We start from the raw sequence: 56,508 nt of genomic DNA on the forward strand, positions 1-56,508 counted from the left end.
AATGTCGCAGAGCGCCGAAAGTACTTGCAGGGAAAGCCGTTCCGGTGTTCCCGAGACCAGGCGGTGAACTTGGGAGGCGGACAGGTTGATGCCGCGCTCGTGCAGCAACGGGGCCAGTTCGGTGGCGTTGAACTTGCCGCGTGTGGCCATCAGCTCACGCAGGCGCCAGGTGTAACCGACGGTTCGTTTCATGCGTTCATCCCTTTCCGGGAGTCCAAGGCGGCGGCGATGGTGGCGTCGAGTTGTCGGCGCAGGGTGCGGGTACGGAAATCCGACGACACGCAGGTGTAGATCGAGGTCGTGGACGCGTGCTCGTGGCCGACTTGTTCCTGCACGAACCGAGGATCCCAGCCGTCTTCGATCAGATGCGTGACATATGAGCGCCGCAGACTGTGCAGGTCCAGGCCAGTGTCCAGGCCGAGTGCGTCCCGGTAGGCTCCGAAACGGGAGTTCAGCCGCTGGCAGCCGATCCGCAGTCCGCGCTCGGACGGCCAGGCCGCAGGGTTGCCGTCGACACCGAACAACGGACGGATCTCGGTGAACCATTCTTCGAGCACTTCGGGGGTCCAGTCCCAGACCGTCAGCACGCCCCGGCGTTTCGGTGGTGAACCCTTCTTCGCTTTGCCGTAGCGGACCTGGCAGCGACCGAACTGGCCGAACTCGCGTGCGTGTGGGTTGACGCCGAAGTCGGCCGCGTCGAGCATCCGGATCTCGTTGCGCCGCAACCCGAACGAGTACGCGGTCTTGAACAAGGTCGCGTCCCGGAACGCGGGCAGCCAGCCCTTGCGGCCGAACGCGCGGATACGCGCGACTTGGTTGTCGGCGTGCTCGAAGAACGCGTGCAGCTCGGCTTTGGTGAACGCCCGCTTCTTCGGGTCGGATTCGGTGTCCTGGGCGTGGACCGCGGTGTTCCACTCGTGCACGATCTGGATCGGGTGGGTGCCGAACCGTTCTTCGCAGGTCTCCGGCCACTCGTAGAGCGGATCGGTGATGAAGTGACAGAACGACCGGATCGCCTCGGAGTAGGACCGGATCGTCGACCTCTTCAGATCACGCAGCGACCGCAGGTCACCGAGCCATTCGTCGACCATCGCCGGAGCCCACTGCCACGGGAAGGCGTTGACGTAGGCGGTGAACGCCTTCACCGTGTTCTCCCGGCCCTCCACGGTCGTTCTGGCCAGGTTCCGGGCCAGCTGCTGGTTGGCGAACCCCGCCAGCATCGCCTCGAACACCTGCTCCTCCGGACGTAGCAACGACACACCGTCGACGAGGTGCAGCCGCGCACCACCCGGCACCGAACCGCCGAAACCCGCCAAACCGGTCACCTCCATCGGTCGCATCAGATGCGAGAAAGTCGCATCCTATGCGAGTCGACGTGGAATCCGCAGGTAGTTGCGCCGACCTGACCGCTTCGCCTCTACTGGTGGGTCTATCCTCGGCGGTGCAGCCGTGCCGAATCCCGCTGATGGAGGCCGTATTTGCCGCCTCGAACCGGTTGATGCGCACACAGTCGCCAGTTCGCAGCCGATGCAATTGGCGGCGGAAGTAGTAATCGCGCGGAAAACAACGACAATGGCCTGGGACCCGGCAGGTGCGTTGTCGGGTATCCATGCCATGCCGAGGGCCGGGAGCTGGTGGTTATTCTGCCCGAGGCACCGACGCGGCCCATTACCCAACCATGCCGAATCGGTCGAGCGCCACCTGCTCACAGAGTCGCTCCATCCCGCAGCGCCCGTCACACTCGAGATCCGGTGGACCGTATTCCGCGAGGATCCTGATGCGGGGTTGGTTACCTGCTACCTGAGCTCGGTCCAGCCGCAGGGCATTCCGCAACTGATATAGGTCTCGCGAGTAGTGCCGCCATCGGCATACGTCCGAACGGTCGCCGACGCCTCTGCCGGGTATCCGCACCGTGGGCAGATCGAAAAGTGGTCGAGCACCGGGTACACAGTGGTCACCACCGGCGCCTCCCGCCGCGCCACCGACGGGTTCGGCGCCGGTGCCGCGCCACCGTTCGTCAGACGGGATCGAACGACGAGATCAGCCATGAGTCCTCTACCTTCGACAGGGTCACCCGCACACTGCTCGCGGCCAGCGCCGGTTCCGGTTTCTCGGCGCTGGTGGTGCTCTGGTTGATGAACAGCAGTGCCACCGCCGAGTCGTCGTGGAGTTCGGCCACCGCCGAACGCACGATGGTGGCCTCGGTTTTGACCGATTTGTCCTTGGCGGCGGGCGCGATGACCTTTTCGGTGAACTGGGTGTAGTAGTTCAGGAAGTCGCCGGTCATCTTGGATTTCGCGGCCGCGAAATCCTGGTCCAGGGAATCCGGCGAATACGACAGCAGCGCGACGGTGCCCTCGGTGGCGGCCGAGAGGACGTCGTTCTTCGCGGCGTCGCCCCCGGAATCCGGACGGTACTGGAAGATCAGCAGCGAGGTCGCCGTGATCACCGCGACCACGGCCAGCACGGTCAGCAGCACCGTTTCCGGCGAACGCGGCAGGGTACGGAGCGGGCTGGGGATTCTCACGGTACGAACTCCACTTTCGACATCTTCAACTCCGAGCCCTCGCGGGTGACGGTGACACTGAGCCGCCAGACCCGCGGCTCCTGCTGCGCCCCGGCCGTATTCGTGACCCGGGAGACCGCCGAGACCAGCACCACCGCCGACTCGTCGGTCATGGATTCGACCGCGGACGCGGTGATTTCACCTTTGGTCGCCACCTGGGACTGCTGGACGACCTTGGTGAAATCCTCCGAGCGCGTCTGGAAATCGGTGCGGAACGCCCCGGTGGAATGGTCCAGGACCCGTTTCACATCGTCGGCGGCGCGGGCCGCGTCGAGAGTGGTCAGCGCGACGACACCTTCGCGGGCGGCGTTGAGGTACTCGTCCTCGCGTGCCTGTGCCGCGCCGATCTGCTGGTGGTTCCACAGCGAGAAGCCGCCGGCCACCAGGGAGACCACGATGACCAGCACCGCCACGGCCCGGCCGAGCGCGCGACGCCCCGGACGCCGCAGCGCGGGAACCTGCACCTTGCGCACGAGCCGCCCGGTTCTACCCCGGACCTTGCCCGCCGCCTCGTCCGGCGCCGGATCGGCGGCCTTCACCAGGTCGGCCTTCGCGGCCGAGTCCGATTCGGCGTCCACCGCATCGGATTCGGGTTCCCCGGCGGGTTCGGCCGACGCTTCCGGTTCCACCTCGTCGGGCCGCGTCCCGGCAGCGGCCCGCCCTGTGGTCTCCGGATCGTCCCCGACCGCGGATACCTCCGCGGCCACCTCCTCCGGCTCCCCCGCACCGGATCCGGGGTCCTCACCTCCGGCTTCCCGGCGCAATCGCGCGGCCTTGGCGCGGGCGCGGGCCGCGGCCGCGGAGGCCTGGGCGGCGAGCGCCTCGGCCTCCGCCGCCGCGGCTTCCGCGTCGGCCTCCTCGACCGCCAGGTTCAGCGGGTCGCTGGTGGTCTGGGGCATCTATCCCACCTCGATCACTCGTTCTAGTCGCTAGCGGGCAGCGGCTTGGCTTCCTTGATGGACAACGGGGTGCCGCCGACACTCAACGTGCCGGCTCCGGCCTTGGTCACGAGAACCTCCGCACCGGAATCGTCGACATAGCGCTTACCGATCAGATTCCCGTCCGCGAAGCCCTCCTGCGGGCCGCCTTCCACCGCCGCGGCGCCGCCCTCGAGCGGCACCATCGGGACTCCGCCCGCCCGCAGATCGTCGAGGCTGTCGGCGGCCCGGACGATGATGACCTGGGTATCGCAGACCTGACTCCGTAGCCGGGTACCTGTCTTGACCATGAGCGTTGTTCCTTTCGGGCTGCGCGGCTACGCGCCGGCGGTTTCGCGGGTCAGTTCGGCGACGAGTTCTCGGCGCAGAATCTTTCCGGTGGGGGTGGCGGGAAGTTCCGCGCGGAAGACGATCCGGTCCGGAGTCCGCGAACCCCGCAGGCCGGACCGGACATAGGCGCGCAACTCCTCGGGGTCGGGGGTCTGCCCGGGTTCGGCGGGCACCACGACGGCGACGATTATCTGCCCCCATCCGGGGTCCTCCACGCCGACGACCGCGACATCGTGCACGGCCGCGTGTTCGACCAGGTAGTCCTCGATCTCGGCAGGGGCGATGTTCTCACCACCGCGGATGATGGTGTCGTCGCTGCGACCGTGGATGAACAGGTAGCCCTCGTCGTCGAGCACCGCGAGATCCTTGGTCGGGAACCAGCCCTCGGCGTCGAGCACCGAACCGATGCCCGTGTAGCGGCCCGATACCTGCGGCCCGCGGACGAAGAGTTCACCGGCGACGCCGGCGGGTACCGCCGCGCCGCCCTCGTCACGGATCTGCACCTCGATACCGGGTACCGGCTGCCCCACCGAACCGAGCCGCCGCACGACCGCGTCGTCGTCGGAGGCCAGCGCCGTGCGATGGTCGTCGGGACCGAGTACCGCGATGGTGGAGCTGGTCTCGGTGAGCCCGTAGGCGTTCACGAATCCCACCTCGGGCAGCAGTTCGAGCGCGGTGCGCACCAGCGGCAGCGCCACTTTCGAACCGCCGTAGGCCAGGGTGCGCAGCGTGGGCAGCCGTGAGTCGGCGGCCTTCAACCCGGTGACGATCCGGTCGAGCATGGTCGGGACGACCGTCGCCGTGGTCACCCGTTCGGTATCGATCAGCCGGATCCATTCCTGCGGATCGAAATTGCGCAGATACACCATCTTGCGCCCGGCGTAGAGGTTCGACAGGGCCGCGCTGACCCCGGCGACGTGGTAGGGCGGCACACAGATGAGCGAGACGTCGTCGTCCGCGGCGGAAGCGAATTCCACGGTTCCGGTGATGTAGCTGACCAGATTGTTGTGGGAGAGTTCGACCGCTTTCGGCTGCGAAGTGGTGCCGGAGGTGAACAGGACCACCGCGGGCCCGTCCGGGTCCGGATCGGCACCGGCCGGATCCGAGGTCCGGGCGCGGTCCAGGAAATCCGCGGAGGTCCACAGCCGGTCGGCGGTCCCCGCGACCGCGGTGCCGTAGGCGTCGTCGTGGATCACCAGCGGCGCGTCCAGGCGCCCGATGAGTTCGGCGAGTTTGTCGCCGCTGAGCCGGTAGTTCAACGGTGTGAACGGCACTCCGGCCCGCGCCGAGGCGAAGATCAGCAGCGGCAGGAGCGCGCCGCCGGTGCCCACATAGGCGACGCTGCGCGCCCCGGAGCCCGCGAGTGCGCCCCCACCGCCGTGCGCCAGGGCGTCCAGTTCGGCACCGGTCCAGCGCGATTCGCCGGATACGATGGCCACGCGGTCCGGTTCGTTCGATGCCGCCATATCCAGCAGTAGCGAAATACTCATGCGACTACTTCCTGCATGCCGAGCGCCGCGAACCAGCGCCCGACCGGGTGTGATATCGGAATTCTCGAAAAACGAGAATAACATATCCGCTGGCCCGCGACCCCGATTCGACAGACCATACGGTCCCTTTCAGGCCCCTCACCGGCGGCTTCCCGCAACTCCGTCCGCGGCGCCCAACGCCCCGAAAGCGCAGAGATTCCAGACCTCGGTCGCGGTGATCGGATGCGGTTCGTCCGGACGGGCGTTCTGCGCCACGAACATCACCGTCTGCAGCGTCATGGCTGCCAGCCGCCGGGGCCGGGTACGCGCCCGGAGGTATCCCGCCGCCTCGGCGTCACCCATGAGATCGACGAGCAGTTCGAACAACGACGCGTGCGCGACCTGGATCTCGATCGGATCCGACATCAGCAACTGGGGTGCGAATTCGGTGAACAGGGGCCGGTGCGCGCCGGGATCGGGACGGCAGAACTCGAAGGTCAGCTCCACCGCCGTGCGCAGCCTGGCCAGTGGATCGCCGTCGTTGGCGGTGGCCTCGCGCACCTGATGGGCCACCTTGGCGATCGCTTCCTCGTACAGCGCGAGCAGCAATTCGTGCTTACCGTCGAAGAGCAGATAGAAGCTGCGCAACGACTGCCCCGCCCGGTCGACCACCTCGTGCATGGTGAAATCGGTGCTGCCGCGCTCGGTGATCAGTGTCCGCGCCGCATCCAGGAAACGCTGCACCTGCGTGCTGCCGAACAGCTTGGTGGTGCGGACCGAACGAGCGTCGATCCGCTGCTGCAGGGTCAGCCCACTGCCGGTACTTCGCATCGCCGTACCTCCCATCACCGGCCGCGCCGGCACAACACCTCGTCACAGGCACGCGACGCCCGCCGGGGACCGATATACCGGTCAGGCCGGTCGCACCGCCTACGGAAACTAGAATATCCCTATGAGAGAATGATATTCTCATATTTGGCCAAAGGGAGGTACATCGTGCAGCTGACTTTCGACGAGGACGTGGAACGATTCCGCGCCGAGTTCATCACGTTCCTCGACGAGCACCTCCCACCCGAGGCGGTGGCGGTCGAACGGCCGGGGTCCAGCTCGCATATGCCCGGCTGGGCGCGGGAATGGCAGAGCCTGCAGTTCGATCACGGCTGGCTGGTCCCGGGGTACCCACCGGAGTTCGGTGGCCGCAACGCCACCGTCTTGCAGCAGTACGTACACCGGGAGGAACTGGGCGCGCGCGGTATCTACGAGAGCTGCAACCCTCAGGGGCAGGGCATCATCGCCGCCTCCCTCATCACCTTCGGCACCCCCGAACAGCAGCAGCGGTGGGCCGTGCCGATTCTGCGCGGCGAGATGCCCGCGGCACTGGGCATGAGCGAACCCGGCGCGGGCTCCGACCTGGCCGGCCTGCGCACCCGCGCGGTCCGCGACGGCGACCACTTCGTGGTCACCGGCCAGAAGGTGTGGACCTCGGGCGCGCACGATTCCGATGTCATCCTCACCTTCGTCCGCACCGATCCCGACGCGCCCAAGCACAAGGGCATCTCGGTCCTGCTGATCCCCACCGACACTCCCGGCGTGCGGCGCCGCCCGTTCGCCTCCGCCTGCGCGGCCGACGATCTCGATTTCAACGAGGTCTTCTTCGAAGAGGCCCGGGTCCCGGTGGAGAACCTGGTCGGTGAGCTGGACAAGGGCTGGACGGTGGCGACCGGCTCCCTCGGGCACGAGCGCACCCTGCTGTGGATGAGTTTCGCGCAGCGTCTGCGCATGCTGGTGCAGGATTTCGAACCCCGCACCGCCCTCGATGCCGACCGCTACGCCACGGCGGTGATGGACCTGCAGGCACTCGAACTGCTGGGGTCGACGGCACTGGCGAAGGAGGCCCGGGGCGAAACCGATGTGGCCTCGCTGTCGGTGCTCAAACTGCTGGGTTCGGAGGGGGTTCAGCGGGGCCTGGAGGCCGCGCTCGACGCCGCCGGACCGGAAGGACTGAACCATCCGGGGGTCACCTCCCGGCACAGCCTGCTGAACCTCGAGGATCACGCACCCAGCTGGTTCGAGCGGTATATGCGCAGTTTCTCCGGCACCATCGCCGGCGGCACCTCGGAAATCCAGCGCAATATCATCGCCCAGCGCGTACTCGGGCTGCCGCGGAGCTGATTGCCGGGGTTCGTACCCATCGGCCGGCGCCGGCTTCCCGGGCCCGGTGCCACATCGAATCGCGAAGGGCGGGAGCGGGTAAACCCGCTCCCGCCCTTTCATGTTCGGGCCCGCTTCAGCGCGGCAGCATCTCCTCCCAGCTCCCGTGTCCCTGCGACACCAGATCGGTTTGCCGGTAGAGCTGCCCGTCCGGAGCCAGGTACTCACCGGTATTCGGGTCGTACTGGGCGTAGGCCACCGCCGGCGCCGCCGCGCCACCGCCCGAGGTGTCCGCGGCCGGGGCGTTACCCGGCGGCGGCGAGAACCGCGAATCCGGCGGAATACCCTGCCCCTCGAGCTCGGGGTCGCGCGGGTAGGGGCCGACCACCGGCTGTTCCGGGGCCACCGGCACATACTGCTGATCGCTGTTGCAGAGGGCTGCCGTGGGGGCACGTTTGGACGGATCGTTGGCACACGGGATGTTGCGGGCCCCGCGTACCGCCACCGAGTTGTCCTGCGGCAACTTGCAGTACAGATTGTCGGGTGTGTCGATGGTCGTGGTGTCCTGCGGGGACCGCCATTCCGAGGGCGGCAGGAAGCCGACCGTGCAGGCGGGCGGATCCGAGACACCGCTGATCCGGAAGTCACCGAGACCCAGCCCGGAGGCGTTCTTGGTCGGCTGGACCGCCTGGACCAGCGAAACCACCGGCGGCAACAGCACCAGCAGCTGTTCCAGGCTCGCGTTGTAGGTCACCGCCAGCTGGCCGACCGAGGTGAGGTTCGACAGCAGCACCGGCAGGGTGAGATGCAGACCGTCGAGCAGTCCGGCGACCTCGTCGGCCATAGCCGGACCGGAGTGCAGCACCTGCCGGATCTGCGGATCGTTGGCCACCAGCTGACCGGTGACATCTGCCGTGGCACGAGTCCAGATGCGGATCGCGTCGGCCGACTGCACCTGGGAATCCAGCAGCGGCTGCGCGTCCTGCACCAGGGTGCGGGTGGCGTCGCCGACCCCGTTCATCTCCGCGGTCAGTGTTTCGGCCGAGGTCAGCAACGAGTCGAGGTCGGGGCCGGCGCCGTTGACGCCGGTGAACATCTCGTCCAGCAGCCGGCGCAGATCATCCTTGGGGATCGTGTCCACGAGCGCGCTGAGTTTGTCCAGCATCGGGCCCACGGGCTGGGGTACCGAGGTGTCCACCCGCTCGATGGTGGCACCGTCGTAGAGGTACGGCGGCGAATCGGTCCGTGGGAGCAGATCCACGTACTGCTCACCGACGGCCGACACACTGCGCACCTCGGCGGTCAGATCGGCGGGGATCCGATGCGACGAGTCGATCGCCAGCCGGGCGCGGACACCGTCCTGGGTGAGTTCGACCCCGGTGACCTTGCCGACCCGGATCCCGCGATAGGTCACATTGCCGAACCGGTAGAGACCACCGGCCTCGGGCAGTTCCACGGTGACGCCCATATCGCCGACCCCGACCAGGGTCGGCAATTTCATGTAGACCACCGACATCACGACCAGGCCGATCACCGACAGGACGCTGAAGATGACCAGCTGGGCACGGACGAAGCGGGACAGCAGCATCAGCCGCCTCCAATCCCGGGGGGCAGGGGTAACTGGGGAAGCTGGATCTGCGGCAACGGGAACGGCAGGCCCGGCACCGGCACCGGCGCCGGTGCGGGTGGCGGTGGGGGTGCCGGAGCCTCCGCGGGCGCCGGGGCGGGAGCTGCCACCGGGGGCGGGGTGATCCCGAAACCGAGCGGGTTCTTGGTCTGCTCCGCGTATCCCGGATCACCGACGGCCGCCTGGATCACCGCGGTCGGATCACCCCACGGGGTACCCAGCAGCAGTTCGCGGCGCAGCCGCGGGATCGTGAGGTCCACGGTCGCGAACAGGTTGATGAAATCGCCGCGCACACCGTTGTCCACGAGGTACTGCCCGTAGGGGAACACCGTGGCGAACTGGATGGCGGAGTTGATATCCGGACCCACATCGGCCAGCGCCTTCAGCGTGGGTTCCAGATTGCGCAGGTTGGTGAGCAGATCGTCGTGTACCGCGGTCAGCACAGTGTTGGTGGTATCGCTGAAGGTGCGCAACCGGTCCAGTGCGGTGACCAGATCGGGCCGTTCGGCGATCAGTACGTCCAGCGCCGGCGGGATCTTCTGCAACGCCTCGGTGAGCCGGTCGCGCTGCCCGGCGAAGGTGCCGCCCAGGCGGTTGAGGTTGTCGATGGTGGCGACGATATCGGCGCGCTGCCCGTCGAGCGCGCCGAGAAATACGTCGAGGCGGTCCAGCAGCGAGCGGATATTGGTCTCCCGGCCCTCGAACGCCGCGCTGAGACTGCCGACGATATCGCCGATCTGCCCCAGACCTCCGCCGTTCACCACGACCGACAGCGACGCCAGGGTCTGTTCGGTGGAGGGGTAGGTCGCGGTCTCCTGCAACCCGATCCGCGCACCGGGTTCGAGCCGGCCTTCGGGCTCCTGCCCGGGTGGCGGATTCAGGGCCAGATGCATCGACCCCAGCAGGCTGGTCTGCCCGACCCGGGCCTGCGCGTTGGCCGGGACCACCTGTCCGGGCTGGATGGACACCTCCACCACCGCGTGCCAATTCTCCACCCGGATATCCCCGATACTGCCGACCACCACATCGTCGATCAGCACCGGTGAATTCGGGGTGAGGGTGCCGACATCGTCCATGTCCACATACAGCGTGGTGGCGTCGGGCCCGCGGCCGGTGACCCCGGGCAACGGCAGCGAATTCACGCCGTCCCAGGAACAACCGGCGCCGGCGAACACCACGCACGCGGCGCCGAACACCGCTGCGCGGAATCTGCGCCGGTTACACGGATCGCTCATATGATCACCGCCCACCGGGGAACAGGATGTCCGCGAGCGTGGGCGCCGGTGGCGGCGGAGGCGCCGCCGGATCCACGCCCTGCGGAATCAGCTGGGGTTCGCTGTAGATGACCTTCTCCGGTGCCGCCGAGGGTCCCAGAACCGGATTCACCGGCACGGGGAGGTAGTTGAAGTTCATCAGTCCCAGTACGGGCCCGAGGTAGTCGCGGCATTTGCGGGCCGCCTCTTCCGCGCCGATGTTCTCCACGCTGGCGATACCGCCGCAGACGAACTCGATCGGGTTGGAGAAGTTGTTGAGCACGAATACCCCTGCCTCGGTACCGGTATCGGGGTTGTAGATGTTGTAGAAGTTGGCCAGGCTGGTCGGGAAGATATGCAGCAGTTCTTCGAGCTCGCCGCGGTTGTCGACCAGGTTCTGCGTGACATCGGCCAGCCGGCCGACCTGTTCGGTGGCCTTGCCCCGGTTCTCGGCGACGAACCGCTGCACTTCGCCCACCGCGATGGACAGATTGTTCAGCGCCGCGTCGAGGTCGGAGCGGCTGTCCGAGAGCACGCTGGTCAGCGTCGCGAGCCGGTTCTGGAACTGCACGATCTGCACATTGCTGTCGCGGAGCGCGGTGACGAAGGTCTGCAGATTGGTGATCGTCTCGCCGATATCACCGCTGCCGTCGGCCAGGATCCGGCCCACACCGGACAGTTGCGCGAGCATCTGCCGCAGTTTGTCGCCGTTACCGGCCAGGGCGTCGGCAGTACTGTCGATGAACCGGCCGGCCGGACCCGAGGACTGATCACCGTCGGGGCCGAGTTCGGTGGCCAGGCGCGTGAGCTGGGTTTTGATCTGATCCCATTCCACCGGCACGGCCGTACGCTCCAGCGGGATCACCGTATCGTCGGCCATCGTCGGCCCCTCCCCCTTGTAGGCGGGGGTGAGCTGGACGTACCGGGAGTCGACCAGGCTCTGCGCGACGATCACCGCCCCGGCGTCGGCCGCGATCTCCACGCCCCGGTCGACGTGCAGGGTCATCTCGACCGCGGTGCCCCGGGCCTCGATATCGGCCACCGTTCCGACCTTCACACCGGATACCCGGACATCGTCACCGGGATAGATGGCGGTCGCGGTACTGAACATCGCGCGCACCGTGGTGGGGCCGAGCAGGGTCCGGTTCACCACGACGAAGGCGGCGACCAGCACCGCTATCGCCAGGACACCCGCCCCGGCTTTCAGGATCACGGTCCGGTTCATCGTGGCGCTCCCGGTTGCGGTGCGGGCGGTTGCGGGACAGAACCGCCGAACGCGGCGTCGACGAACGGCCGGATCCATTGGGCAGGGATCAGGTTGGCGACGTAGGCGTTGTAGAACGGGCCGCCCGATACCGCCTCGCCCTGGGTCAGCGAAGCCTTGGCCAGACCTGGGATCGCCTTGGCGATATTGTCCTTGTTCTTCTGCAACATCTCTGTCACCGAGTTCAGCCGGTCCAGGGCCGGACCCAGTTCCGCCTCGTTGTCGGCGACCAGCTGGGTGAGCTGGTCGGCCACCGCCGCCGTGTTGGCCAGCAGCGTGGCGATTGCCTGGCGGCGCTCGTCGAGCACTCCGACCAGCGTATTCGCATTGAGCAGCATGGTGTTGAGCTGACCGCTGCGCTCGGCCAGGATGCCGGTGACCTCCCGGGAGGCGGTCAGCAGATCGCGCAGCGCGGTATTGCGGGTGTTGATGGATTTCGACACCTCGGAGAGCCCGTCGAAAGCCGGGCCCAGCTGCGGCGCGATGGCATCGAGGGTGGAGGACAGCATATTCAGCGAATTGTTCAGCGAATCGGTATCCATCGCGCCGGTGGTGTTGGTGAGATCGCCCAGCGCGTCGGTGAGCGAATACGGCGAGGAAGTGCGCTCCACCGGGATCGTATGCAACGGCCGCAACCGCTCGGCACCGTGCGAGACCAGCGTCATGATCCGCTTGCCCAGCAGCGAACCGGTTTTGATCTGCGCGGTGCTGTCCGCACCGAGCGAGACGGAATCGCCGACGGTGAACAGCACCCGGGCCGCACCGCGGTCGAGCGAGACATCGGTGACGGTGCCGACCTTCACCCCGGAGACGATCACCTCGTCCCCTTTCTCCAGCCCGCCGGCCTCCTCGAATACCGCCTGATAGCGCACGGTGGTGCCCCAGGCGATCACCTGCTGGGACTGCAGTCCCAGCGAGATCACACAGAGCATGAGCACGATGCCGACCAGGCCGTGCCGCAGTAGATGTCTTCCTCGATATCGGAACATCTCAGGGAGCGCACCTTCCGTCGGTCTGCACGGCCGCCGGGATCTCCACGACCTGCCCGGACAGGTCGTTGACCCGTAGCGTCAAATCGCACAGGTAGTACTGGATGAAGTTGCCGTAGGCCCCGGTGCGCACCAGTTTCCGGAAGTTCTCCGGAGCCTTCTGCAGGGCGGTGTCCAGGGTTTGTTTGTCGTTGTCGATATTGGTCGCCAGGATGTTGACCTGGTCGATCGTGCCCGCCAGCGCCGGGCGTCCCTGGCTGAGCAGATCGGCGACCGTGGCGGTGCCGGCCTCGAGGGAGTCGATCGCGGACCCGATCGGATCCCGATCGTTGCTGAGCTGGGTGATGAGCTGTTCCAGCCGATCCACCAGGCCGGAGAACTGGCCGCCTTCGGAGGCGAGTGTCTGCATCACCGTGTTCAAGTTGTCGATCAGCTGTTCGATGATCTCGTTGTTGTCGGCCAGGGCCGCCGAGAACGACGCGGTGCGCCCGAGGATGGAGTTCACCGTGCCCTCCTTGCCCTGCACGATCTCGAGCAGCGACCAGGTCAGCGCGTTCACGTCCCGGGCGTTGAGGCCCTGGATCACCGGTTTCAGCCCGCCGAGCAGTAGGTCCAGATCCAGCGCGCCCACAGTGTTCTCGATCGGGAGCTCACCGCCGGCTTCCAGCCGGTTACCGGGCCGGTCGGTGAGTTCGAGGTAGCGGTCGCCGACCAGATTGAGATAGCGCACCGCGACTTCGGTTCCGGTGGTCAGCGCCAGCGAGCGGTCGGCGTCGAAATCCACCCGCACCCGGTGGTCGTCCTGCAGTTCGACCCCGCGGACCGATCCCACCACGACCCCGGACACCCGCACGGTATCGCCGGTGCGCAGATCCGAGGAATCGGCGAATACGGCCGAATACTCGGTGGTCGACCCGCTGCGGTACTCCCCGAATACGATGATCAGGCAGGCCGAGAGCACCACCATCACCGCGGCGAAGATGCCGAATTTCAGCAGTGGCGAATTCCGCTGGTCCATCAGGGCGCTCCCTTCCCGGCGGCGGCCGGACCGAACAGCGCCTCAGCGAGTGAGGTCGTGTTCAGCGTGAGTCCGGAACGGAACGGCCCGGCCTGCGGATTGGCACCGACATCGGTGACCACGAACGGCGGGAAGTCCTCATAGGCGACCGGCAGCATCGAGCACTGCGGCCCGCCCTTGGCCGCGACCTTCGGCAGATGGTCGGGGTAGCGGTACGGTTCGACACCCCACAGGAAGTTCGCCGACAGCCCGATCCCGGGCACCTGCACCGGCGTCACCGACGACAGGTAGCCCAGACCGTCCAGAGCACAGGTCAGCGCGGTGTGGTACCGGTTGGTGAGGTCGGTGGTCGGAACCAGGGTATCCATGGTGCTCACCAGGCCGGGCCCGTTCTCCCCGATCACCTTGTTGCCGGTATCGGCCAGCCCGATCAGGCTCATCAGCATCACATCGAGCTGCTGCTGCTCCTCCACCACCGTCTGCCCGATCCGGGTGGCGTTGCCGACGGTATCGAGCAGTGCCGGCGACGCGTCCGCGTAGACCCCCGTCACCTGCGGTGCCATCGCGAGATCGGCCTGCAGCGCCGGCAGTCCCGGTTCCACTTTCGCCAGGAACGCCTCGAAGTCGACCATCATCTGGCCCACCCGGTCGCCGCGGCCGCGCATCGCCGACGCCAGCGCGCCGAGGGTCTCGTTGAGCTTCTCCGGCTGGATCTGCGCGAGGACCTGGGTGAGCTGTTCGAAGACGGTATTGATCTCGACCGTCACATGTTCGGCGTCGAACACCTGGCCCGGTTCGAGGTGACCCGACGAGGCCTGCGCCGGTGGTGTCAGCTGGATGTATTTCGCGCCGAACACCGTGGTCGACGCGATATCGACGGTGACATCGCCCGGTATCCGGGTGAGATTGCCGCGGTCGATGGCCAGTTCGATCTCGGCGGTGCCGTCGGCGCGTTCGACGATGGAGTCCACCGCGCCCACCGTCACCCCTCGGAGTTTCACCTCGGCGTCGGGGTACATCACCAGACCGGCCCGCGGCGCGTGCACGGTCACTGCGACGGTATCGGAGAAGCCACCCTGGAAAAGGGTTACCGCGAGCACGACGATTGCCGTACCGGCGGCCACGGCCGCGAGCCCCGCCGCCGGGCGGGCGGCACCGGCCAGTGGCCGCAGCCGGTCGCGCCAGCGCCGGGGCGCGGGCCCGGCGGGGGTCCGCGGTTCGCCCGGCGGCCGGGCGCCACCCGCCCACGGCTGAGTTTCGTTTCCCACCACTGCCATCCCTATCCCGACAGCTCGAAGTTTCCGTTGGACCCGTACACCGCGAGCGAGACCAGCAGCGTCACCGACACCACCGCGATGAGCGAGGTCCGGACCGCGTTGCCCACCGCGGTTCCCACCCCGGAGGGCCCGCCCGCGGCGAAGAACCCGAAGTAGGTATGGATGAGCAGGATGGTGATCGCCATCAGGATCGCCTGCAGGAACGACCACAGCAGGTCTATCGGGTTCAGGAATGTCGCGAAGTAATGGTCGTACAGGCCCGGCGACTGACCCAGGATGACGACCGTGGTGAACCGGCTGGCGAGGAAGGAGGCGATCACCGCGATCGCGTACAGCGGGGTGATCGCGATCATCCCGGCCACGATCCGCGTGCCGACCAGGTAGGCGATCGGTTCTATCGCAATGGATTCCAAGGCGTCGATTTCCTCGTTGATGCGCATGGCACCCAACTGCGCGGTGACACCGGCGCCGAACGTGGCCGCCAACCCGATACCTGCCATGACCGGCGCCGAGATGCGGACATTGATGAACGCCGACAAGAATCCGGTGAGGGCTTCGATACCGATGTCGCCGAGCGAACTGTAGCCCTGCACGGCCAGGGTCCCACCGGCGGCCAGGGTGAGGAAACTGACGATCACCACGGTGCCGCCGAAGGCCGCCAATGTGCCCGAGCCCATACTGATCTCCGCGATCAGCCGGATCGTCTCCCGTTTGTACCGCCACGCCGCAACCGGGGCGAACGCCAGCGCCTTCACATAGAAGATCGCATGGTCACCGACCCGTCCCAGCACATCCACGGGTTTGCGCAACCGGCGGATCAACAGCGGATGCCGGGAGGCCAGAATCTCGGAGGCTGTCATCGGATACCTCCTCTCAACCGGTGGTCAGCTGGATGCCGATGGCCGTGACCATCACGTTGATAGCGAACAGCGCCATGAAGGCGTAGACGACGGTCTCGTTGACGGCGTTGCCGACCGCCTTGGCTCCGCCGGTAACGATCAGTCCCCGGTAGCAGGCGACCATGCCGGCGACGAATCCGAACAGCAGCGCCTTCACCGACGAGATGATCACCTCGTTGAGTCCGGTGAGCAGCGTGATTCCGGCGACGAAGGCGCCCGGGTTGACGTCCTGGACGTATACCGAGAACACATAGCCGCCCAGCACGCCGATGATGCAGACGAGACTGTTCAGCAGGACGGCCACCAGGCCCGACGCCAGCATGCGCGGGGTGACCAGCCGCTGCACCGGATCGATCCCGAGGACCTCCATGGCCGCGATCTCTTCGCGGATCGTGCGCGACCCGAGATCCGCGCACATGGCCGTGGCTCCGGAGCCGGCGACGATCAGCACCGTCACCATCGGGCCCACCTGGGTCACCGCGCCGAACGCGGCGCCCGCGCCGGACAGGTCGGCGGCGCCCAGCTCACGCAGCAGGATGTTCAGGGTGAAGCTGACCAGGACGGTGAACGGAATCGCCACCAGCAGTGTGGGAACCAGCGAGACACGCACGATGAACCAGGACTGCTCCAGGAACTCCCGGGTCTGAAAAGGCCTGCGGAAAGCGAACTTCACCGCGTCGGCGGTCATGGAGAACAGTCCGCCGATCGTCTCGAGCGGGCCCGCGAAGCGGTCCTTGACCTGTATCCAGTACGGGGTGCGGGTCGTCATCCGAACCTCATCGCGGCGGATGGGGTTGCCGCATCGATCGGGCGGTCCCCCGGCAGGCGGGGAATCCGCCCGGGCAACCAGGAAATCGGCATCGGAGTGCTCCTGTCGAACGATCGACGTCGCGATGGGCTGGGCCGGCGGCACGAACCCACCGAGACGGGGGCGGCCCGGGGCGGGCCGCGGCGTGACGAGCGGTACCGGCTACGGCTGCGGAAGAGTCCGGTGGCTGTGCCGTCTGGGCCGGCCTGCTGTCACTATCTCGGTACGGAAATGTCATTCTCAATTTCCAATAGGATGACATCCGCTTGAGGAGAACACAATACTTGCGGGCAAGTTTTCAGAAACCCCCAGGCAGAACGGCCAGGCCGCGGCTACAGCTCGCGAGAAAGCTTCACGACCAGGCAATGTACACCCCACGACCAGCCGCGAGAACGGAAAATAGCCATCCGGGCAATCCGGATGAATTGTGAAATTCAATGTTTCAAATTTGCCCTGCACCGGGCCCGGGAAATGAATTCGCACAAATGCGTACGAAACGGCTCGAACGGGTTACGGACAATTCAGTCCGAATCATCGTGCACCCCGGAATAATACCGGCGAAACACCGCCGACCGACCCCGGCCCACCCGCGGACGACCCCCGTACCGGCAACTGTCCGGGTCAGCCAGAAGCGGGACCGCCGGACCACCGGCACCACGAGGGCCGGCCGCGCTCGCCGCGGACGACCCTCCGCGAACCCCGGAACTACACGGCGGGTACGAGGTCCGCGCACACCGGCGCGTATTCGGTTGCCCCGCTGCGGAAGATCTCACTCGGCGTGACCGCGGTGGGCGACAGACCGGCGGCGACCATGGCCTGCGCCTTGAACGCGCGCGCGGCGTAGCTCAGCCGGTGCAGGACCGGGTCCACACCGTGATCCTGACCGGCGGGCCACCCGTCGCCCCAGACCACGACCTCGATACCGCGGTCCTCCAGGGCCCGCAGGACACCCTTGCGAGCCCGGCGGTCCCTGCTACAGACATCGGCGTTCACGGCCAGCGCCTGCGGCAACCGCCCGGGCACCTCGGTGGCCAGCACCGTATCGAGTTCACGGACCTCGGCGCCGAGAATTTTCAGCGGCCGGATATCGGACGGCTGCGCGAGCAGCACCGTCACATCCCAGCCGGCCACGGATCGATCGAACAACCAACCACCCGCGAACTGGACCGCATCGGCCACGGTCGCCGCCACTACATCGAGCCGGTACCTCATCACTTCTCCTTCGCCGCCAAGTCGCGGGCCAGCGACTGGGTGTAACCGTTGAATACGTCGGCCAGCGGGATCGAACGATCGAGCAGCCATGAGATCTCCATTCCGTTCAGAAAGGCGACGATCTCCACCGCGCGGGTGCGCGGGTCCAAATCTGTGCGGTATCGGCCGGTTTCCTGGCCCCGGCGGATCGCCTGGGTGACGAGTTCGACCGCGGTACGCCAGCGATCGAGCATGCGGTCGTGCAGCGGCGCCTCGGGCATCAGGTTCTCGACCAGGAGTACGACGAAGGTGCCGACCAGCTCGGGGTGGCGCTCCATACGGGTGACGACCTTGCGGATCTCGACGATGAGATCACCGCTGATATCCGCGTCTTCCAGATCCCCGGCGTCACGGGCATCCAGGACGGCGTGCAGCAGCTGCTCTTTCGAGGAGAAATGGTGCAGTAATCCCGCCGAGGTGACCCCGGCTTCGCCGGCGATCTGCGCCAGCGTGGTGCCACGCCAGCCGTTACGGGTGAGGAGCCGCTGCGCGACCGCCAGGATGCGCTGCCTGCGGTCCTCCCCCTTCGCGAGGAGAGAGGCATATGGACGAGGAGCTGTCATGGTCCGAACCCCGATCTGACAAACCTAGTGAACACACAGTAGGTTGGTTTCGATCCTGTGACAAGGGTTACAGAGAAGTTGCCCGCGCAATGGGCCTTCACCTCACGGCCGCGGGCAGCACCCGGGTCGAATCCGCGCCGCCGAACAGTTTCGGCGCCCCCGGCGGAACCCTCATGAAAATAGCATTCTCGCTCATTCACCCGCAGTACAACCAGGAAATCCTGCGCATCTTGTAGAACGCCACTCTCCGATTGTGATAATGTCGTTTTCAGCTTGGCGGCGCACCGCCCGCGACCCGGCCGTTCATCCCGGCGACCCAGCTCGTAGCTGGTCATACCGGATTGCTATAACCCCCGTGACGGCGCGCGGGCGGCGAATACGGCCGCCGACGGCAAATTCGCGAATCACACGATCCATTGGAGGGTCACGATGCCGACTTCGCCCAGTAGTGCTCCGCTGTACCCCCCGCAGGGGTTCGGTCCGCCGAAGGACCGCCGGGGCCGGGCCGAGGGCACCCTCGGGCTTCCCGCCGGCACCGAGGTCTTCTCGGCCGACAACCACATCTCGCTCGCGGACGACATCTTCTTCGAGCGCTTCCCCGAGGAACTGCGGGACAAGGCGCCGCGGGTCTGGTACGAGGAGGGCGCCTACCAGATCGGCCGGAAGGGAAAGTCGTTCCTGCCGGGGGATTTCAGCCGCGTACTGATGCAGTACGACCCACTGGAGGGATCCGGCAGCACCAACCTCGACGCCCGGCTGGCGGATCTGCGCGCCGACGGCATCGACAAGGAGCTGGCGTTCCCCAATTCGCTGCTGGCCCTGCTGTTCTACCCGGACAAGGCGGTCCGCGAACGCTGCTTCCGCATCTACAACGAATACATCGCCGAAGTGCAGGAACGCTCCGGCGGCACGATGTACGGGGTCGGGCTGATCAACTGGTGGGACGCCGACGGCGCCCGCCGGACCCTGTCCGAGCTGAAATCGCTGGGGCTGAAGACCTTCCTGCTGCCGCTGTCGGCCGGCAAGGACGACGACGGCAACGTCATCGACTACGGCAGCACCGCGATGGCCGGGGTCTGGGACGCCATCGAGGAATCCGGTGTGCCGGTATCGCACCATATCGGTGAATCGCCGCTGTCCGCGCCGTGTGAGGTGAACAGCGTCGTGGTCGGAATGATGCACAATGTGGCGCCGTTCCGGGAACTGTTCTCCAAGTACGTGTTCAGCGGCATCCTGGACCGGCACCCCGGCCTGCAGGTCGGCTGGTTCGAGGGCGGGATCAACTGGGTCGCCTCGGCACTGCAGGACGCCGAGCATCTGCACGCGTCGTACCGGCATATGTACAACCGCCCGCTGGAACACGACGTGCGCCACTACTGGGAGAACCATATGCGGGCCTCGTTCATGGTCGACCCGCTGGGGCTGGCGATCATCGACCATATCGGCGTCGACCGGGTGATGTGGTCATCGGACTACCCGCACAACGAGAGCACCTTCGGCTACTCCGAGAAATCGCTGGCGTCGGTCGTCGACGTGCTCGGCGCGGACGCCGCCGCCCGCGTGGTGAGCGGAAATATCAAGGAATTCCTGGGTGTATAGGCCGAGCGCCGAGTGCGAGAAGGACCATATTCGATGACCGCATTCTCCGCCGCGACCGCCGCGGCGATCGAGATACCCGACCTGCCGGACCGCACACGGATGCGCCGGGAGACCGGGGCCCGCCTGCGTTCGGCCATGGCCGAACGCGGCGTGGACGCCGCGATACTGCTGCTGAACAACAATGTCGTCTACGCGACCGGGGCGAATTGGCCACTCGGCGACGCCGGCCTGGCCCATGTCGAACGCCCGGTCGCCGTGGTCACCGTGGACGACGAATGGCCGCATCTGTTCCTGCCCTTCCGGGCCGGGGCGGCGGCGGAGTCCGAGCTTCCCGAGGACCATCTGCATCCGCCGGTGTACCTCGAATTCGACGAGGGCGTAGCGGATTTCGCGCGCGTCCTCGCCGATCTGGTACCCGCCGGCTCCACCTTCGCGGTGGACGAGTACACCGGGGCCATGCTGCGGGCCCGCGACCGGCTGTTCCCGGGCGGGAAACCGGTGGACGCGGCCACGGTCATCGGACCGGCCAAACTCATCAAAACCCCCGACGAACTCTCCTGTATCCGCAAAGCCTGCCGGATCACCGAGGAGGCGATCGTCGATATCCATACGTCGCTGGCGCCCGGTCAGCGACAGATCGATCTATCCGCGCGATTCGTCCGGCGCGCGTTCGAGCTCGGCGCCACCGCCACCATGCTGGACGCCATCTGGCAGGTGATGCCGGAGACGAAGGCCGACGGAGTATGGACCAAACACGGTGACCTCGCGCTGCCGCTGCTCACCACCGAGCGGGAACTCGAGGCCGGTGATGTGCTGTGGACCGATGTCTCCATCACCTACAACGGCTATTGCTCCGACTTCGGCCGTACCTGGATAGTCGGGCAGGATCCGACCCCGCGTCAGCAGTCCCAGTACCGCAAATGGCGGGAGATCCTGGAAGCGGTGTTCGCGCAGATCCGTCCGGGTGCCACCGCGGCCCAGCTCGGCGCCGCGGCCACCGCGGCCGCCGGCGGAAGCCGCCCCTGGCTGCCGCATTTCTATATTTCGCACGGTATCGGCGTGAGCGCCGCGGAGGTGCCGATGATCGGTACCGACCTCGGCGCGGAATTCGACGAGAACTTCGTGCTCCGACCCGGCATGGTGCTGGTCCTCGAACCCGTGGTGTGGGAGGACGGCACCGGCGGCTACCGCAGTGAGGAGATCGTGGTGGTTACCGAAGGAGGCTTCATGCCTCTCACCGACTACACGTACGCGCCCTATGGCGACTGAAATCCTGCCGGACGATCGCGCGCTGCGGGTGGGACGCCGCGAGCGCGTGCTGGCACAGATGCAAGCCCACGACCTCGATATCCTGATCGCCGGACGGCAGGCCAATGCGCGCTACCTGTCCGGCGCGCCCCAGCTGTGGGTGGCGGGAACGCGGCCGTTCGGCCCGGTGGCGCTGATCGTGCGGAAGACCGGAGCGGTCCACCTGCACAGCACCTGGGACGAGGGCATTCCCGAGGACATCCCGCACGACAACCTCTTCGAGACCCTGTGGGATCCCCGCAATCTCGTCGCGGTGCTGCGCGAGCTGGACGGTGCGGCCGAGGCCCGGCGGGTCGGTACCGACGCACTGTCGCCCGGGTTCGCCGAACTGCTGCCGACCGCGTTCCCGAATGCCGAGATCGTCGACGGCGAACTCGCCTTCCGGGCGGCCCGGCGGATCAAGACCGCGGACGAGATCGCGACGATGCGCGCCGGCCTGCGAGTCGCCGAGCAGGGGCTGGCGGCCGGGCTGGCCGAACTCGCGCCCGGGGTCACCGAACAGGGTCTGGCCGGGGTGCTGCTGGAAGCCTGCGCCGCCGGCGGTGTGAGCACACCGGCGACGCAGGACGCGGCCTGGGTGACCGCCCGTGATCATCCGTGGCGGCGGGCGACCGCGGACCGGCGGGTCCAGGAGGGTGATCTGGTCGCCTTCTCCTCCGGTGTGCTCGCCGACGGGTATATCGGCGAGGTGGGACGCACCTGGCCGGTCGGCACGGTGACACCGGCGACGGAACGCCTCTACGAGCGCTGGAACCGGTTGTGGGACGGCCTTATCGGGGCATGCCGCCCGGGTGCGCCCGCGGCCGGACTGCTCGACGCGTACCAAACCGCCGGTGAGCCGCTGCCGGTCATGCCGGTGGCCCGCGGCCTCGGAATGGGTTTCGACCCGCCGGTGGTCGCGCCGGCGCTGCGCCGCACCGCGGAATCCGAGATCCTCGAACCCGGCCTGGTGCTCGCGCTGACCGGTTACGTCTGGGCCGAGGGAGTGGGTGCCGTCTTCGGGCGCGATGCCGTACTCATCGGCGAGGACGGCCCGCATATCCTGACCTCGAGCCCGCACTGGGAGCCACGATGACCACCTCCGCGAACGGCACCCCCACCGACGGTGAAGCAGCTTCGGAGGCCCCCGGTCCCGCACAACCGAGCGCCGAGGAGATCATCCGCTATTCGAAGGATCCCGCGACCCGCATCGCGACCATCACCTTCGACCGGCCCGATCAGCTCAACGCGCCGACCATGGCCGCGCGCCTGCGGTACGGCGATCTGATCCACCGGGCGAGTATCGACGACGATGTCAAGGTGCTGGTGATCCGCGGGGCCGGTGACGATTTCGGGTCCGGCGCCGATCTGGGCGAGTTCATGGCCGTGCAGAACGACCCCGATCAGGGGCCGCGGCTCAGTGAATACAAGATCGGCCCGGACGAGGTGCGGTATCCGCCCAAGGAGTCGTTCCGGCACGGCGCCTCCATCAGCCAGTGGTACGCCAATGCGCAGGCCGGCTGCCGCAGCCTGCAGGAATTCAAGAAGATCAGCATCGTCGAGGTGAAGGGCTACTGCTACGGCTGGCACTTCTACCAGGCCGCCGACGCCGATCTGGTGATCTCCTCCGACGACGCGCTGTTCGGCCACCCCTCGTTCCGCTACTACGGCTGGGGGCCGCGCATGTGGACCTGGGCGCAGACCATGGGCCTGCGCAAATTCCAGGAGATGGTGTTCACCGGCCGGGCGTTCTCGGCGGCGGAGATGGCCGAATGCAATTTCCTCAACAGCGTCGTCGCGCGGGCGGACCTGGAGGCCGAAACCGACAAGTACGCCCTCGCGTGCGCCCGTAACCGGCCCACGGACACGGTGTTCATGCAGAAGGTGTTCTTCGAGATCATGAAACAGCAGCAGGGCGAATATATGGGCAGCCTGCTCAGCGGTTTCTTCGAATCGATGGGCGGCCATATCCATGCCGACGACAACGATCTGATGCTGGACAACGCCTTCGACGGCGGGCTCAACAACTCGGTCAAGGACAACGACAGCCGGTTCCCGCCCGAGTTCCGGCTCAGCAAATCCGGCCGCCGGAAACCGGAGTAACCGGCGCCGCGCCGATCGCGGTGCGGCGGACGGACCCCTCGGCGGGACGCTCCGGCGTCCCGCCGATCCCCTGTCCGGACGACCGGACACCGTGCACCGCCCGGGTGGGCCCCGGCCGGTTCTCGCAGAGGAATCGAGAGTGTTATGACAGCGAATCGGGGCGCGGGCCGCGACGGTTTCCGCGCGAGTTCACCGCTGACCGGCTACGTCGTGGTCGATCTGTCGAGCGGGGTCGCGGGCGCCTACTGCACGAAACTCCTGGCCGACGCCGGCGCGCGGGTGATCGCGGCCGAACCACCGGACGGTAACCCGCTACGCCGGCGTTCCGCCTCCGGCGCGGCGCCGGCACCCGGCACGGACGGCGCGCTGTTCCAGTTCCTGGCCGCCGCGAAGCACAGTGTCGCGCTCGATACCGGCACCGACGACGGCCGGGATCTGCTCGAAGGTCTGCTGGCCGGTGCGGACGCCGTGGTCTGGTCGCCCGGATCGGCACCGGCCGAGGACCCGCGATTCGCCCCGGCGGCGCTGCGCGCACGTCAGCCGCACCTGGTGGTCACCACGATCACGCCCTTCGGCCTGGAGGGACCGTGGGCCGGGCGGCCGGCCACCGAATTCACGCTGCAGGCCTGGTCGGGCGGGATCGTCGGATTGGGCCGCGGCGCGCCGGAGCGCGCGCCGGTGCATATCGGCGGTGACGTCGGCGAATGGTTCGCCGGTGCGCACGCGGCCGCGGCCGCTCTCACCGCCCGGCAGCGGGCACTGCGCACGGGGACCGGTGAACTCGTCGATCTCTCCATGCTGGAAACCCAGATCCTCGGCCTCTCGTACTATCCGGTCTCGTTCTACGACACCGTGAACCGGCCGTTCCGGACGCAGCGCCGGTTGAGCCGCCCGGGGGTCGCGACGGCCGCCGACGGGCTCATCGCGGTCGGCTGCGGTACCGCCCAGCAATGGTTCGACCTGTGCGTGATGGTCGGACATCCGGAATGGATCGATGAGGATCCGACCCCGGCCATCACCGAACGCACCAACGAGAAAGCCGCCGAGATCGCGGCCTGGTTCGCCGCCCACAAGGTCGACGAGATCCGGGAGCTGGCCACGGCTTTCCGGATCCCCAACAGTCCGGTGGCCGGTGGCGCGAACGTCACCGAACTGGATCAGCACCGGGCCCGCGATTTCTTCACGGTGAACCCGCGCGACGGTTTCGTCCAGCCCGGTCCGCCGTTCCGGACCACGCCGCCGGTGCTGCGTGGTCCCGAACCCGCGCCGCGTCTGGGCGAGCACACCGATCACTATCGGACCACGGCGCCCGGCGCAACGGCGCGCCGCGACTCCGTCGCACGGCACGCCGGCCCGGCTCGCCCCGAAGTGGCGAATCCGCTGCCGTTCGAGGGCCTGCGCGTACTCGATATGACCACCTTCTGGGCCGGTCCGTCCTGCACCCATTTCCTGGCGTTGCAGGGCGCCGAAGTGATCCATGTGGAATCCGCGCAGCGTCCCGACGGCACGCGGCTCATCGCGGGGGTGCCGATCGACGAGGAGCAGTGGTGGGAGAAGTCCGGAATCTTCTCCGGTCTCAACACCAACAAGCGCGGTATCAGCGTCGACTTCCGCACCGAGGCGGGCCGGGAGATCCTGCGCGGGCTCGTGACCGCGTGCGATGTGATCGTGGAGAACTACACCCCGCGGGTGATCGAGCAGATCGGCCTCGACTACGACACCGTGCGCGCACTGCGGCCCGACGCGATCATGGTGCGGATGCCGGGATTCGGTCTCGACGGCCCCTGGCGGGACAATCCGGCGTTCGCCTATGTGATCGAGGACGCGTCCGGACTCACCTGGCGCACCGGCTATCCCGACCAGAACCCGGTCGAGCCCTACAGCCTGGGCGACCCCAATGCCGGGGTGCACGCGCTGGTCGCGCTGCTGCTCGCCCTGGAGCACCGGCGGCGCACCGGCGAGGGGATGCTCGTCGAGGCGGCCATGGTCGACGCGGCGCTGAATATCACCGCCGAACAGGTCATCGAATATTCGGCGTACGGCAACCAGCTCGAGCGGGACGGTAACCGGGGACCGCACGCCGCCCCGCAGAACCTGTACCGCGCGGCCGGGGTCGACGAGTTCGACCGGCCCGACAACTGGATCGCCCTCGCCGTCGGCACCGATAACCAGTGGCACGCGCTGACCGAGGTCCTGGGCCGGCCCGCCTGGGCGACCGACCCCGGGCTGGAGACGGCGGCCGGACGGCGGGACCGTCACGACGAAATCGACGGTCACCTCGCCGCGTGGTGTGCCGACCGGCCGGCCGCCGAGATCGTCGCCCTGCTGTGGGAAGCGGGTATTCCGGTGGCCGAGGTCCGGCAACCGCATCGGCAGACCGAGATCCCCCAGCTCGCGCACCGGGGTTTCTTCGAACCCGTTGCGCACCCGGTCAACCCGACCGCGCGGCACAGCACGGTCGCGGCCCGGTACTCGGCGGGTCCGGCGCGCTATCACCGGACCCATGCCCCGCTGCTGGGCCAGGACAACGCCGCCGTCCTGACCGAACTCGGCTACACACCCGGGGAGATCGCGACCTTCGAACGGGACGGAGTGATCGGCGGAACACCGGGCTCCTGAACCAGCACCGGGCTTATTGACAACATACTGTCAAACTGACAGGATGTTGTCATGGAATCGAAGATCGTTCACATCGCCGTCTACGACACCCTCGCGGACTGGGAGGTCGGCGCCGCGATCGCCCATATCAACAACGGCAACTGGCATCGAGACCCCGGCACATACCGCACCCGCACCGTCGGCCCGGATACCGAACCGGTCACCACGATGGGCGGCATGCGGATCCTGCCCGACCTCGCCCTCGCCGATCTGTCGCCCGCCGACAGCGCGATGCTCATCCTGCCCGGCGCCGACGGCTGGGACCGGGGTGATCTGGACGCCTTCGCCGGCAAGGCCCGGGAGTTCGCCGCCGCCGGCGTACCGGTCGCCGCCATCTGCGGCGCGACCTTCGGCCTCGCCCGGGCGGGTCTGCTCGACGACCGCGGACACACCAGCAATATCGCCGAATATCTCGCGGCCAGCGGCTATGCGGGCGGCGCGCGGTACATCGACGAACCCGCGGTCACCGACCGGGCGGTGATCACCGCCAATTCGACGGCGCCGTTCGAATTCGCCCGAGAAGTCTTCGCCGCCCTGGATCTCTACGAACCGCAGGTGCTCGACGGCTGGTACCGGCTCTTCGCGCACGGCGACCCGGCCGGCTACGCCGCGCTGGCGGAGTACGAAGCCCGGCAGGCCACGGCCTGAGCCCGGCCCCACACGATGGAGAATCCCGAACAGCGACTGTTCAGCAGCGCCGCCATCACCTCGTTCCGGCTCAACGGCCAGTTCCTCGCCCTCGCCGAGGAGCTGGCCGCACCCGCGGGTCTCACCGCCGCCTGGTGGCAGGTCCTGGGTGCGGTCCTGCGGGAACCCCTGCCGGTGGCCGGTATAGCCCGGGATATGGGCGTCACCCGGCAGAGTGTCCAGCGCATCGCGGATCTGCTGGTGGAGCGGGGGCTCGCCGAATACCGGCCGAACCCGGCACATCGGCGCGCCAAACTGGTGGCGGTCACCGACGCGGGGCATGCGGCCGTGGCCCGGATCGGCCCGCGGCACGCGGAATTCGCCGCCCGGCTCACCGCGCAACTCGGGCAGCGGCGGCTGGCCGAGATCGTCGCCGCGCTCACCGAACTCTCCGCCGCGCTCGGCAGCGTCGATACCGGCGACGATCGATGACCGTGCCCGGTCACATACCGGCGACCCTGCGCACGATGGACAGCGGCAGCACCTTCATCGCATAGGAGAGCGGCAACCACGGCCACGTCGGCGTGTACGCCTTGAACCGCCGCTTCTCGATCGCCGACACCATGGACCGCACCCCGGTCCGAGTATCGACGAGGAAGGTCGGCGGGTGCGCGGCCTTGTCGTTCATCTCCGAGGCGATGTATCCGGGGTAGATGATCGACACATCCACCCCGGGGACGTTCTCGGCGGCGATACCTTCGGCCATCGCGGCGACCGCGGCCTTACTGGCGCCGTAGGCGGTCATGGTCTTGGGCATTCCGCGCACCGCGGAAATGGAGGAGATCACCACGAGATGCCCACCGCCCTGGGCGCGGAAGATCTTCATGGCCGCTTCGGTCTGCGCCATCGCGCCCAGGAAGTTGGTGGTCGCGGTCTCCCGGTTGGGCCGGTCACCCCCCTTGCCGAACGGTACGCCCTTGCCCAGCCCGGCATTGACGATCACCCGGTCGAGACGACCCAGCTCGGCCGCGAACTCGTCGAACACCCGCGGAACGGCATCGAAATCGGTGACATCCAGCGCCGCCGTACGCACCCGCACCCCGGGATACGCCGCGGCGATCTCCCGAGTGAGTTCGTCGAGCCGTTCGGTACGCCGGGCGCACAGGGCCAGGTCGTAGCCGAGAGCGGCGAACTGCCGGGCCATCTCCGCGCCCAGACCCGAACTCGCGCCGGTGATGAGGATCGAACCAGTACCCACTGTGGTGTTTCTCCTGTGGTCGAGCGGTGCCGGTGCGGCATGGCATTGATCGGTGGGATCCCGAGCCTATCGGGCACCGGGCTGTCACCGGCCGCGATCAGGGACGGCCGAAGGCGAGGGCTACGTTGTGTCCGCCGAAACCGAAGGAGTTGTTGATCGCGTAGTCGATCCGGCCCCGCCGGGGAGCGCCGGCGACGATATCCAGATCGACAGCGGGATCCTGATTGTCCAGATTCAGTGTCGCGGGTATGACTTCGTCGCGGATGCTGAGCACGGTGAGCGCCGATTCGAGGGCGCCGGCGGCGCCGATCGCATGGCCCAGTGCCGATTTGGGCGCGTACACCGCGGGGTGGGTGCCCACGGCCCGGTTGATCGCGGAAGCCTCGGCGAGATCACCGATCGGTGTCGCGGTCGCATGCGCGTTGACATGGGTGATGTCGGGCGCGGTGAGCCCCGCGGTCCGGATCGCCCGGGTCATGGCGCGGGCCGCGCCGGTGCCTTCCGGGTCGGGTGCGACGAGGTGATAGCCGTCGGAGGTGATTCCGGCGCCGAGCAGTCGTGCCAGGACGGTGGCGCCGCGCGCGCGGGCGTGTTCCTCGGTTTCGAGGATCAGCAGCGCACCGGCTTCGCCGAAGACGAACCCGTCCCGGTCGGCGTCGAACGGCCGGGAGGCGGCCTTCGGTTCCTCGTTGCGGGTGCTCATCGCGCGCATCATGGTGAACGCCGCCATCGGCACCGGGTCGATATACCCTTCGACACCACCGGCGACGACGATATCGGCATCGCCCATCGCGATCATCTGCCACGCCCGCGCGATCGCCTCGGAACCGGACGAGCACGCCGATACGGGCGTGACCACTCCGGCCCGGGCGCCGAGTTCGAGCCCGACCACCGCCGCCGGGCCGTTGGGCATCATCATCTGCACCGCCAGCGGCGATACCCGGCGATAGCCCTCGGCCTCGAGCCTGTCCCGAGCCTCCACGACCGCGTCGCCGCCACCCTGGCCGGTCCCGATCGCGACCGCGAGCCGGTCCCTGTCGACCTCCGGACTCCCCGCGTTCTTCCACACGGCCCGGCCCAGCACGGTGGCCAATCGCGCCACATACGCCAGGCGCCGGATTTCGACCCGGGTCAGCAGGGTCTCGGGGTCGACCTTCAGCTGTCCGCCGATGCGCACCGGCAGGTCGTGCTCCCGGACCCACGGCTCGTCGAGCCGGTCGATACCGGACTCGCCCGCCAGCAGACCGGCCCAGGTGCCCTCGATATCACCGGCGAGCGAGGTCGTGGCCGCCAGTGCGGTGACGACGATATCGGGGAACCTGCCGTCGGCCGCGAACGGATTCCGAACCTGCACCACACGCCTCCCTGCGCTCAGCGTTCGACAAGAAACTGTGACCATACGGTGCAACGGGTGGAGCGATGAGACGATCGGGTATATCGGGCAATACGTGGCCGGCCCGTTCGGATGACGCCGATGCCGGCCCCGGCGACCACAGTGTGCACGTTCGGATACCGAGTCCTCATCGCGGCCCCCGGCACACCGGGCCGGCACCGCGCTCGCTCCGATCCGCCGATAGTACCGGCGATATCGGTCGAGGCATCATGGTCCCGGGTGCCATCGGTCCCCCCGGCCGGTAGTCGATCCGCTCGCCGGGTGATCCGGATCGACCGGTCCCCTTGCCCGGCGAGCAGAACGAATTCCCGGGCCGGGCCGCCGACCGGAGCCGACCCGGGCCCGGCCATCCGGGAACGGGGAGTCCGGTGCGGAGTTCGCCGACGGTGTGCAGCAGGACGGGCGTTCGCGGGCGGCCCGCGGAAAGCCGCACTTCAGCGGGCGGCCCGGATCGGGGCCTCCGCCGGATGCACGAACGGCGTGAGAGCATCCCGGACCTGTGAATGGGACAGCCCGCTGTGCCGCCGGCCCGGTAGGCCGTCCTCCGGGGCACCGGCCGCCGCGGCGCACGGATCGGGATCGGACATCCCCGGCTCGGCGGCGAACTGTTCTCCGGTGAGATCGATCGCGGCCAGCCGGTTTCCGGTTCGCGCCTCGTAGACGGTGATGCGGTGGACCACCGTGAACAGATTCAGCGTGCGGCCCACCGGCCGGTCCGGTCCGGGCGGGTACTGGCAGGTGCGGACCAGGGACCCGAGGCGAACCTCGGATACGCAGGCGACCAATTGCACCGAGCGGGCATCGATGGGATGCCAGACCGCCGACGGACCGAATGCGGTGTCCACGGACAGATCGCCGGCGAGATACACGGGGCTCGGGCCCGCTACCGAATAGGGTGCGGCCGCCTCGATTCCGCCCCCGCCGGCACAGAGCGCGCCGTATTCGGCGACGTCGAACCGGGCGAAACCCGAGGCGGCGAAGACGGTCGCGGCCACGGCCGCCAGCGCAACTCCCGCCGCCCCGACCGCGATCACCGACCGTGCGCCGCGACCGGTCCGCCGCTCCCCCGGCCCCCGGAGCCGAACCGCCGGCCTTCCGGCCGGGCCCGGGTTCCGGCGGCCGGAACCCGCCCGTCGCGTCCATTCGGATATCCCCCGCCGGATCCGCGCCGAGGTCGCCGCCCTTCTGTCTACGGGGACACCCGGATTCCGGCCGGGCGTGGCGGCGTCCGCGTCGCCGGGGCCAGGGGCCGGCGCAAGCGCGGCCTCTTTCTCGACGGCCGCCAGGTCGTCTCCGGTGACCGGGCGGTCGGTGGGTAGTTCGGGCCGCGCCGTGGAACCCCGGTCCCGCGCGCGATATTCCGCGCGTATCGTCCCCGATTCGGTCTCCGGCCGCCCGGCCGTCGACGCCCGGCCGGGCTCGACCAGGGGTGCGGGCATATCGCCGTCCGGCTCGTCTCGACGGCCCGCTCCGGCCGGCCCACCCGCGGGCGGTGCGGCGCTCACCGACTCGCTTCCACCCATCGGCGAACCGTCTCCGGCCGCAGCGGGCCAACCGGCGGCCATCCCCACCTCCACCGGCTTGCCACGATCCACCGGCGGCACGCTCCGCACCGGCGGCCGGTTGCGCGCGGACCGGGTTGTGGCCGCATGGCGCTCGCCGGAAGGTTCCGGCCGGCCACCGCTGCCGGCTAGCTCCTTCAGCAATGCGGGGACCGGTGGCGGCGCGGGTTCCGGGCTCGGCTCTTCGGCAGGCGCACCCACCGGCACCGGTTCATCCGACCTGTCCGGCGCAGCAGGGCTTTCGGATCCCGGCTCCACAACCGCATCGGCGGCACTCGGGGCGCCGGCCACTCGACGCCGGAGAGATCTGCCGACTCCGAATCGCCCGAATCCCGGCCGCTCCCCGGTTGTCGGGTCGATGGGCGGCGGAACGGGCGCGTGCACGGAGTCCGCCGGGAAACCCTCGGCCACCAGCTCATCCGGATCCGGTGCGGACCGGGAGACCCCGAGCACCTCGAAGGCCCGTGCGATATCGGCGGCACGCCAGCGAATCCCGGCGTCGGCCGGACGCCCGAAATATTCGCCCAGGCCACCCGATCGGCCGATCCGGACCAGGATCGTCTCCTCGCCGGATTCCGGCGGGGGCGGGGTCCAGCTGATCCGCGAACCGGTCTTTGGGATCAGGACCACGAGGATGTCGATCTGTTCGGACAGCCCGTGCCGGCGCAGGATCCCGACCAGTTCGGAACGCTGCCGGCGGGCCCGCAGCAGCGGATTCGCGGTGGCCGAACCGGTCCGCAGATCGGCCTCGCGATCGTCGACCTGCCAGCGGCCCCCGGGCGGGGTGTGCAGTACACCGTGCTGCACGGAGGCGAAATCGGCCAGTACGACCAGGGTGCATCCCCGGGGTGTCCAGACCAGCAGATCGGCCGTCGTCCCGGAGCGCCGGCGGGGCCGGGGTAACGGACACTCGAGGAGCGCGAGACCGCCGATGCGATCGGGGCCCGGCCCCCACTCCCGGATCAGACGGAGTACGAAACGCTGCACACTGGACAATTCGGTGCTCTGCACGCGTATGATCACGGCAACCCCTACATCGGTGACCACGAAACCCGCGCACACCACAGGGGCGCCAGGGGTCGCAATTTCCCTGGCGCACAACGTGTTTGGATGCGCCGTCGTCCATGGTAGCAACCCGCGGCACGGCGCACGAGAGGCTGCGCCCGCCCAGCGGCGCACGCATTCATGCGAAGCAGTACCCACTCGCCCGGGGCCTGCGCACTCTTGATGCACCCGGCCCGAGGGGCTGCAGGGACACGCCCGGCATCTGTCGAAGATCGCCCGCGGGGCCCAGCCCGCGCGGTACGTTTGATTCGCCAGAAGCCCGTTCTGGTAGTGCGGCCGGTCATCGGCGATATCGGTGAGGCGCGCCGCGCGCGGTTGCCGTGGCCGCTCGAGGAGAACGTTGTATGCCGCAGTTCGAGATATCCCAGGAGGTCGTCGACACACTCGCGGAAGGTGAGGTGCTGCGGCTGGACGCCCAGCCCGTCGACTACGCGATCGTCGCCCTCTATTTCGTCTTCGTCCTCGGGATCGGGCTGCTGGCCCGGCAGCGGGTGTCGTCCAGTATGGACTTCTTCCTGTCCGGGAGATCGCTCCCGGCCTGGGTCACCGGTCTCGCGTTCATCTCCGCCAATCTGGGCGCGGTCGAGATCATGGGTATGTCGGCCAACGGTGCGGAGTACGGCTTCCCGGCCTTCCACTACTTCTGGATCGGTGCCGTACCGGCCATGCTGTTCCTCGGCGTGGTGATGATGCCGTTCTACTACGGCTCCAAGGTCCGCAGCGTGCCGGAATTCATGCGGCGGCGCTTCGGCACCGGCGCGCATCTGGTGAACGCGCTCAGTTTCGCTGTCGCACAGGTCCTCATCGCCGGGGTGAACCTGTATCTGCTCGGCACCATCCTGAACGTCCTGCTGGGCTGGCCACTGTGGATCTCGGTGGTCGTCGCGGCGATCATCGTGCTCTCCTACATCACCCTGGGCGGTCTGTCGGCGGCGATCTACAACGAGGTGCTGCAGTTCTTCGTCATCGTCGCCGCTCTGCTGCCCCTCACCCTGATCGGCCTGCACCGGGTCGGCGGCTGGGACGGACTGCAGGATCGGGTGGCCGCCTCCCCCGGCGGTCCCGAACAGCTGGACTCCTGGCCCGGAAACGCGCTGTCCGGGTTCGCCAACGATTTCGTATCCATCATGGGCATCGTGTTCGGCCTCGGATTCGTGCTCTCGTTCGGCTACTGGACCACGAACTTCGTCGAGGTGCAGCGGGCGCTGGCCACGCATTCCATCGCCGCCGCGCGCCGCACCCCGATCATCGGCGCCTACCCGAAGATCTTCATCCCGCTCATCGTGATCATTCCCGGAATGATCAGCGCGGTGCTGGTACCGCAGATGGCCGATTACAAAGCGGCCGTCACCGCGAATCCGGATGTCCAGAGCGACACCACCTACAACCAGGCATTGCTGTACCTGATGAAAGAAGTGCTGCCCAACGGTCTGCTGGGGGTGGGCCTGGCCGGTCTGCTGGCCGCGTTCATGGCCGGTATGGCGGCCAACGTCTCGGCGTTCAACACCGTGTTCAGTATCGACCTGTGGCAGCAGTACGTGGTCAAGGATCGGCCGGATACCTACTATCTGACGATCGGCCGGCTGGCCACCGTGGGCGCCACCGTGGCGGCGATTTTCACCGCGTTCATCGCGGGCGGGTTCAGCAACATCATGGATTACCTGCAAACGCTGTTCAGCTTCTTCAACGCCCCACTGTTCGCCACCTTCATCCTGGGCATGTTCTGGAAACGGATGACGCCCACGGCCGGCTGGGCCGGCCTGGTGTCGGGCACCGCGATCGCGGTCACCATTTTCGTGCTGAACGAGACCGGCGTGTTCTCGCTGTCCGGTCAGGGCGTCAGTTTCGTCGCCGCGGGCGCTGCCTTCGTGCTGGATATCCTGGTCAGCGTGGCGGTCACCATGGTGACCGCGCCGAAACCGGCGTCCGAACTCGTCGGCCTGGTGTACTCGGAGACTCCGAAGGAACTGCGCACCGACCCGGAGGCCGCGACGCTGCCCTGGTATCAGCGCCCGGTGCTGCTGGCGGGTATCGCGCTGGTGCTCGTGATCATCCTCAATATCGCCACCGGATAGGAAACCACCGTGCTCTTCGATATCCGTACCATCGTCGGCGGCCTGCTCGGCCTCTACGGCATCGTGCTGGTGATCATGGGCTTCTTCCACGACACCGCGGCCGAGGAGGCCAAGACCGGCGGGATCAACGTGAACCTCTGGGCCGGGCTGGGCATGGTGGTATTCGCCGCGGCGTTCCTCGCCTGGGCGTGGCTACGGCCGGTCGCCGTCGACCGGCCCGACCCCGGCGCCGAGATCGAGGAGCACCAGGGCTGATCCGCCGTACCCGCACCGGGACGGCATGACAGGACCGCCCGGCGCGCGGGCGGTCGCGCGAGTACCGGGCCGACTGTCAGTCCGGCAGGCCGATGGCGAAGCCGATGGCGATGAGCACACAGCTGACGACGGCGACGGCCACGATGATCCACATGCCGCCAGCCTACGAAATCGGGTCACCCGGCCCGGTACCGGGTCGGCAACTCCGGCGCGGCCCGTACCACCGCACAGGTCGTCAGGGCACGACCTCCACGACATCACCCGGGTTCAGATAGTGGTAGACCGCGACGGCGCCCGGTTCGGTCAGGCGGATGCACCCGTGCGACTGGTGTTCCACCGGCCCGATATGAAAGGCGATATCGCCGTTGAAGAAGACCGCGTAGTGCATCGGAGCATGATGCATGGTGCTCCAGTGATACGGCCGTTTGAACGAAACGTTGAAGACGCCGGGTGGCGTCTCGAAGCCGGGCATCCCGTGCGACATCGGGGTCGGGCCGTAGACCACCTTGCCGTTGTCCATCAGCCAGACCTCGTTCGAGGACAGGCGCAGGCAGGCCCGCGCCGCCGGTGAACACGGGGCCTGGGTCGGGATGATCGCCGGTACGCCGGGCACATTCGGGCCGTTGGGCCAGAGCGGGTCGGCGACAGCGGGGGCGGCGGGCGCGAGCACCGCCGCGAATCCGGCGAGCAGCGCCAGCCTGCGCATTCGATGGGAAATCCGTCCGTTGGTCATCTCGTGTCCACCTCTTCTCTCGATCCGCCGCCGCCTCCGGCGAGGGATGGCAAATTCCGAGCGAAACTACGAGAAACTCCGAGAACTCTCCGACGGTACAGACATTCCCCCCCGCTGCGGGCCGCAATCACCGCGAGAACGCCGGTTAGGACACGAATCGGCGACGGTAGAACACGGCCCGCAAACGATCAGGCAACACTCCAGCTATCGGACGCTGCGCTGCGACGGCGGCCACGCCGGCGTCGCTGGTAGAACACCTCCTCCACCGAGACGTTGGGCACCTGCTCGACGATCGCGGCCAAGGCACCGTCGAGCTCCAGCTCCGCGATCCGCCGATGCAGGCCCGCCCGCCGCTCGGCGGACAGTTGCGCCCATATCGCGCCGATCCGCTGCTGCGCGGGGACCTCGGCGAGCGCGAGCAGCCGAAGCAGCTCCGGCCACAGACCACCGGCGTTGGCCACCTCGGGGAGTTCGGCGATCCGCTCCTGCGGGATCCGCGCCACCAAGCCGGCGACGTAGCGCTGGACATCGGGATGAGTGCGTTCGGTCAGCAGCAGCAGACCTCGCCACGGTCCCGTCTCGAAGGCCACGATCAACGACTCGACGATCGCGATCAGGGCGGCCGTGTTGGCGAAGATCGGGTTCATCGCCATCCGCTGCAGGCCCGGTGTGCTCATCTTGGAGACGAACGTCATCAGCTCGGGCGCCGCGCCCCGCTGAATGGTGTGGGCCGACAGTTTGCCCAGGGCCTCGGGAGCGGCCAGGGACAGCAGGATATCGCCGATCTCCCCGACCACGACGGCATCGGCCCGCGACATCACCGAGATCGCGGCCTCCTGCAGTTCCGGCGTTCCGGCCAGCACCGTCTCCATCATCCTCGGAATACGCCGTGACCGGCCGTCCAGCAACTGGCGCAGTATGTTGCTGATCGCGGTCGCGTTGTACGCGTAGGCGGCGGAGAAGATGATGCCTTCGTCGTCGAGGGTGCCCTCTTCGACTGCGGCCACCATTTTCGGTGTGGCATAGGCCAGGAAGGGGCCGGCGGTGATGTGGTCCTTCCGGCGCAGCACCTCGTTGACGATCGCCACCAGCGGCTCGGAGGCCATGATGTCGCCCAGCTCGCCGAGGGCCTTGGGATCCACATAGGGCGTGCAATCCGCGGCGTACTCGGTTTTGAGCATGGTCAGCGTATCGGCGGCCGCGTCGGGATACTCGACACCGACGGCCCCCGCGGCGCGCCCGGTCATCATGGGCGGCACGATGCGCTGCACCAGGGGCAGCGACACCGTGAGCGGGATGATCGGGATCAATCGGCCGATCCGTTTGAACATCTCACCGTGGTACTCGAAGATCCGGCCCGATATCCGTTGTTCGAGTTCGTTGAGATGCTCGGCCCCGAGCCGTTCGAGATAGGCGATACGTTCGACCGGGACATGTAGCGTGCGGGCGAGCAGAATCATCTGCGCGCGGGTTACCAGATCGCTCATTTCTCGAGTAGATCCCCGAACATGATCCGGCGCGTGATCGCTTTGAACGGCGGCGGGAAGAATCGGATCATTCCGTTGACGGCCTCGATGAGCAGATCCTTCTCCTGTTGCTGGGCTGCCCGGAACAATCCGAGCAGGTCCTCGACCTCCCGATCGGAAAGCATTTCCGAGGCTGCGGTGGGTCCGTTCAGTTCGCGGACGAGTTCAGTTTTGGCACTCATTCTGCTCCTGTGTCTCAATCGAAGGCCGGCAGCCGCGAAACCACCGCCGACCCCAGGTACTACCCGCACGACGATATGCCGAATCTTCATGCAGGTAAGCGCATTCACAACTGGCGTTACCCGCCTGCAATTTGGTGTGTCTCACATCGCCCGGTTCCGGTGACGCTACCCCAGCGGTCCGCCACTCACCCGGGGACGAAGGACCGAGCGGCTCGCGCCCACGACAGCCCTGGACGTCCTCGCAGGTCCGGAAGCCGGGTTCACTTCCCGCACCCGCACCACAGCAGGGGGAACTTCCCCGGGTGAGCACATTCCCCGGAACCTAGCGCTGGTCCTCCAGCGTCAGATGGCGGCGCAGGAAAAGCAACTGGTGCTCTACCGCGGACTCGAAGAACGGATTCCCCGGCCAGACTCCGAAATGGTCACAGGGGTAGTGCCGGACCTCGGCCCGCGCCGCGAACGCCGCATCGGCAGCGGCGTGCGGGGGCGCGCCCCGGTCGAAATCAGCGATCTGCATCAGGACCGGGAGGTTCAGTTCGGCCGCCGCGCGCGCCGGGCGATAGCCGGGAAGCTGCAACAGCACACTCGAATCGATCTCGTTACGCCAGGTGGGCCCGGCCAGCGCACGATAAGCCTCGGCGTAACCGTCCAGCGCCAACGCGGCCGTCTCCCCCGGCGCGCCCACCAGCGGGATGAGACCGCCGCCCCCGGTCAGCGCGTCCAATCGTCCGCGCAGCGCTGCCACCGAGCCCCGCGCGGTCGCCGCCGCACCGCCGTGCTTCATGGCCAGCACGGCGGCGGACCGGCCGTCCACGAGCGGGGTGAGCGAGACGAGCGCGGCCAGTGCGGTGCGGGCGGTCCCGGTCTTCGCGGCGGTAGCGCGGGCGGCGGCCCCGGCCGCGAGAACGTGGCCGCCCGAGAGCGAGACACCCCAGAGAACCACCCGCCGGGGATCCACCCCGGGCAGTTCCGACGCCGCCCCGATCGCGGCGCGGTAGTCGGCGAGTTGCTCGGCCATCCGGATCCGCTGCCGGGGAATGCCGCCGCTCGCTCCGAAGTACCGGAAGTCGAAGGCCAGCACGTCCATTCCCGCGGCGGCGTAGGCCCGCGCGAAGGGTTCCAGGCCGGAATCCTTGGTACCGCCGAACCCGTGGGCCATCACGGCCACGGGCCGCCCGGCCGGGCCTTCGAGCGCGGTGGAGGCCGCCGGGAAATGCCAGGCGTGGCAGTCGTCGGAGCCGGATCGGAAGGTCAGGTCGGCCCGGCCGGGCGCGGTGGCGCCGTCCGGTATCCGGTGCAGGGTCATATGTGGTTCCTCGCGGTGGTGGATGCGGCGGTCCGCGGCGGCGCGACGCTGCCGGGGCCCGGGAAATCGCTGCCATAGATCGAGCGCAGCCAGACACCGACCACGGATTCGATATAGCTCTCGCGGTCCAGCTCGACGCCGTAGGTGAGGCGTTCGAGGAGACGTTCGTTGAGCAGCAGCAGGACATCGGCCAGCGCCGTGGCGTCACCGCCGGCGGGTGCGCGGCCCGCGGCGCGTTCCGTGTCGATCATGGCCGCGATGGACGGGATGAAGGCCTGCCGATCGGATTCCCACATATCCCGGATACCGGGGGACGCGCTGCGCGCGGCCAGTACCGCGCGGTACAGGTGCCGGTGCCGGTCCCAGAAGTCGATCAGCCCGCGGATCGTCGCCTCGATCCGCTCGGCCGGTGCACCGGCGCCCACCAGGATGTCGTTGACGCGGAACACTTCCTCGTAGCCCTGTTCCAGGGCGGCGGCCACGGCGGCCGCCTTGTTCTCGAAGTAGAAGTAGAACGCCGACCGGGTGAGCCCCGCACGCCGGGAGATCTCGGCGATATTGATCGGCTCGAGCTGCCCGCCGTTATCGCGCAGCAGCTCGTCCAGTGCGGTCAGCAACGCGCTGCGGCGCTGGTCGCCCCGCTGCGGGGACCGTCGATCGGTCCGCGGCCGCGCACTCATCCGGGGTGCCCGGATAGTGCGTGCCGGGCCCGGCGCAGGCCGGCCGGGACCTCCGAGAGCCGCAGATCGCGCTCGTAGACCCAGTAGTCCAGCTGCTGGGTATGCCGCGGGCGGTCCACGATATGCCCGGTGAACCGCTGCTGATCGGAGGCGATGACCTGCCGCATCGTCTCCGCCGAGGGCGGCAGGTAATGGCCGGCCGCGTAGGCGGCCACCAGTCGGGCCTGGCATTCCACGAACGGGAAGAGCGTGGGGAACGGCTGGGCGAAACCCACAAAGGCGAGGTTGCCGATCCCGGGCGCGAAAATCCTTTTGTACAGCGATATCCGGTTGTCCGGTGCGCTCAGGAACGACGGATCGAAGAAGGGGAAGGTGATGTTGTAGCCGGTGCAGTAGATGATGACATCGAAGTCGTGCTGCGTGCCGTCCTGGAAATGCACCGTGTTCCCGTCCAGCAGGGTCACATCGGGTTTGGCGACCACGTCACCGGAACCGAGCCGTAGCGGAAGTTCCACCGATTGGGTGGGATGGGCCTCGAAGAACTTGTGATTCGGTACCGGCAGACCGTATTTCACCGGATCGCCCGCGACCAACGGCGTGAACTTCTGGACCAGTTTGCGTTGCCAGGACAGCGGCACGTAGGGCACGGTCCGGAAATACCGGTCGGCGGGGGTGCCCGCGAAATACTTCGGCACCACCCACGCGCTGGACCGGGTGGACAGCCAGACCTCGTTGTCCATGGCCCGTGAGGACAATTCGACGGTGATATCCGCCGCGCTGTTGCCGATTCCCACGATCAGGATGCGTTTGCCGTAGAGGTCCAGCGGGGTCCGGGGGTCGATATAGGAGTGCGAATGGATGGACTCCCCGGTGAACTCGCCCGGGAAATCCGGCAGCCGCGGATCCCAGTGGTGGCCGTTGGCGACGACCAGCAGATCGAAATTCCTGGTCTCTCCCGATCCGGTCGTGATCTCCCAGCCGCCGGCGGTCGGCCGCGCGTGCTCGACTCCGTTGCCGAACTCGATGGAACGCTTCAGGTCGAACGCGGCGGCGTACCCCTCGAGGTACTCCTTGATCAGCGTGTGGTGCGGGAAGTCGGGATAGGAGTCCGGCATCGGATAGTCGCGGAAGGAGAGCTGGTATTTCGAGGTGTCGATATGCAGCGACCGGTAGGCGCTCGAGTGCCCGTTCGGATTACCGAAGGCCCAGTTCCCGCCGATACGATCCGAGGCTTCGAAGCAGGTGTACGGAATTCCGTAGTCGCCCAGCATCTTCCCGGTGGTGAGGCCGCTGATTCCCGCCCCGATCACGGCAACGGTGGGTTCGGGCATACGACCTCCTGCGCACAGCCCCGCCCCGGCGGCGCGGCTCCGACGATCCGAGTGACCCCGGTCACAAGCGACCATAGATCCGGACTTGACAGGTGTCAAGAAAAATTCACCCTTGTCAGCGGCACCCCGCCGGGCCTACTTTCGTGAGGCACGTCATAGCCGCCGGCCGGGAGGAACGCCCATGCGAGCACTGCAACTCACCGAACCCGGCAGGCTGGAGCTTCGCGAGGTCCCGACGCCGGAGCCGGGACCGGGTCAGCTCCTGATCCGGGTGGGCGCCTCCGGTATCTGCCATTCCGATCTGCACGTTCTGCACCTGCCCTTCAAGGTGCGCGAAGAGCCGCTGACCCTCGGCCACGAAATCGCGGGCACTGTCGCCGCGCTCGGCCCGCATGTCGAGGGACGCGAGATCGGTGACCGCGGCCTGATCTACCTGTGCTGGTCGTGCGGGATCTGCCCGGAATGCGCGAGCGGGAACGAGAACGTCTGCCGCGCGGCCGGGCGGACCGCGATGCCGCCGTGCCCCGGCCTCGGGCCCGACGGCGGGATGGCGGAATACGTCGTGGTGCCGGCGACCTCGTTCGTACCGATCGGCGATATGGATTTCGTCGCCGCCGCACCCCTCGCGGATGCCGCGCTCACCAGCTATCACGCCATCCGCGGCGCACGCGATCAACTGCGGCCGGGCGCGACGGCCGTGGTGATCGGCGCCGGCGGGCTGGGCCATGTGGGCATCCAGATCCTGCGCGCGCTGAGCCCGGTGCGCGTGGTCGCGGTGGATTCCGATCCCGGCAAACTCGAACTGGCCGCGGAATGCGGTGCGCACGAGGGTCTGCCGGCCGGCGACGACACCGCGGCGCGCATCCTGGAGATGACCGGTGGCCGCGGCGCCGAGGCGGTATTCGATTTCGTCGGCGTCGATGCCACCGCCCGGCTCTCGGTCGAATGCGTCGGCCCGAACGGGGCCTACCGCATGATCGGATTGGGCGACGGCGACCCGGGAATCACCGCCGGGCCGGCCGGTGGACCCGGACTGCCGTGGGGCGCGACGGTGCGCAAATCCTACGGCGGCACCCGCCGGGATCTGATAGACAGCGTGGCACTGGCCCGGGAGGGCCGGATCCTCGCCCGCACAGAGCAATTCGCGCTGGCGGACGGCGCGCGGGCCTACGCCCTGCTGGAGCAGGGCAGAATCCGCGGCCGGGCGGTACTGGTGCCCTGAGGCTATTCGCCCCGGGCCGGTGCCCACATATTGCTGAGCAGGGTGTGGCTGGGCGTATCCGCCAGCGACTGTGACGATTCGTAGATCCGCACATACGACGTGGCATGGATCCGCCAGATCCCGTCGGCGCCGCGCCGGTAGCGGTCGGTGTAGTAGCCGGAGCCGCGGATCAGTACCCCGAAGTCGGTGGCCAGGACCGTATCCTCGAACAGCCAGCTGCCGGTCGCGGTATCACCGTCCACGGTGATCTCCGGATGGTTGGCCACATGAGTGGTGACGACGCCGGGGCCCATGTTCTCGCGCATGAAATCCACGACCGCGTCCCGCCCGTCCAGCGTGAGCTCGCGACCCATCGCATGAGTTCCGTAGCGGGCCTCGATCTCCGGGTCCAGGGTGTCCGCGAAATCGGACCACTGCTTCAGGTCCAGGGTGCGGAAGTAGCGGTATTTGAGGCCGCGGAGAAGTTCGAGCGCCTGCAGATCCATGCAGCCACCTTGGCACGAGCGCCCGCTCCCGGCAAGAACCTGTTCTAATTTCAGAGTTTCGGCGCCTGCTCTCCGGCAGCTCGCAGCCGCGGCCACAGCAGTCGTCGCAGAAGTTCCGGGCCGCACCACGACGACCCCGATCGCCGCGGGCAAGCCGGTTTGTCCCGCGTCTGCCGTGGTATTGCGCCAGTGGGCAACTGAAGTGGCCGGCGCGCATCCGGTCGTCCGCACCGGATGGGCGCCGCGCCCCCTGCGAGCGACGGAGACTGCGTATGAACAGCGCCGAGACACTCAGCGATGCCTTCGAGCGGATCCGGGAGGCGGTGCACGACTCGGTCGACGGGCTCGACGAGGACGCGCTGGACTACCGCCCCGATCCGGGTGCCAACTCCATCGCCTGGCTGGTCTGGCACCTCACCCGGGTCCAGGACGAGCACCTCGCCGAACTCACCGGCACCGATTCGCTGTGGGACGGCCGCGGCTGGTTCGAGCGATTCGACCTGCCCCTCGACCGGCAGGCCACCGGTTACGCCGACACCGCCGACGACGTGGCCCTGATCCACGCCCCGGCCGAACTGCTGACCGGCTACTACGATGCCGTTCACGCCCATACCCTGCGCTACCTGGGCGCGCTCACCGACAAGGACCTGGACCGGGTGATCGATACCGCCTGGGATCCACCCGTCACGGTGGGGGTGCGGCTGGTCAGCGTGATCGCCGACGATCTTCAGCACGCGGGCCAGGCCGCCTATATCCGGGGCATGCTGGCACGGACGCCGACCGGCCGGGCAGGCGCGGCCGCGGGGCGGTGATCCACACCCGCCACCCGGTCCGATCAGTCGCGTAACGCCTGCTCCCGCAGCCATCCGAGGGTGCGGGACAGGATCCGCGAGATATGCATCTGCGAGACCCCGAGTCGTTCGGCGATCTGCGACTGGGTCTTGGACTCGAAGAATCGCATCCGCAACACCTCCCGCTCACGGTCGGTCAGCTCACCGAGCAGCGGTTCCACCGCCATGAAGTCCTCCACCCAGCCGTAGGAGGGTTCGTCGGAGCCCAGCGAGTCCATCAGCGGCAGCGATCCCGAATCGCCGTCCTCGCCGACCGGCGCGTCCAGTGAGGACGTCTGGTAGGCGTTGCCGGCGATCAGCGCCTGGGTCACCTCCACCACATCGATATCGAGTTCCGCGGCGATCTCACTGGCCCGCGGCATCCGGCCGAGCCGCTGCGAGAGGGTCTCGACGGTGGAGCCCAGGTTCAGCTGGATCTCCTTGACCCGCCGGGGTACGCGCACCGACCAGGTGTTGTCGCGGAAATGGCGCCGCACCTCCCCCATGATCGTGGGGACGGCGAAGGACAGGAACGACGAACCCCGGGATACATCGAACCGGTCCACCGCGTTCAGCAGGCCCAGCCGCGCGACCTGCAGCAGATCGTCGTAGGTCTCACCGCGCCCGGAGAACTTCCGCGCGATGTGCTCGGCCAGCGGCAGGCAACGATCCAGGATCTCCGCACGCAGCCGCGACCGCTCCGGATCGTCCTCGGAGAGCGCGGCCAGAGACGTGAAGAGTGGCTCGATATTGTCGTAACTGTCGTTGCCGCGATGGCGGCGCGAAGGCCCGGGGTCCGCCCGCGGTCCCTCATGCCCCATCGGCGCCTCCTCTGTACCAGCTGAATTCGACCTCGGTGGGATATCCACCGCTGGTGACGTCGTACGGCTGCTGCAACACATCGACCGACCTGGTCAGCGTGCGCACGATATGCCAGCCGAAGCCCTCCTGGTCCCGAAGCGTGTCGGTCATCGACATCGAGGTTACGCGCACAGTCATGCGATGTTCGTCGTAGTCGAAATCACAGCCCAGCGTCGTTTCGGGTACGGCCACGGCGATCAACGAAGTGGCGACCTCGTCGAGGGCGAGACGGATATCGGTGACTTCGTCCAGCCCGAAGTCCGCGATCAGCGAAACCGTCTCGGCCAGCGCGCGCAACATCACGAGCTGCTCGTCGCGGGCCGGTACCCGCACGCCGATCGTCGTCGTATCCGCCGACGTCGTATCCACAGAGTCGGAGATACTCTCCGCCATGCGCACCACCACCTCGTTCCTGCGGCCCGCCGCCCGGCGGCCGGCCGCGTTCGGGCACTCGCACCCCCGTGGCCGTCGGTGACGCCGCGTTTGTCTTCCTCGGTTGTCGCCCTGGATTCTCACATGCGCAGTTACCCGGGTTGAACGCACCGAAACCCTTGTCCGCGTCTCACTGCCCGTCGAGGCGCTCGTGCACGGTCAGCAACAGATGATCGAATTCCGACCGCAGCCGGGGTGGGACGCGCTCCACCGAGCCCAATTCGGCCACCAGGCGGCCGGCCAGCACCCGCAACTTGGTGTTGGTTTCCTGCGACCGCCAGGTCAGCACCCGGAACGCCTGATCCGCGCTGATGCCGTACACCAGCATGAGCGCGCCCTTGGCCTGTTCGATCACCGCACGCGCGGCATAGAGTTCGGGCAGCGCGTCCTGCAGCGTTTCCTGCCGCTCTTCGCGCAGGGTGTCCGTCAGATCGACGTAGTAGCCGCTGGAACCGACCACGCGGCCGTCCTCATCGGCGATGGTGTCGGCGACGACGAGAACCTGGCGGGTCCGGCCCTCGGTGTCGATGATCCGGTGGCGGCTGCAGAACGGCGTGCAATCCGATACCGACTGTGCCAGCGCGGCGGCGACCTGGGCGCGGTCGTCGGGGTGTTTGTGCGCGAGCAGCGTCTCCGTACTGGGCGTCATCGGCTCCGGTGGGTATCCGTGCATCCGGGCCACCGCTTCGGACCATTCCCAGCGCTGATCGGCGAACCAGAATTCGAACGCGCCCGCGCATTGATCTTCTCCGAAGTCCGGGTCGAGAACTCCGGAGTCACCGGCGGCGTCACCGTTACGTTGCGTCACCGTTCGATTATCGACGGTCCCCTGCTACCGCGCGACCCCCGGCCCGCCGTAGCGGGCCGGGGGCCGGCGGATATCGTCATGGCCGCAGTGCGGCCCCCAGGGTGGGGTAGTACCGGAACTGGTGGCGCACCCCCACGACCTCGAGTGCGCGTTCGACCTCCTTGCGGCCGCTGACCAGCCGCAATTCCACCCCGACCTGCCAGGCGTCGTGTTTGGCGGACGCCAGGATCATCGCGGCTCGCAAGCTCATGAAGGTCGTGGCCCGCAGGTCGAGGACCACCCTCCGGTATCCGCTGTGGCCGCATCGGCGCAGCAGATCGCGGAAATCGTCGTGCAGCACCGCGTCCAGTTCCCCTTCCACCCGGGCGATCACACAATCGGTGTGGTCGGCGCTCGGCCGCGACCAGGTACGACCCGGTATCGAAGGGCGTGGACTGTGCTTCCGATGGTGGTCGACCTGGTACAAGGTGGTGGTAACCGACATATCAATCCCGTCCGTGTGGTGGGGATTTCCGGTGGCGTGACGACTGCGGAGACTTCGGCGGGAGTACGACGACTCCCGCCCGGTGAGCCCGGGCAACCGGCGTACGCGGCACCGGGATCGGCTGCGTGTTTCAACCTGCGCTCCATTTTGGCACGCCCCGCAGCCGCTGTACACCGCGCACTTTCCCGCGCTGACCGCGCATCGGTCGTGGTGCGACGGGTCCGCCGCGTCCGGCACCGCGGTACCGCACCCGGGCAAGACGTTTACATCCCTGGTAGGCGGCTATTGCGGTGACACCGGCCGGTACACCGACCGGCGGCCGGGCGACCGATGAGCGGAGGGTGACGAGATGACTACTCCGGACGCCGCCGCCGCACGTGGCACGGCCCACCTCGCCCGCTCGCCACGGAACGCGAGGATTCCCCCCGGATAACGAGTACCGGCCCGGCACCCGGACCGTTCCGCGGCCGCCACGCCGGGCTCGCCACGAAAGGTTGGAGCCATGGTCGAAACACTCTCCGTGGCCGGTCGCGCCCTCGACGGCGCGCCGCTGCCCCTGCCCAGGGGACCACTGTCGGCAGACCTGCTGGCCGTGCTGCCCGCGGAACCCGGCAGCCCGGTTCCCGGCATCCCGGTGGATATCGACCCGTTCGGAGACGACCTGCATCTGGCCCTGCACACCTGTTACGAACTGCATTACCAGGGCTTGCGGGATGTGGACCCGGACTGGGAATGGGACCCCGGACTGCTGGCGCTGCGGCGCGATCTGGAACGGCATTTCGAGTCGGCGCTGCGCGCAGGGGTACCGGGCGGCCACGATGTGGACGCCGAACTCGAACGGCTGCTCACGGTGCCCGCGAGCGGTGGGCTCGCCCGCTATCTGCGCGACGAGGGCAGCTGGTGGCAGGTTCGCGAGTATTTCGTCCAGCGTTCGCTCTATCACCACAAGGAGGCCGATCCCGTCGTCTGGGTGATCCCGCGGCTCCGCGGACAGGCGAAGGCCGGCCTGGTCGCGATCGAATACGACGAGTTCGGCGGTGGTCGTGGCGACCGGGTGCACGCCCGCCTCTACGCCGATCTGCTGCGCGGCGCCGGCCTGGACGACGGCTACCTCCACTACCTCGACATCGTGCCCGCCCCGATGCTGGCGCTGGTCGATTTGATGTCGCTGTTCGGCCTGCATCGCGCGCTGCGAGGCGCCCTGGTGGGTCATTTCGCGGCGGTCGAGATCACCTCCTCGCCGGCCTCGGCGGTGATGGTCGAGGCCCTGCGGCGTTTCTCCGCCCATCCGGACTGTGTCCGGTTCTACCGCGAACATGTGACCGCCGACGCCGTCCACGAACAGGTTGTACGCCACGATGTCCTCGGTGACCTGTTACGCCGGGAACCCGGACTGGCCGAATCGGTGGTTTTCGGCATCCAGGCCACCGATCTCCTCGAAGACCGGTTCACCGATACGACGCTGCGATGCTGGGACACCGGGCACAGCTCCCTACGGGCCTCGGGGCGGTGAGGCCGGTGCTGGTCCGTGCACCGGGCGTATACCGCCCACAGCCCGATACCTGGCTGCTGGCCCGCGCGATGACCGAGGCGGCCCTCCCGGCGGGCGCACATGTGCTCGACGCCTGCACCGGAACCGGGGCGCTGGCCATTCACGCCGCGCGCCGCGGCGCCGCCCGGGTGACCGCGGTGGACCTCTCCCGCGCCGCGGTGGCCTCGGCATGGCTGAACAGCCGGCTGCACGGGGTGCGCCTGGAACTGCTGTGCGGTGACGTCACCCGGGCGGTCGACGGCCGCCGGTTCGATGTGATCCTGGCGAATCCGCCCTATGTGCCGAGTGAGAATCCGGACCGGCCGCGCGGGGCGGCCCGCTCCTGGGACGCCGGCCGGCACGGCCGATCACTGCTGGATCCGCTCTGCACCAAGATGCCGCAACTGCTCGGTGCCGGCGGTATCGCGCTGCTCGTGCACTCCGCGGTCGCCGATCCCGGTGCCAGCCTGCGTCAGCTGCGGGCGGGCGGGCTGAAGGCCACGGTGGTCGCGCGGACGGTGATCCCGTTCGGGCCGGTGATGCGGGATCGCACCGGCTGGCTACGCACCCGTGGGCTCATCCGGCCCGGACAGCGGCACGAGGAGTTGGTGGTGATCCGTGCCGACCGGACCCGGTGATATCCCACCCGATCCCGACACTCTGCTGGCCGCGGTCCACAAACCGGCGGATTCCAGGCCGGCGGATTCCGGGCCGGCGCACCACCGTGACGGCGGATGCGCTCGTCCGGCGGGATCGCCGGCCCGCACCGGATTGTCCGGACCGGCCGATCCGGATACCGCAGGGCCCGCCCCGGCGTCCGCGGCCGGTGATCGGACCCGGATCAGATTCACTTCGGACGGTCCGGCATTGATCGAGGGCCCCGTGGAGCTGGTGGACGCCGACGGGAACCCGCTGCGCGTCGACCGGTTCCTGGTGGCGATCTGTCTGTGCAAACGCTCCCGGACCTACCCGCTCTGCGATACCAGTCACCGCCGCCGGCGCCGGGACGCGGAGTCCTGACCCCGACCTGGAACCTGGTGGCGGGCCGGCTTCCCACGGCCGCTACGGCGATCCGCTGATTAGGCACCGTCCCGGCGGGTAGCCGCACGATATGGCTCCGACGCTCGACCAGCTGTTGCATGCCTTGACCCGGGCTGCCAACGCACTGTCACGTCAGGGCATCCCCTTCGCCGTGGCCGGTGGCTGCGCGGTGTACGCGCGCGGCGGCCCGGCGTCGGACCACGATGTCGACCTCCTCGTCAAACCCGTGGACAGTTCCCGGGCCCGCAGTGAATTGGCCCGCGCCGGGCTGCGGATCGCCGACGCCGCCGAGGACTGGCTGATCAAGGCCTACGACGGCGACACCCTCATCGACGTCATCCACCGGCCGAACAATCGTGAGGTCGACGACGCGCTACTGGCCCGGGCCGTCACCATGCGCGTCGGCCCCACGGTGGCCCCGGTGGTGGACGGCACCGATCTGATGGTCGACAAACTGCTGGTGTTCGACGCCCACCGGCTCGATCTCGCTCCGCTGCTGCGGATCGCGCGCGATCTCCGCGAACAGGTGGACTGGCCCACGGTGCGCGCACAGACCGAGCATTCCCCGTACGCCCGGGCCTTTCTCGGACTCGTCGACGACCTCGGCATCGCCGGCACCCGAGCACCGGATCCGGCCACCGGAAAGGCCCGATGATGTCCGAGCCCTCCCCCACTTCCCGTCCCCGGCCGGCCGAGTATCTCGCCGCCGAACTGCATCGCGCGCTCACCGAGGACGCGCGCACCGCCGAACAGGGCGTGCAGGTGCGGATCCGCGGCGACGCCATCGTGCTCGACGGCGAGGTACGCACGGCGCGGCGGCGGAAGCTGCTGGAGGACGTGGTGCACGACATCGCACCGGGCGTGCCGATCCACAACGACGTCCGCGTGACCACGGCCTCCCGGCCGGGTGAGTGCGAAGACCTCGGTGACTGAGCACCGAGCGGAAGGAGTGGGCAGATGCGGATCGCCGCTGTCGGAGATATCCATCTGGGTACGGATTCGCGTGGGTCGCTGGCACCGGCGCTGCGGGAGCTACCGGAGCGCGCGGACGTGCTGCTGCTGGCCGGTGATCTGACCCGGCACGGGACCGTGGCCGAGGCCGAGGTCGTCGCCGGCGAATTCGCCGAGGTGGGAGTGCCGGTCGTCGCCGTTCTCGGCAACCACGATTATCACAGCGACGCCGCCGACACGGTCGCCGCTGTGCTCGAGACCCATGGCGTCACGGTGCTCGAAGGCACCGCCACGACAATCGAGATCGGCGACCGCACTCTGGGTATCGCCGGTACCAAAGGCTTCGGTGGCGGTTTCGCCGGCAAATGCGCCAGCGTGTTCGGGGAGCGGCTGATGCGGGAGTTCGCGGGTCATACGGTCGACCTGGCCGCACGGCTGGACAGCGCCCTGGCCGGGCTGGATACCGATGTCACCGTCGCTCTGACGCACTACTCGCCGGTCAGCGACACGCTGCACGGCGAACCCCGGGAGATCTACCCATTTCTGGGCTCTTATCTGCTGGGCGAACCCATCGACAATCACGGTGTCGATCTCGCGGTACACGGCCACGCCCATATCGGAACCGAACGCGGTAGCACCCCGGGCGGGATCCGGGTGCGCAATGTCGCGCAGCCGGTGATCCGCACCGCCTTCGCGGTGTATGAATTGCACGGCCACACGGAAGCAGCAGCACCGACACGAACCGCCGTTTCTCCGGGCTCTTCATGATGTGCAACGCGGCGGCCACCCGGTGAGTGGCCGCCGCGTCGGGCTGAACTTCGCTGCCGGCGAGCACCGGAAGCGGTAAAGAGATCAGGCGTCCCGATCCGTCGGAGTCTCCGTCTGCCTGGCCGGATCCTGTTCGCCGCGCTGCCGGCTCTCGGCATCGGCGGCCTTCAGACGCTCATCGTGGGCCTCGGCCTCCTTCTCGGCCGCGGTTCGCTGGGCATCGCCCTTGTCCTGCTGGGCCTTGCCCTCGGTGCGCAGGGAGTCGTTGTCGAGAACCGCTCCCGCGGCTTCCTTGACCTTGCCCTTCACACCTTCGACAACACCTTCGATGCCTTCTCCGACGCTTTTGCGCTCGGCCACTGCATCCACCTCCGAACAATCGGTTGTTGCGGTCGGACATGGACCGCGTACCCGGGCTGGCGGGCTCCAATCCGGGAACCGGGCCCGATCGCCGGTGTCCCCACTCACATCGCGGTCGTGACCGGTGGCAGCGCCCCTACTGCGCGAATGCCGCCTCGATCCCGTCGAACCACGCCGCTTCCTCGAGCAATCGGGCGCTGCGCCAGCCTTCCGGCGTCCGAACCAGATCGTGGTTGTACCAGCCGCCACAGGTGAACTGCCGACCCGGGGACACGATCATCGGGTTGAAGAACATCGCCCGCACCTTCGCCGTGTCACCGGCCAGATCGACCGCGATATTGGAGATGAAATGCTGAGTCCGGGCGAACAGGGCGAGCTGTTCGGTCAGCTTGGCGACCACGGTTTCGAGATCACCGGCCGGACCGCCGGCGCTGGTGTAGTCGATCTGCGCGTCCGCGGTGAAGACGGAGCGGTACAGCGTCCAATCCTTGTCGTCGACCGCGGTCGCGTAGCGGGTGAGCAGATCGTTGATCTCGATACGGTCGGCGAGGGTCCGTGCGTCCATCCCTCCATACAACCGCACCGCCGCGGTCCGGCGCGGCGGTATCGGCTCACCGCCCGCCGAAGATCCGGCGCCACCACCGGGACGGTTCGCGCGCATCGGCGGTCCCGCGGGAAACCGATTCCGGCCGTGGCGCGTCGCGGGCCGCACCCCGCGCCGCGTCCGAGGCCGACCGCCAGGCACGCACCACCTCGTCGGCGTCGACGGGCGCGATCGGCACCTGCGGTCCGGTGGGCATACGCAGCCAATCGACCACCCGACGATTGAGTTCGGCCACTGTCGCGCGGACCTCCGCCTCGGCGGACAGATCGGCCACGGTGTCCGGTAACCGCTCGATCTCACGGCGTAGCTGCAGCGCCGGCGGCAGCATCAGATCGCCGCTCACACCCTCCCGACGCAGATAGTCGCGCAACCAGGCGTTCTCATCGTGATACGGATTGCCCGCACCCGGAAGCGGTCTGCCCGCACCCGGCAGGTTCTCGAACTCGCCGCGTTCGGTGGCTTCCCGGATCTTGCGATCGACCCAGGACTCGAAGTCGATCCCGGCGGGTTTGCGCCCGGTGGGCGTGTGCTCGGACATCGTGCCTCCTCACCGTCTGTTTCCACGGTAGTGCGTGGAAGCACCGGGAGGCGGCACGAAATCCGGCGCCGGGCCGGTCAGGCCCCGTTCGTGGAGGTACTGCGGGTGCGTCCGGAACGCGCCTTCCGGCGTTCGGCCTGGAGTTCGGCGAGTTCCTGCTCCAGGATGTCGGCCACCCGGAACTGCCCGGTGTCGTATCCGTCTGAGTTGCGCACGACATCGAGGAACTCGTCGGTTTCCTTGTCGCCGGACATCTTGCCCTTGACCTCGTTGCCGTTCTTGGCCGAGCCGTTGCCGTTCGTCGCGGAGTTCCGTTTGCTCTGCCCGAGCTTCTTGGTGACCGGGAGTTTATCGGTCACCTCGGCCGGTTTCGAGGCCGCTGAACCCTCATCGAACAGCGGCGAGTTGGTGGCCATTTCATCCAGTAGCGAACTGGTCCGGCCGATCAGACCTGACGTGACCTCCGCCAGATCGCCGGAACGGCGTTTTCCCGAATCACCGGCTTTGCCCTCGGACCGGAAAGCCGATCCGTTCGAAGTCGTTGCGGTGACGGTGTCCTGCTTCGCCGCTTCCAACGCCGCCGGTTTCGCCGCGCCGGCGGAATCGCCGATCGGCAGGGTGGTCGACGCCTCGGCCGCGAGGGCGGCCCGGTGCACATTGACCCGGTGCAGGTTGTTGCGGATCTGCTCGGCCGGGTCCGGCAGCACGCGGACCTGTTCGGTGGCCCGCAGAATCGCCATCCCGTAGCGGCTGCTGACCGCGTCGTGGATGAGCAGGGCCACACCGATCATCACCGGCGCCACCGCGTGCACCGCGACGTCGTACCAGTCACCCACCCGCACATACGGGTAGGTGTTGAGTCCGACGGTCAGCCCCAGCAGCGCGACCTCCGCCGTCGCCACCTGTCTACGGTTGTTGATCACACCCCATTCGGCCACCTTGTTGGTGCCGATCATGATGATGATCAGGCAGGCGCTGATCATCGCTTCCAGCAGATAGCTGAACCAGAACAGTGGGTCGGAGGCACCGGTGGGCGCGATGTTCTGCTGGACGTTGACCGCCGACCACAGCATGCCCGCGGCGACCACACCGGCCAGCGCGCGCAACGACCAGGACCGATGGCGGTACAGCGACGCCAGTTTGGCATGCGGGCTGGACTCCCGGCGCTGCGCAGCGATGGCCTTGCGGGCGAGCAAGAGGTCGCGCATATCCGCCTTCTCGATCTGCTCGGTGGTCTGCCTGGCCCGATCGTTGGCGGAGGCTACCGCCTGGATCTCCTTCCAGCGTTGACCCCGCTCCTGCTCCCGGATGCGCTCGGCGAGATCACGTTCGGCGCTCAGCTCCGTCTCCGACAATGCCTCGGTGAGGGCGGGATCGAACTGGTAGGCCAGTCGGCTGCGGGCGTGCTCGACTCGCTGGGCCAGCTTCGTGACATCGTCCTCAATCGGCGGCTCGACAGTCATTCCGGCTCCCGCCTCGGGTGATTCGATGGCAGACAAGTAGTCACGCCGGGGTACGGTACCGCCCTTTGCTTCGCTGTGCACCGTCACGGTCGAAACAGCGGATTTCCGCGCTGGTTCACAGACTGTTCACGAGATCGGCTGCCGCCGATCCGGTTCCGTACCCGACCGGGCACCCAACCGGACCGCGAAGCCGTCCTCACCCACTCCTACCAGCTCGAATACCGTCGATAGCAGCCAGTATCCCGCGGATCACCGGCCCGGCTTCGGGCACCGGAACCAGCGGGTATACATGAAAAGCCCCGGGCTCCTCCACGAGACGCACTGCGGCGCCCGCGCGTTCGGCGAACAACCGTGCGTCGGGGTAGAGGATGTCGTGGGTGCCGACGTAGATATCGGTGGGCGGCAGCCCGTCCAGCGGTCCGTTGATCGGGCTGAGTTCCGGCCGGCCCAGATCGTCCCCGCCGGCCCACACTCGCCCCGCCTCCAGCAGACCGGGCCGCGCCAGCCAGGGGTCGGCCCGCTGTACCCGGTCGATCTCCGGGTTGGCCAGCCGCATATCCAGGCACGGCGCCAGCAGGATCAGCCGCGCGGGCGCGGGCAGGCCCGCGGCGGGCAGTGCTTGGGCGAGCAGCAGTGCCAGCGTGCCACCCGCGGAGTCTCCGGCGAGAACCACGCGTTCGGCGTCGAATTCATCGAGTACGCGCCGGTACACGGCCGTCAGGTAGGGCCGCGCGGCCCGATAGGTGTGACGGGGAGCCAGTGGATAGATGGGTACCTCCACCCGATGCCCCGCCGAGACCAGACGATCGATGAATCGCCAATGCCACCGGCTGATCTCACGGAAGAAGCTGCCACCGTGGAGGTAGACGACGACCGTGCCGGATTCCGGACGGGTCCGGGGCCCGACCGAATAGCAGGGGAATCCGTCGACGGCGCCCTCGGCGACCCGGTGCCGGCGGCGTAACCACGTGGGCGGATTGTGGTCGCCGGCCGGCTCGGCCATGGCCGCGCGGGCCTTCTCCGCGGTCGCCATCCCGCGCTTACGGGTGAGCCGCAGGTACACCGACACCGCCCGCATGGTGCGACCTGCCACCAACCGCTCCTCACTGCGCACCGACGTACGGCGCCCGCCCTGCAGGGTAACCCGGGCCCGGGCATACCGGGGCGGTTCCGGCACAGCGGACCCGCCCGGCCCGAGTGGATTACCGGCACGGCCGGCCCGAGTGGATTACCGGCACGGCCGGTCCGCGACGGGCGTTCCCGCGCTCACCCACCGGCGAGAAGGTGGGTGAGCGCGCGAATCACTTCCTGACGCGCTTCTCCCGGATGCGCACCGAGATCCGGACCGGCGAACCGTCGAATCCGAACTCCTCACGCAACCGGCGCTCCAGGAATCGCCGGTAACCGGCCTCCAGGAAGCCCGTGGTGAACAGCACGAACGTCGGGGGCCGGGTGGTGGCCTGGGTCGCGAACAGCACCCGGGGCAACCGGCCGCCGCGCATCGGCGGCGGAGTCGCGGCGATCACTTCTTTCAGCCAGGTGTTCAACCGGCCGGTCGGGATGCGTTTGTCCCAGGACTCCAGCGCGGTCTCCATGGCCGGAACCAGTTTCTGCACCGCGCGGCCGGTATGCGCGGAAATGTTGACGCGCTGCGCCCACGGCACCCGCACCAGATCCCGATCGACCTCACGGTCGAGTTGCAGGCGCCGGTCCTCGTCGACCAGATCCCATTTGTTGAACGCCAGCACCAGCGCCCGCCCGGAATCGGCGACCAGCCCGATCACCCGCAGGTCCTGTTCGGTGATCGGCTGCGAGGAGTCGATCAGCATGATCGCCACCTCGGAGGCCTCGAGAGCCGATTTGGTGCGCAGCGAGGCATAGAACTCGGTCCCGCTGGCGTTGGCGACCTTGCGCCGGAGCCCGGCGGTATCGACGAAACGCCATACCTTGCCGCCCAATTCCACCAGCGAATCCACCGGGTCGACAGTGGTACCGGCGATATCGTGCACCACCGATCGCTCATCGCCGGCCAGTTTGTTCAGCAAACTCGATTTGCCGACATTCGGTTTCCCGACCAGCGCCACCCGGCGCGGCCCGCCGGCCCCGCCGGTCCCCTCGCGGGGCGTCTCGGGCAGCACCTCGAGAACATCGTCGAGCAGGTCACCGGTACCGCGGCCGTGCGCCGCGGACACCATCCGCGGTTCGCCCAGCCCCAGCGACCACAGCGCCGCCGCATCCGACTCGATGCGCTGATCATCGACCTTGTTCGCGACCAGGATGACCGGTGTCTTCGCCCGCCGCAGCACTTTCACCGCGGCTTCGTCGGTGGCGGTGGCGCCGACCACCGCGTCCACCACCAGCAGAATCGCATCGGCGGTGTTCATGGCCAGTTCCGCCTGCCGGGCCACCGACTGCTGCAGACCCTTGGCGTCGGGCTCCCAGCCGCCGGTGTCCTGCACCCAGAAACGCCGGCCCGCCCAGAACGCCTCATAGGACACCCGGTCACGGGTCACCCCGGGCACATCCTCGACCACCGCCTCACGGCGGCCCAGAATCCGGTTCACCAGGGTCGATTTACCGACGTTCGGACGGCCGACGACCGCCAGGGTAGGCATGGGCAGATGGTCGGCGGCCTCCGGGTCACCGGTGAGATCGGCGATCTCCCACTCGGTCTCGTCACTCCAGACTCCGTCGCCGGCCAGGACATCGCCGGTGGTTTCCGCGCTCATCCGGCGGCTCCACCGCGCCGCGCGGACCCCTGGCGAACCCGGGGCCGGTCCAGCTGCCGGGCGACCTCACCGAACAGTTCCTCGATGGTCTCGTCCATGCTCAGGTCACTGGTATCGACCTGCACCGCGTCCTCGGCCCGCCGCAGCGGCGATACCGCGCGGGTGGAATCGAGCCGATCCCGGCGCTGCACATCGGCGAGGACTCCGGCGTAGTCGTCACCGCGGCCCTCGGCGATGTTCTGCTGATTGCGCCGGTGCGCCCGCGCCTGCGCGGAGGCGGTCAGATAGATCTTGGCGTCCGCGTCGGGCAGCACGGTGGTCCCGATATCGCGGCCCTCGACCACGATCCGTCCCGCGCTCACCGCGATCTCCCGCTGCAACGCCACCAGCTGTTCGCGCACCTCGGGCACCGCCGAAACGGCCGAGACCGCCGCGGTGACCGCCGTGCCCCGGATCTCCTCGCGGACATCGGCGCCGTCGAGTTCGATCAGTTCACGGCCGGGATCGGTGCCGATCCGCAACGGCATATCGGTCACCGCCGCGATCACGGCGGCGGAGTCGGCGGGATCGATCCCCGCCCGCAACACCTGCAGGGTGGCGACCCGGTACATGGCGCCGGTATCGAGATAGCGGGCATCCAGCCGCGCCGCCAGCCGCCGCGAGACGCTGGACTTGCCGGTCCCCGAAGGACCGTCCATCGCCACCACCAGCGACCGGCCGCCGGCCGGGTCCGCCACGACTCCCACCGCAGCTTCCACACCGTTCACAACGACCCCCTTCACAATGACACCGCCTCGTAGAGTTTGCCGATTTCGTCGCGTCCCAGCACCCGCAGGGTGCCCGGACGCTGGTCCGCCAGCACCACCGGACCGATATGGGTGCGGACCAGCCTGATCACCGGATGACCGACCGCGTCCAGCAACCGGCGCACGATATGTTTGCGCCCTTCGTGCAACACCACCTTCACCAGGGAGCGTCCCGGTTCGGTTTCGAGCACCTGGAACTTGTCCACCTTGGCGGGGCCGTCCTCGAGCTCCACACCGTCGCGCAGGGTCTTGCCGGTCGAACGGTGCACCTCGCCCTGCACGGTCGCCAGGTAGGTCTTGGGCATCTCGTAGGAGGGATGCATCAGCCGATGGGCGAGATCACCGTCGTTGGTGAGCAGCAGCAGGCCCTCGGTATCGGCGTCCAGGCGTCCGACGTGGAACAGCCGCTGCCCCGCCGCGACCCGCTCGGCGACGATATCGCCGACACACGGACGACCCAGATCGTCGGACATCGTGGACTGCCAGCCCCGGGGTTTGTTCAACGCCAGATGCACCAGTTCCTCGCGCACCACCACCCGGGTCCCGTCGACC

57 protein-coding genes (2 of these 57 only partly in view) are annotated in these 56,508 nt (G+C 68.1%); 18 read left to right on the forward strand and 39 right to left on the reverse strand.

What is annotated here, in order from left to right; genetic code table 11:
* The 7 genes from AB0F41_RS10085 to AB0F41_RS10115 all read right to left on the reverse strand — a co-directional run.
* A protein-coding gene (locus tag AB0F41_RS10085) for a helix-turn-helix transcriptional regulator (protein ID WP_327147640.1) crosses the window boundary here: on the reverse strand, positions 1-192 show its 5' portion. The gene continues 147 nt to the left of window position 1, outside the view; 192 of the gene's 339 nt are visible here — the first part of the coding sequence; the start codon lies at positions 190-192; its stop codon lies beyond the left edge, outside the window.
* On the reverse strand, positions 189-1,331 hold the full coding sequence (locus tag AB0F41_RS10090) for a site-specific integrase (RefSeq protein WP_357422434.1): 1,143 nt from the start codon (positions 1,329-1,331) through the stop codon (positions 189-191). Before AB0F41_RS10090 ends, AB0F41_RS10085 begins: the two co-directional genes overlap by 4 nt.
* Before the next feature lie 686 nt (positions 1,332-2,017).
* A complete protein-coding gene (locus AB0F41_RS10095) occupies positions 2,018-2,527 on the reverse strand; it encodes a twin-arginine translocation pathway signal (RefSeq protein ID WP_357422435.1) in 510 nt (169 codons plus the stop codon).
* The gene (locus AB0F41_RS10100; RefSeq protein ID WP_357422436.1) at positions 2,524-3,465 is read right to left on the reverse strand and encodes a hypothetical protein; all 942 of its coding nucleotides are present in this window, start codon (positions 3,463-3,465) and stop codon (positions 2,524-2,526) included. Before AB0F41_RS10100 ends, AB0F41_RS10095 begins: the two co-directional genes overlap by 4 nt.
* Positions 3,466-3,488: 23 nt before the next feature.
* Positions 3,489-3,794 carry a hypothetical protein gene (locus AB0F41_RS10105; protein ID WP_357422437.1) on the reverse strand — a complete coding sequence of 102 codons (306 nt, stop codon included), beginning with the start codon at positions 3,792-3,794 and terminating at the stop codon, positions 3,489-3,491.
* 27 nt (positions 3,795-3,821) lie between these two features.
* The gene (locus AB0F41_RS10110; protein ID WP_357422438.1) at positions 3,822-5,324 is read right to left on the reverse strand and encodes a fatty acid--CoA ligase family protein; all 1,503 of its coding nucleotides are present in this window, start codon (positions 5,322-5,324) and stop codon (positions 3,822-3,824) included.
* Between the two features lie 138 nt (positions 5,325-5,462).
* Positions 5,463-6,134, reverse strand: coding sequence for a TetR/AcrR family transcriptional regulator (locus tag AB0F41_RS10115; protein ID WP_357422439.1), 672 nt, complete (start codon positions 6,132-6,134; stop codon positions 5,463-5,465).
* Between the two features lie 165 nt (positions 6,135-6,299).
* On the opposite strand from AB0F41_RS10115, the gene AB0F41_RS10120 reads away from it, so the two are divergent.
* Complete coding sequence (locus tag AB0F41_RS10120; protein WP_357422440.1) at positions 6,300-7,475, forward strand: acyl-CoA dehydrogenase family protein; 1,176 nt, start codon at positions 6,300-6,302, stop codon at positions 7,473-7,475.
* A gap of 115 nt (positions 7,476-7,590) precedes the next feature.
* Here AB0F41_RS10120 and AB0F41_RS10125 read toward each other — a convergent pair whose 3' ends face one another.
* The 10 genes from AB0F41_RS10125 to AB0F41_RS10170 all read right to left on the reverse strand — a co-directional run bounded on the left by AB0F41_RS10125 (position 7,591) and on the right by AB0F41_RS10170 (position 18,403).
* Positions 7,591-9,039 carry an MlaD family protein gene (locus AB0F41_RS10125; protein WP_357422503.1) on the reverse strand — a complete coding sequence of 483 codons (1,449 nt, stop codon included), beginning with the start codon at positions 9,037-9,039 and terminating at the stop codon, positions 7,591-7,593.
* Positions 9,040-9,041: 2 nt separating this feature from the next.
* Positions 9,042-10,316 carry an MCE family protein gene (locus AB0F41_RS10130; RefSeq protein ID WP_357422441.1) on the reverse strand — a complete coding sequence of 425 codons (1,275 nt, stop codon included), beginning with the start codon at positions 10,314-10,316 and terminating at the stop codon, positions 9,042-9,044.
* Between the two features lie 4 nt (positions 10,317-10,320).
* Positions 10,321-11,559 carry an MCE family protein gene (locus tag AB0F41_RS10135; protein ID WP_357422442.1) on the reverse strand — a complete coding sequence of 413 codons (1,239 nt, stop codon included), beginning with the start codon at positions 11,557-11,559 and terminating at the stop codon, positions 10,321-10,323.
* Positions 11,556-12,587, reverse strand: a complete 1,032-nt coding sequence (locus AB0F41_RS10140) for an MCE family protein (RefSeq protein WP_357422443.1) — start codon at positions 12,585-12,587, stop codon at positions 11,556-11,558. The genes AB0F41_RS10135 and AB0F41_RS10140 overlap by 4 nt, the downstream gene beginning before the upstream one ends.
* Position 12,588: 1 nt before the next feature.
* On the reverse strand, positions 12,589-13,605 hold the full coding sequence (locus AB0F41_RS10145; protein ID WP_357422444.1) for an MCE family protein: 1,017 nt from the start codon (positions 13,603-13,605) through the stop codon (positions 12,589-12,591).
* Entirely contained in the window at positions 13,605-14,873 is a 1,269-nt protein-coding gene (locus tag AB0F41_RS10150; protein WP_357422445.1) for an MCE family protein, read from the reverse strand. The genes AB0F41_RS10145 and AB0F41_RS10150 overlap by 1 nt, the downstream gene beginning before the upstream one ends.
* 11 nt (positions 14,874-14,884) lie before the next feature.
* The gene (locus AB0F41_RS10155) at positions 14,885-15,742 is read right to left on the reverse strand and encodes an ABC transporter permease (protein ID WP_357422446.1); all 858 of its coding nucleotides are present in this window, start codon (positions 15,740-15,742) and stop codon (positions 14,885-14,887) included.
* A 13-nt stretch (positions 15,743-15,755) separates the two neighbouring features.
* Entirely contained in the window at positions 15,756-16,550 is a 795-nt protein-coding gene (locus AB0F41_RS10160) for an ABC transporter permease (RefSeq protein ID WP_357422447.1), read from the reverse strand.
* A 744-nt stretch (positions 16,551-17,294) separates the two neighbouring features.
* The gene (locus tag AB0F41_RS10165) at positions 17,295-17,801 is read right to left on the reverse strand and encodes a hypothetical protein (RefSeq protein WP_357422448.1); all 507 of its coding nucleotides are present in this window, start codon (positions 17,799-17,801) and stop codon (positions 17,295-17,297) included.
* Positions 17,801-18,403: a TetR family transcriptional regulator gene (locus AB0F41_RS10170; protein ID WP_357422449.1), complete on the reverse strand. Its 603-nt coding sequence runs from the start codon at positions 18,401-18,403 to the stop codon at positions 17,801-17,803. Before AB0F41_RS10170 ends, AB0F41_RS10165 begins: the two co-directional genes overlap by 1 nt.
* Positions 18,404-18,832: 429 nt before the next feature.
* Here AB0F41_RS10170 and AB0F41_RS10175 point away from each other — a divergent pair, with 429 nt between their 5' ends.
* The 7 genes from AB0F41_RS10175 to AB0F41_RS10205 all read left to right on the forward strand — a co-directional run bounded on the left by AB0F41_RS10175 (position 18,833) and on the right by AB0F41_RS10205 (position 27,169).
* Positions 18,833-20,002 carry an amidohydrolase family protein gene (locus AB0F41_RS10175; protein WP_357422450.1) on the forward strand — a complete coding sequence of 390 codons (1,170 nt, stop codon included), beginning with the start codon at positions 18,833-18,835 and terminating at the stop codon, positions 20,000-20,002.
* Positions 20,003-20,035: 33 nt separating this feature from the next.
* The gene (locus AB0F41_RS10180) at positions 20,036-21,271 is read left to right on the forward strand and encodes a Xaa-Pro peptidase family protein (protein WP_357422451.1); all 1,236 of its coding nucleotides are present in this window, start codon (positions 20,036-20,038) and stop codon (positions 21,269-21,271) included.
* Positions 21,261-22,385, forward strand: a complete 1,125-nt coding sequence (locus AB0F41_RS10185; protein WP_357422452.1) for a M24 family metallopeptidase — start codon at positions 21,261-21,263, stop codon at positions 22,383-22,385. The genes AB0F41_RS10180 and AB0F41_RS10185 overlap by 11 nt, the downstream gene beginning before the upstream one ends.
* A complete protein-coding gene (locus tag AB0F41_RS10190; protein ID WP_357422453.1) occupies positions 22,382-23,392 on the forward strand; it encodes an enoyl-CoA hydratase/isomerase family protein in 1,011 nt (336 codons plus the stop codon). Before AB0F41_RS10185 ends, AB0F41_RS10190 begins: the two co-directional genes overlap by 4 nt.
* A gap of 144 nt (positions 23,393-23,536) precedes the next feature.
* Positions 23,537-26,011 carry a CoA transferase gene (locus AB0F41_RS10195; RefSeq protein ID WP_357422454.1) on the forward strand — a complete coding sequence of 825 codons (2,475 nt, stop codon included), beginning with the start codon at positions 23,537-23,539 and terminating at the stop codon, positions 26,009-26,011.
* Positions 26,012-26,062: 51 nt separating this feature from the next.
* Entirely contained in the window at positions 26,063-26,698 is a 636-nt protein-coding gene (locus tag AB0F41_RS10200; RefSeq protein WP_357422455.1) for a type 1 glutamine amidotransferase family protein, read from the forward strand.
* Between the two features lie 15 nt (positions 26,699-26,713).
* Complete coding sequence (locus tag AB0F41_RS10205) at positions 26,714-27,169, forward strand: MarR family winged helix-turn-helix transcriptional regulator (RefSeq protein ID WP_357422456.1); 456 nt, start codon at positions 26,714-26,716, stop codon at positions 27,167-27,169.
* A 10-nt stretch (positions 27,170-27,179) separates the two neighbouring features.
* On the opposite strand, the gene AB0F41_RS10210 is transcribed toward AB0F41_RS10205, so the two are convergent.
* The 3 genes from AB0F41_RS10210 to AB0F41_RS10220 form a co-directional block, all read right to left on the reverse strand.
* Positions 27,180-27,935: an SDR family oxidoreductase gene (locus tag AB0F41_RS10210; RefSeq protein WP_357422457.1), complete on the reverse strand. Its 756-nt coding sequence runs from the start codon at positions 27,933-27,935 to the stop codon at positions 27,180-27,182.
* Positions 27,936-28,032: 97 nt separating this feature from the next.
* Positions 28,033-29,289: a KasA/KasB family beta-ketoacyl-ACP synthase gene (locus AB0F41_RS10215; RefSeq protein WP_357422458.1), complete on the reverse strand. Its 1,257-nt coding sequence runs from the start codon at positions 29,287-29,289 to the stop codon at positions 28,033-28,035.
* Positions 29,290-29,762: 473 nt separating this feature from the next.
* Complete coding sequence (locus AB0F41_RS10220; RefSeq protein ID WP_357422459.1) at positions 29,763-31,913, reverse strand: hypothetical protein; 2,151 nt, start codon at positions 31,911-31,913, stop codon at positions 29,763-29,765.
* 386 nt (positions 31,914-32,299) lie between these two features.
* On the opposite strand from AB0F41_RS10220, the gene AB0F41_RS10225 reads away from it, so the two are divergent.
* Together AB0F41_RS10225 and AB0F41_RS10230 are read left to right on the forward strand one after the other, a co-directional pair.
* Complete coding sequence (locus tag AB0F41_RS10225) at positions 32,300-34,030, forward strand: sodium:solute symporter family protein (RefSeq protein WP_357422460.1); 1,731 nt, start codon at positions 32,300-32,302, stop codon at positions 34,028-34,030.
* Positions 34,031-34,039: 9 nt separating this feature from the next.
* The gene (locus tag AB0F41_RS10230; protein WP_357422461.1) at positions 34,040-34,285 is read left to right on the forward strand and encodes a hypothetical protein; all 246 of its coding nucleotides are present in this window, start codon (positions 34,040-34,042) and stop codon (positions 34,283-34,285) included.
* Positions 34,286-34,520: 235 nt separating this feature from the next.
* Here the strand turns inward: AB0F41_RS10230 and AB0F41_RS10235 are convergent, their stop codons facing one another.
* The 6 genes from AB0F41_RS10235 to AB0F41_RS10260 form a co-directional block, all read right to left on the reverse strand.
* Entirely contained in the window at positions 34,521-35,018 is a 498-nt protein-coding gene (locus AB0F41_RS10235; protein WP_357422462.1) for a L,D-transpeptidase, read from the reverse strand.
* 188 nt (positions 35,019-35,206) lie between these two features.
* Positions 35,207-36,505, reverse strand: coding sequence for a hypothetical protein (locus tag AB0F41_RS10240; RefSeq protein ID WP_357422463.1), 1,299 nt, complete (start codon positions 36,503-36,505; stop codon positions 35,207-35,209).
* Positions 36,502-36,726 carry a hypothetical protein gene (locus AB0F41_RS10245; protein ID WP_357422464.1) on the reverse strand — a complete coding sequence of 75 codons (225 nt, stop codon included), beginning with the start codon at positions 36,724-36,726 and terminating at the stop codon, positions 36,502-36,504. Before AB0F41_RS10245 ends, AB0F41_RS10240 begins: the two co-directional genes overlap by 4 nt.
* 322 nt (positions 36,727-37,048) lie before the next feature.
* Positions 37,049-38,032, reverse strand: coding sequence for an alpha/beta fold hydrolase (locus AB0F41_RS10250; RefSeq protein ID WP_357422465.1), 984 nt, complete (start codon positions 38,030-38,032; stop codon positions 37,049-37,051).
* A complete protein-coding gene (locus tag AB0F41_RS10255; protein ID WP_357422466.1) occupies positions 38,029-38,712 on the reverse strand; it encodes a TetR/AcrR family transcriptional regulator in 684 nt (227 codons plus the stop codon). Before AB0F41_RS10255 ends, AB0F41_RS10250 begins: the two co-directional genes overlap by 4 nt.
* Positions 38,709-40,043, reverse strand: coding sequence for an NAD(P)-binding domain-containing protein (locus tag AB0F41_RS10260; protein ID WP_357422467.1), 1,335 nt, complete (start codon positions 40,041-40,043; stop codon positions 38,709-38,711). Before AB0F41_RS10260 ends, AB0F41_RS10255 begins: the two co-directional genes overlap by 4 nt.
* Positions 40,044-40,224: 181 nt before the next feature.
* Here AB0F41_RS10260 and AB0F41_RS10265 point away from each other — a divergent pair, with 181 nt between their 5' ends.
* Positions 40,225-41,265, forward strand: coding sequence for an NAD(P)-dependent alcohol dehydrogenase (locus AB0F41_RS10265; protein ID WP_357422468.1), 1,041 nt, complete (start codon positions 40,225-40,227; stop codon positions 41,263-41,265).
* A gap of 2 nt (positions 41,266-41,267) precedes the next feature.
* Here AB0F41_RS10265 and AB0F41_RS10270 read toward each other — a convergent pair whose 3' ends face one another.
* Positions 41,268-41,750 (reverse strand): nuclear transport factor 2 family protein, encoded by a 483-nt coding sequence (locus AB0F41_RS10270; RefSeq protein ID WP_357422469.1) that lies wholly within the window; start codon positions 41,748-41,750, stop codon positions 41,268-41,270.
* A gap of 272 nt (positions 41,751-42,022) precedes the next feature.
* On the opposite strand from AB0F41_RS10270, the gene AB0F41_RS10275 reads away from it, so the two are divergent.
* Entirely contained in the window at positions 42,023-42,562 is a 540-nt protein-coding gene (locus AB0F41_RS10275; protein WP_357422470.1) for a DUF664 domain-containing protein, read from the forward strand.
* A 23-nt stretch (positions 42,563-42,585) separates the two neighbouring features.
* On the opposite strand, the gene AB0F41_RS10280 is transcribed toward AB0F41_RS10275, so the two are convergent.
* The 4 genes from AB0F41_RS10280 to AB0F41_RS10295 form a co-directional block, all read right to left on the reverse strand.
* Complete coding sequence (locus tag AB0F41_RS10280) at positions 42,586-43,401, reverse strand: SigB/SigF/SigG family RNA polymerase sigma factor (protein ID WP_357422471.1); 816 nt, start codon at positions 43,399-43,401, stop codon at positions 42,586-42,588.
* Positions 43,391-43,834 (reverse strand): anti-sigma factor, encoded by a 444-nt coding sequence (locus AB0F41_RS10285; protein WP_357422472.1) that lies wholly within the window; start codon positions 43,832-43,834, stop codon positions 43,391-43,393. Before AB0F41_RS10285 ends, AB0F41_RS10280 begins: the two co-directional genes overlap by 11 nt.
* A 169-nt stretch (positions 43,835-44,003) precedes the next feature.
* Positions 44,004-44,681 (reverse strand): PAS and ANTAR domain-containing protein, encoded by a 678-nt coding sequence (locus AB0F41_RS10290; protein WP_357422473.1) that lies wholly within the window; start codon positions 44,679-44,681, stop codon positions 44,004-44,006.
* A gap of 76 nt (positions 44,682-44,757) precedes the next feature.
* Complete coding sequence (locus AB0F41_RS10295; RefSeq protein WP_357422474.1) at positions 44,758-45,165, reverse strand: STAS domain-containing protein; 408 nt, start codon at positions 45,163-45,165, stop codon at positions 44,758-44,760.
* Positions 45,166-45,667: 502 nt separating this feature from the next.
* Between AB0F41_RS10295 and AB0F41_RS10300 the strand changes: the two genes are divergently transcribed.
* The 6 genes from AB0F41_RS10300 to AB0F41_RS10325 all read left to right on the forward strand — a co-directional run bounded on the left by AB0F41_RS10300 (position 45,668) and on the right by AB0F41_RS10325 (position 49,456).
* Entirely contained in the window at positions 45,668-46,678 is a 1,011-nt protein-coding gene (locus tag AB0F41_RS10300; protein WP_357422475.1) for an iron-containing redox enzyme family protein, read from the forward strand.
* 5 nt (positions 46,679-46,683) lie between these two features.
* Complete coding sequence (locus tag AB0F41_RS10305) at positions 46,684-47,334, forward strand: HemK2/MTQ2 family protein methyltransferase (RefSeq protein WP_357422476.1); 651 nt, start codon at positions 46,684-46,686, stop codon at positions 47,332-47,334.
* Between the two features lie 202 nt (positions 47,335-47,536).
* Positions 47,537-47,716, forward strand: coding sequence for a CDGSH iron-sulfur domain-containing protein (locus AB0F41_RS10310; protein WP_357422504.1), 180 nt, complete (start codon positions 47,537-47,539; stop codon positions 47,714-47,716).
* Positions 47,717-47,807: 91 nt separating this feature from the next.
* Positions 47,808-48,392, forward strand: a complete 585-nt coding sequence (locus AB0F41_RS10315) for a hypothetical protein (RefSeq protein WP_357422477.1) — start codon at positions 47,808-47,810, stop codon at positions 48,390-48,392.
* The gene (locus AB0F41_RS10320) at positions 48,392-48,670 is read left to right on the forward strand and encodes a BON domain-containing protein (RefSeq protein ID WP_357422478.1); all 279 of its coding nucleotides are present in this window, start codon (positions 48,392-48,394) and stop codon (positions 48,668-48,670) included. The genes AB0F41_RS10315 and AB0F41_RS10320 overlap by 1 nt, the downstream gene beginning before the upstream one ends.
* A 24-nt stretch (positions 48,671-48,694) precedes the next feature.
* Positions 48,695-49,456, forward strand: a complete 762-nt coding sequence (locus tag AB0F41_RS10325; RefSeq protein ID WP_357422479.1) for a metallophosphoesterase — start codon at positions 48,695-48,697, stop codon at positions 49,454-49,456.
* An 84-nt stretch (positions 49,457-49,540) separates the two neighbouring features.
* Here AB0F41_RS10325 and AB0F41_RS10330 read toward each other — a convergent pair whose 3' ends face one another.
* The 8 genes from AB0F41_RS10330 to AB0F41_RS10365 form a co-directional block, all read right to left on the reverse strand.
* Positions 49,541-49,816: a CsbD family protein gene (locus tag AB0F41_RS10330; protein WP_357422480.1), complete on the reverse strand. Its 276-nt coding sequence runs from the start codon at positions 49,814-49,816 to the stop codon at positions 49,541-49,543.
* Positions 49,817-49,952: 136 nt separating this feature from the next.
* Entirely contained in the window at positions 49,953-50,381 is a 429-nt protein-coding gene (locus AB0F41_RS10335; RefSeq protein WP_357422481.1) for a nuclear transport factor 2 family protein, read from the reverse strand.
* Between the two features lie 46 nt (positions 50,382-50,427).
* Complete coding sequence (locus AB0F41_RS10340) at positions 50,428-50,958, reverse strand: DUF1992 domain-containing protein (RefSeq protein ID WP_357422482.1); 531 nt, start codon at positions 50,956-50,958, stop codon at positions 50,428-50,430.
* 77 nt (positions 50,959-51,035) lie between these two features.
* Positions 51,036-52,421 (reverse strand): hypothetical protein, encoded by a 1,386-nt coding sequence (locus tag AB0F41_RS10345; RefSeq protein WP_357422483.1) that lies wholly within the window; start codon positions 52,419-52,421, stop codon positions 51,036-51,038.
* 196 nt (positions 52,422-52,617) lie between these two features.
* Positions 52,618-53,514 (reverse strand): alpha/beta hydrolase, encoded by an 897-nt coding sequence (locus AB0F41_RS10350; RefSeq protein ID WP_357422484.1) that lies wholly within the window; start codon positions 53,512-53,514, stop codon positions 52,618-52,620.
* 208 nt (positions 53,515-53,722) lie between these two features.
* Positions 53,723-55,150, reverse strand: coding sequence for a ribosome biogenesis GTPase Der (der, locus tag AB0F41_RS10355; protein ID WP_357422485.1), 1,428 nt, complete (start codon positions 55,148-55,150; stop codon positions 53,723-53,725).
* Positions 55,147-55,848 (reverse strand): (d)CMP kinase, encoded by a 702-nt coding sequence (cmk, locus tag AB0F41_RS10360; RefSeq protein WP_357422505.1) that lies wholly within the window; start codon positions 55,846-55,848, stop codon positions 55,147-55,149. Before cmk ends, der begins: the two co-directional genes overlap by 4 nt.
* Before the next feature lie 80 nt (positions 55,849-55,928).
* On the reverse strand, positions 55,929-56,508 hold the 3' end of the coding sequence (locus AB0F41_RS10365; RefSeq protein ID WP_357422486.1) for a pseudouridine synthase. 659 nt of this gene lie beyond the right edge of the window; the window shows 580 of its 1,239 coding nt (coding positions 660-1,239); its start codon lies off the right edge, out of view; it ends in the stop codon at positions 55,929-55,931.

This window comes from Nocardia sp. NPDC024068 (assembly GCF_040638875.1).
In the GTDB taxonomy this organism is placed as follows: Bacteria; Actinomycetota; Actinomycetes; order Mycobacteriales; family Mycobacteriaceae; genus Nocardia.

Bases quoted from the DNA above. Each gene is read 5' to 3' on its own strand.
- AB0F41_RS10090 (WP_357422434.1), bottom strand. From the start codon at position 1,331: ATGGAGGTGACCGGTTTGGCGGGTTTCGGCGGTTCGGTGCCGGGTGGT.
- AB0F41_RS10100 (WP_357422436.1), bottom strand. From the start codon at position 3,465: ATGCCCCAGACCACCAGCGACCCGCTGAACCTGGCGGTCGAGGAGGCC.
- AB0F41_RS10105 (WP_357422437.1), bottom strand. From the start codon at position 3,794: ATGGTCAAGACAGGTACCCGGCTACGGAGTCAGGTCTGCGATACCCAG.
- AB0F41_RS10110 (WP_357422438.1), bottom strand. From the start codon at position 5,324: ATGAGTATTTCGCTACTGCTGGATATGGCGGCATCGAACGAACCGGAC.
- AB0F41_RS10115 (WP_357422439.1), bottom strand. From the start codon at position 6,134: ATGCGAAGTACCGGCAGTGGGCTGACCCTGCAGCAGCGGATCGACGCT.
- AB0F41_RS10130 (WP_357422441.1), bottom strand. From the start codon at position 10,316: ATGAGCGATCCGTGTAACCGGCGCAGATTCCGCGCAGCGGTGTTCGGC.
- AB0F41_RS10135 (WP_357422442.1), bottom strand. From the start codon at position 11,559: ATGAACCGGACCGTGATCCTGAAAGCCGGGGCGGGTGTCCTGGCGATA.
- AB0F41_RS10140 (WP_357422443.1), bottom strand. From the start codon at position 12,587: ATGTTCCGATATCGAGGAAGACATCTACTGCGGCACGGCCTGGTCGGC.
- AB0F41_RS10145 (WP_357422444.1), bottom strand. From the start codon at position 13,605: ATGGACCAGCGGAATTCGCCACTGCTGAAATTCGGCATCTTCGCCGCG.
- AB0F41_RS10155 (WP_357422446.1), bottom strand. From the start codon at position 15,742: ATGACAGCCTCCGAGATTCTGGCCTCCCGGCATCCGCTGTTGATCCGC.
- AB0F41_RS10160 (WP_357422447.1), bottom strand. From the start codon at position 16,550: ATGACGACCCGCACCCCGTACTGGATACAGGTCAAGGACCGCTTCGCG.
- AB0F41_RS10165 (WP_357422448.1), bottom strand. From the start codon at position 17,801: ATGAGGTACCGGCTCGATGTAGTGGCGGCGACCGTGGCCGATGCGGTC.
- AB0F41_RS10170 (WP_357422449.1), bottom strand. From the start codon at position 18,403: ATGACAGCTCCTCGTCCATATGCCTCTCTCCTCGCGAAGGGGGAGGAC.
- AB0F41_RS10175 (WP_357422450.1), top strand. From the start codon at position 18,833: ATGCCGACTTCGCCCAGTAGTGCTCCGCTGTACCCCCCGCAGGGGTTC.
- AB0F41_RS10180 (WP_357422451.1), top strand. From the start codon at position 20,036: ATGACCGCATTCTCCGCCGCGACCGCCGCGGCGATCGAGATACCCGAC.
- AB0F41_RS10185 (WP_357422452.1), top strand. From the start codon at position 21,261: ATGGCGACTGAAATCCTGCCGGACGATCGCGCGCTGCGGGTGGGACGC.
- AB0F41_RS10190 (WP_357422453.1), top strand. From the start codon at position 22,382: ATGACCACCTCCGCGAACGGCACCCCCACCGACGGTGAAGCAGCTTCG.
- AB0F41_RS10195 (WP_357422454.1), top strand. From the start codon at position 23,537: ATGACAGCGAATCGGGGCGCGGGCCGCGACGGTTTCCGCGCGAGTTCA.
- AB0F41_RS10200 (WP_357422455.1), top strand. From the start codon at position 26,063: ATGGAATCGAAGATCGTTCACATCGCCGTCTACGACACCCTCGCGGAC.
- AB0F41_RS10205 (WP_357422456.1), top strand. From the start codon at position 26,714: ATGGAGAATCCCGAACAGCGACTGTTCAGCAGCGCCGCCATCACCTCG.
- AB0F41_RS10225 (WP_357422460.1), top strand. From the start codon at position 32,300: ATGCCGCAGTTCGAGATATCCCAGGAGGTCGTCGACACACTCGCGGAA.
- AB0F41_RS10235 (WP_357422462.1), bottom strand. From the start codon at position 35,018: ATGACCAACGGACGGATTTCCCATCGAATGCGCAGGCTGGCGCTGCTC.
- AB0F41_RS10240 (WP_357422463.1), bottom strand. From the start codon at position 36,505: ATGAGCGATCTGGTAACCCGCGCGCAGATGATTCTGCTCGCCCGCACG.
- AB0F41_RS10245 (WP_357422464.1), bottom strand. From the start codon at position 36,726: ATGAGTGCCAAAACTGAACTCGTCCGCGAACTGAACGGACCCACCGCA.
- AB0F41_RS10250 (WP_357422465.1), bottom strand. From the start codon at position 38,032: ATGACCCTGCACCGGATACCGGACGGCGCCACCGCGCCCGGCCGGGCC.
- AB0F41_RS10255 (WP_357422466.1), bottom strand. From the start codon at position 38,712: ATGAGTGCGCGGCCGCGGACCGATCGACGGTCCCCGCAGCGGGGCGAC.
- AB0F41_RS10260 (WP_357422467.1), bottom strand. From the start codon at position 40,043: ATGCCCGAACCCACCGTTGCCGTGATCGGGGCGGGAATCAGCGGCCTC.
- AB0F41_RS10265 (WP_357422468.1), top strand. From the start codon at position 40,225: ATGCGAGCACTGCAACTCACCGAACCCGGCAGGCTGGAGCTTCGCGAG.
- AB0F41_RS10270 (WP_357422469.1), bottom strand. From the start codon at position 41,750: ATGGATCTGCAGGCGCTCGAACTTCTCCGCGGCCTCAAATACCGCTAC.
- AB0F41_RS10275 (WP_357422470.1), top strand. From the start codon at position 42,023: ATGAACAGCGCCGAGACACTCAGCGATGCCTTCGAGCGGATCCGGGAG.
- AB0F41_RS10280 (WP_357422471.1), bottom strand. From the start codon at position 43,401: ATGGGGCATGAGGGACCGCGGGCGGACCCCGGGCCTTCGCGCCGCCAT.
- AB0F41_RS10285 (WP_357422472.1), bottom strand. From the start codon at position 43,834: ATGGCGGAGAGTATCTCCGACTCTGTGGATACGACGTCGGCGGATACG.
- AB0F41_RS10295 (WP_357422474.1), bottom strand. From the start codon at position 45,165: ATGTCGGTTACCACCACCTTGTACCAGGTCGACCACCATCGGAAGCAC.
- AB0F41_RS10300 (WP_357422475.1), top strand. From the start codon at position 45,668: ATGGTCGAAACACTCTCCGTGGCCGGTCGCGCCCTCGACGGCGCGCCG.
- AB0F41_RS10315 (WP_357422477.1), top strand. From the start codon at position 47,808: ATGGCTCCGACGCTCGACCAGCTGTTGCATGCCTTGACCCGGGCTGCC.
- AB0F41_RS10320 (WP_357422478.1), top strand. From the start codon at position 48,392: ATGTCCGAGCCCTCCCCCACTTCCCGTCCCCGGCCGGCCGAGTATCTC.
- AB0F41_RS10325 (WP_357422479.1), top strand. From the start codon at position 48,695: ATGCGGATCGCCGCTGTCGGAGATATCCATCTGGGTACGGATTCGCGT.
- AB0F41_RS10335 (WP_357422481.1), bottom strand. From the start codon at position 50,381: ATGGACGCACGGACCCTCGCCGACCGTATCGAGATCAACGATCTGCTC.
- AB0F41_RS10340 (WP_357422482.1), bottom strand. From the start codon at position 50,958: ATGTCCGAGCACACGCCCACCGGGCGCAAACCCGCCGGGATCGACTTC.
- AB0F41_RS10345 (WP_357422483.1), bottom strand. From the start codon at position 52,421: ATGACTGTCGAGCCGCCGATTGAGGACGATGTCACGAAGCTGGCCCAG.
- der (WP_357422485.1), bottom strand. From the start codon at position 55,150: ATGAGCGCGGAAACCACCGGCGATGTCCTGGCCGGCGACGGAGTCTGG.
- cmk (WP_357422505.1), bottom strand. From the start codon at position 55,848: ATGGACGGTCCTTCGGGGACCGGCAAGTCCAGCGTCTCGCGGCGGCTG.